Here is a 50,720-nt window from a genome sequence, read left to right as displayed (position 1 = left end):
CCGCAGGCTCCAGCACGGTCAGCTCCATCTCTACATCCTCTACACCGTCGTCACCCTCGTGACGCTCCTCGTGCTCGGGATGTGAGGACTGCTCCCGGCATGAAAAAAGCCCGCATTCTGCGGGCTTTTTTCATCGGTTGAGTGGCAGGGGTGAATCAGTAGATGGCGAAGTTCTCCCGGTCGGAGAAGATCTCCCGCAGCAGCAGATTGTTGAGATGGTGGCCGGTCTTGAACGCCTCCACCTTGCCGAGCATCCGGTAGCCGCAGGTGTAGAGGTCGCCGATCAGGTCGAGGATCTTGTGGTTGACGAGCTCCTTCTTGTAGCGCAGGCCGTGGGGGTTGACGATGCTGTCGCCGCCTATGACGACGGCGTTGTCGAGGGAGCCCCCCTTGGCAAGCCCCGCCTTGCGGATCGCCTCGATCTCCTCATGGAGGACGAAGGTGCGGGAGTTGATGATGGAGACGGCGTTCTCCACGTCCATGACCCGCTTGCGCTGCCTTCCGACCGGGGGGCGGAACTCGATGGTCATGGTGATGTCGAGGGTGTTGAGCGGCTTCACCCGCACCCAGGCATCGCTGTGCCGCGCCTCCACCGGCCGGAGCACCTTCAGGTAGACCCCGGGCTCGGGAAACTCGTAGAGCCCCGCCCGCCAGATCTCGTGGTAGAACTCCCAGGCGGAGCCGTCCATGATCGGCACCTCGGGGCCGTCGATGTAGACGAGGCAGTTGGTGACGCCGGCATAGTAGAAGGCGGCCATCAGGTGCTCGATGGTGGCCACCGCAGCCCCGTCGGCGGCCACCTGGGTGGAGAGGCGGGTGTCGGCCACCATGTCGTAGCGCGCCGGGATGGTGCGGCCGTTATGGACGAAGGCGATGCCGAACTCGCGCCGGGGGAGAAATTCGAGGGTCACTTCCCGGCCGGTATGGAGGCCGATGCCGCTCAGCCTGAAGATCCTGTTGATGGTTGTCTGACGCTTGATCATGATTATCTGCTGCCCTATTGGGAGGTTAGCCGAACCTCATCCGGCCCCGCGGGTCTTCACCGATAAACCGACTTGTCGAACGCCAGGATCGGGAAAAAGACGAAACCGAAGAGGGCGAGCCCCAGCCCGAAGAGAGGCCCCTTGCCAAAGCGGGCCGCCAGAGCCAGGTGAAGGAGGATGCCGATGGCGACGTTCACCAGCGGCACGAAGAGGAGCAGGAACCACCACCACGGCTTGCCGGCGATCTTCACCAGGATGAAGAGGTTGTAGAACGGAACGAGGCTTTTCCACCCCGCTTCCCCCGCCTTTTCGTAGACCTTCCAGAAGGAGGCAACGAGCAGCACCGCAAAGAGGAGCATGCCGACCAGGAAACCGGTGCCGAACAGCGCGGGGACGGCCGCAACGGCGGGGGAGACCGGATGGGGCGTCACGGACACCTTTGCGGCCGGCGCCGGGGGAGCCGGCACCGGTGCCGGCTCGGGTGAGGGAACGGCCGGGGTGGCTACGGTCACCGACGCCGCCGGGGATGGTCTTTCCGCTCCCGACGGCGCCGGCGGCTCAGCCTTCGGCGGCGCCTGTACCGGCTTCACGGCGGGGGAGGAGGGGTCCCGCTCCGTAGCGGGCACCGCAACCGTCATCTTCTTCCGGGCGGGATGGCGCCGCGGTTTCCCGAAGGTCTTTTTCAGGTCCACCTCGTCCCGGGGAAGTTCCACCAGGGTGTCGCGGTTGACAAGGATCATCACTTTTCCGTCATTTTTCCAGACCGACTGACACTGAATGACACTGCCGTCCGTCAGGTGGACGCTGCGCAAGGTTGCCGCATGGAGCGCCACCGCCGAAAGGATCGCCAGAGCGGCGGCAAGTGCCGCCCAGAAACGGTTAGCCATTTCATCCCCCAATGCACACGAGAAATAGCCTGCGCCTTCGGGTCAAGCACGAAGCATGCCGTTACCCTGACACCAACCGCGCTGGCGCCGCATATTTGCAGTTCAGAACGATCCGGGACTGAAAACCTTGGCGCGGAAGTTTTCCCGCCGGGCGCCGTGGCGGATGAGGGAGTTGATGAGTCTTTTTATAGGTTAAATCAGCCACAGCTGCACGAAGACTTGCCGCACGACGCCTTGCACGCCAGGTCGGTCCGGCGGTCTCCCCCCGCCGCCCTGAACCGTTCGATGGCGGGGCGGGGTATGAACCATTCCCCTTCGAGCATTTCCCCCGCCAGAGCTCCCTGTTTCACGAGCATGAGGAGTCGGAGGTGGGTGGTTTCCAGCTCCCGGGCTGCCTCCGCCAACGGTACGAGATCGGTGGACATGGTCTTGATCCTCCCTTTCGCGCCGGCATCTGAACCGCACTGACCGGCATACCCTGCAGTTTCATGAGACGTGCCAACGAAAGGCCAACAGCCGCAATCGCCCGTCCATGCGCGGCTGGCGGGCATTTGGCGTCGCCGCCGACCTTCATCGGCAGCCGTCCGCGCCCCCTCAGCCGTGCCGAATCGCTAGGCAGCCGCGCGGGCAGAGCGGGCAGCATGACTCTTCCGTTGATTTTTCGCGAAGCTTCGATAGAGTCTTCTCAATTGGGACTGTTTCGGAGCGGGAGGGAGAGATGCCCCACGATTCCTTCGACTTCACGGCGTTCGGTAGCGAGGTTACCGGGCGAATGGCCCGCGGAATGGAGGAGGCGCGGGACGCAGCGGAGATTGCGGCCGTCATGGCGGAGATCGTCGCCTCCGTAGAGGCGACCCTGGCGAGGGAAATGGCTGGGGCGGAGCGGGCCCTGATCGCCTGCGGACCGGGATGCGCCGCGTGCTGCGTGGTGAACGTGACGGTCCTCTTTCCCGAGGCGGTCGCCATCGCCGAATACCTGCGGACGGCCATCGGCGCGGGAGAACGGGGGGCGCTGGCGACGGCGATCGAAGACACCGCCGGCAAAGTTCGCTGGATGGACGACGGCGAGCGGATCCGGCGCCATATCCCCTGCCCGTTCCTCGACCCGGGCGGGCGGTGCCGGATCCACCACGTCCGCCCCCTCACCTGCCGCGCAGTCACCTCCACCGACCCGGGTGCGTGCCGCCTGGCCCTCGACGCCGCTGCCGGCGACGAAGAAGAGCCGCTCCTGATGAACCTCTTCCAGAAGTTCCTGGTGGATACCGCCTTCCGGGGGGTGGCGGAGGGGCTGGCCCGCCTCGGTCTCGACGACCGGGGATGCGAGCTGACGCAATCGGTGGCGACGCTTCTCAGCCGGCAATGATCCCCCGGCACCCCTCTGCCGACGCTTCGGTGATCCGCACCGTGATCTCGGTATTGCCCCACGACTCGTCCCCGGCGAAGGTGACGGGGATGTAGTTTCGCGACAGCCCCACCAGAAGCCCGTCCCGGCCCCGGTACTGGACGAGGACCGGCAGTTCCCGCCCCGTGAAGCGACCGAAGAATTCCCGCTTTTTCCGCTCCGAAAGCTCCCGGAGGATCTCCCCCCGGGTACGGATCGTCTTCGGGTCCACCTGGTCCGCCATCCGGGCCGCCGGGGTCCCGTCCCGGCGAGAATAGGGAAAGACATGGAGCGCCGCCACCGGCAACTCCTCCAGGAGCCGGACGGTGTTGCGGAACTCCTCGTCGCTCTCGCCGGGAAAGCCGACGATTACGTCGCAGCCGATGAAGATGTCGGGGAGCGCCGCCGCGAGCGCTGCCACCGTCCGCCGGAAGTACGCCGCGGTGTAGCGGCGTTCCATCCGCTCCAGGACCCGGTCGTCGCCGCTCTGGAGCGGGAGGTGGAGATGGGGGCAGACGGTCTTCGCCCGGGCGAGGAATGCGATGAGCTGGTCGGTCACCTCCTGGGGCTCCACGGAGCCGACCCGCAGGCGCGGCACCCACCGCTTAGCCTCCGCCGCCTCCAGGAGCGCCAGAAGGGTTGCGGGGGGCTCCAGGTCCAGGCCGTACCCCCCCAGGTGGATGCCGGTGAGGACCACCTCCCGGAACCCCCTGACGGCAAAGGTCTTGATCCCCTCCAGCGCCTGGTCGAAGGGGACGCTGCGGCTCCTTCCCCGGGCATAGGGGACGATGCAGTAGGAGCAGAATGCGTCGCAGCCGTTCTGCACCTGGAGAAACGCCCGGGTGTGCTCGGCGAAGCTTTCGAGCTGCAGCGCCTCGGTGCTCCGCTCGCGGGAGATGTCCGAAACGAGCACCTTCTGTGCCGGCACTGCCCCCTTGAGGAGCCCGGCAAGCCCCTTCTTTTCGCTGTTCCCCACCACCAGCGACACTCCCGGCAGCTCCTTCAGCTCGCCGGGGGCGACCTGTGCATAGCAGCCGGTCACCACCACCCGCGCCCCGGGGTTGGCGCGCAGGGCGCGGCGAATGAGACGGCGCGACTCGGCGTCGGTCTTCGCCGTCACCGTGCAGGTATTGATGACGTAGACGTCGGCCTCCTCGCCGAAGGGGACGATCCGGAACCCCTCCTTCCCGAGGCTCTCGGATATGGCCGCCGACTCGAACTGGTTGATCTTGCACCCGAGGGTGGTTATGGCCACACGCTGCATCGCTACCGTTTCCCCTCGATCCAGCCGCCGCCGAGGACCTCGTCGCCGGCGTAGAAGACCACCGCCTGCCCCGGGGTCACCGATTTCTCCGGCTCCCGGAACCGGACCTCCGCCCGTCCCCCCTCCTGCACCGTCACTGTGCAGGGGACGGGGTGGTGGCGATAGCGGATCCTGCACGCCGCCTCCACCGTCTCCCCGGCAGGGGGAACAACCCAGGTGACGTCCGCTGCCACGAGCCCCGCAGCCAGAAGTTCCTCCTTCGGCCCGACGATCACCTGCCGCCGCGCCGCATCGACCCCGACGACATAGAGGGGATGGGGATGGGCGATCCCGAGCCCCCGGCGCTGCCCCACGGTGTAGCGGTAGGTCCCCTCGTGACGGCCGAGGACATTCCCCGCCCCGTCCACGATCTCCCCCGCCACCTCCCCCTTGCCCCGTTCCTCTTCCAGGAACCGGACGTAGTCGTTGTCGGGGACGAAGCAGATCTCCTGGCTCTCCCCCTTCTCCGCCACCCGCAGGGCGTAGCGGGCCGCCAGCTGCCGCACCTGCGGCTTGGTCATCCCCCCCAGGGGGAAGAGGATGCGGCCCAGCTGCTCCTGGGTCAGGGTGAAGAGAAAATAGCTCTGGTCCTTCCCCGGGTCGAGCCCCCGCAGAAGGTGGAGCCGGCCGTCCTCCCCCCGCTCAATCCGGGCGTAGTGTCCCGTGGCGAGGTAGTCGGCGCCCAGCTCCCGCGCCTTGTGCAGCAGGAGGGCGAACTTGATCCGCTCGTTGCACCGGACGCACGGGTTGGGGGTGCGGCCGCGGAAGTACTCGTCCACGAAGTCGTCGATCACGAGCCGCTGGAACTCCTCCTCGAAGTTCACCACGTAGAAGGGGATCCCGATCTGCTCCGCCACCCGGCGGGCGTCGTAGATGTCGTCCAGGGAGCAGCAGGTGCCGAACTTCTCCCCGTCGGGGGCGGTGAACTTCGAGTAGTCCCAGACCTGCATGGAGATGCCGATCACCTCGTGGCCTTCCTCCCTGAGGAGGGCCGCGGTGACCGACGAGTCGACGCCGCCGCTCATGGCGACGACGATGCGCTGTTTATTCTTAAGAACCATCTCCTCCCCTTCTCATCCGCGCCACGATCCCGGGCAGCACCTCCAGCACCCTGTCAATCTCCTCTTCCGTGTTTCCCCTCCCCAGCGAGAAGCGGATCGACCCCCGGGCAACCTCGGGCGCAATCCCCATGGCGGAGAGGACCGGCGAGAGCTTTAGGGTGCCGGAGCTGCAGGCGGAGCCGGAGGAGGCGGCGATCCCCTCCAGGTCCAGCGCCATGAGGAGCGAGTCGGCCTCCACGCCGACAAAGGAGATGTTGGTGGTGGTCGGGAGCCGCCGCTTGCGGGAGCCGTTTACCCGGGAGCCTGGAATCCGCGCCAGGACCCCCTCTTCGAGCCGGTCCCGCAACAGCTTCAGCCGCGCCATCTCCTCCGCCATGGTGGCGGCGGCGATCTCGCACGCCGTGCCGAAGGCGACGATCCCCGCCACGTTTTCGGTGCCGCCGCGGCGGTTTCGCTCCTGGGCCCCGCCATGGATCAGGGGGTGGCACTTCACCCCCCGGCGGATCACCAGGGCGCCGACCCCCTTGGGGGCATGGAGCTTGTGGCCGGAGAGGGCGAGGAGCGAGATTCCCGACTCCCGGAACCCGAGGGGGAGCTTTCCCGCCGCCTGCACCGCGTCGCAGTGGAGGTAGACCTTGCGCCGGACCGCGATCTCGGCGATCTCCCGCAGCGGGAAGAGGACGCCGGTCTCGTTGTTGGCGGTCATGGCGCAGACGAGGATCGTCCGGTCGGTGAGAGCCCCCTCCAGCCGTTGCGGGTCCAGCAGCCCGTCGCCATCCACATCGAGCCAGGTAACGGCGAAGCCGTGCTGCGCGAGGTGGAGAAGCGGGTTCACCACGGCGGGATGCTCGACCCGCGTGGCAACGATGTGGTTCCCCCGGCCGGCGAGGGCCGCCGCCACCCCCTTGATCGCCATGTTGTCGGCTTCGGTCCCCGAGGCGGTGAAGACCACCTCCCCCGGCTCGCACCCCACCAGGTACGCCACCCGCTCCCGGGCCTCCTCCACCGCCCCCTTCACAGCGCGGCCGGCCCAGTGGATGCTGGAGGGATTGCCGAATTTTTCCGTTAGAAACGGCAACAACGCCTCCACCACTTTCGGGTGGACCGGCGTCGTCGCATTGTGGTCCAGATAGATTATCGCGTGTCCTGCCGTATTCATGTTCATTCCGTGCTGCCGCGTCTCCGGGCCTCCCGCGTCAGATCCTCCAGGGTGATGGAGTCGAGGAACCCCCGGATCCGCTCCCCGAGCATCTGCCAGACGTTATGGGTGGTGCATGCCTCCGGACGGGTGCACCCCCCCTTCTTCTCATCCATGCACGAAACGGGGGTCAGCGGCTCCTCGACGGTTGCCACGATCTCTCCCACCCGGATCGCCGCACTCTCGCGCGCCAGGAGATAGCCCCCGCCGGGACCGCGGACGCTCTCCACGATCCGGCCGCGCCGCAGGCGGTTGAAGAGCTGCTCCAGGTAGTTGAGGGGGATATCCTCGCGCTCCGCGATATCCCTGAGCGCCACGGGGCGCCCCCCCGAATGGAGCGAGAGGTCAACCATGGCCCGCACCGCATATTGTGCCCTCGTCGAAAGCCTCATTGCTTCCTTTCGTTACCGCTTCCCCTCAACCTCACGCCTAAGGGCGGCATGATCGGCCGAAAGTTCGGCATACTTGCGCTCCAGTTCCCGAAGCTGCTCGAAGAGACAGGAGATCGCCTTCGCCTCGGGGTCTGGAAGCTTGCCGTGCTCGAAGTCCGCCTTTTCCTTCGGCTTCTCGGTGGCCATGACCACCCGCCCCGGAATCCCCACGACGGACGCGTTGGGAGGGACTTCCTTCACCACCACGGAGTTGGAGCCGATCTTGGCCCCGTCCCCCACCGTGAAGGGGCCGAGGACCTTGGCCCCCGAACCGATGATTGCGTTGCTCCCGATGGTGGGATGGCGCTTCTTCTTCTCCAGGCTGACGCCGCCAAGGGTAACGCCGTGGTAAATCGTCACGTCGTCGCCGATTTCGGCGGTCTCGCCGATCACCACCCCCATGCCGTGGTCGATGAAAAGCCGGCGACCGATGGTCGCTCCGGGGTGAATCTCGATCCCGGTGAAAAACCGTCCCAGGTGCGAGAGAAACCGCCCCAGGAAGAAGAACTCGTGCCGCCAGTACCAGTGGGAAAGCCGGTGGAACCAGATGGCGTGGAGCCCGGGATAGCAGAAGAAGACCTCCAGCGCGCTCCGTGCCGCGGGGTCCCGTTCCTGAACCGATTGGATATCCTCCCGCAGTCGTGCAAACATTGATCATCCTTCCCGGGGGAGTCCCCCCTGCACGGGATTGGCACCTGAAACCAGAGTCGACCGGCCAGCACGCGACCTCACCGGTACTAATTGTGAGGTATCATACCCTACAATTTCTGTCAACTATAGTTTCCGCTACTCCAACTCCCACTCCCCCCGCTCCCAGCGCTCAAGGGCAACGCTTGCGCGAAAGCCGAGCAATCCCGTCTCTTCGGCCAGGCGCCGGAGGACCGGGATGCAGCGTTGCGGATAGTGGCGAAGCGAGTACACCGCCGCCATGCCAGCAACCGCTCCCACGCCTCGCTCGGCCATGAGCACGAGCTCCTCCCGTCCCTGTTCCCCGTACCGGACGATCTCGGCATACAGCCGGTTGAGCACGACAGCGTGATGCTGTGCGCCCATCTCGTCCATCGCCTCCACCGCCGCGGCGTGAAGTGCAGCCGCGGCAGCAAAACGGCGCAGGAGCCGTGCCAGTCGCTCTTCGGCCATCGTTCCCCCAAAAACGAAGGGGCCCGGCCTAAACGGCCAAGCCCCTCGTGTTCCTGCTGGTGCCGGAGCCGGACTCGAACCCCTAGCACAACCCACCGTTATAATAGCAGTATCTACTGTATAACCTAACAGGATACCTCCAAAAATGCCGCCAAACTATCAACGCTACCCTCATTCGAGTCTTCGATATGATACAAAACCCCCCTGCCTTTTGCCATCATATTTGTGATGCATCTCGCCGACGAGCCGCTCGTCACCGATACTACAAGGCCACTCCGATGTGACAACGGCCTCACCTCATCACACTGCACCGGTGCTTTTTTTCTGAAAACGAAGAGGAGAAAGCTCGTGAAAGCGAAAGACATCCAGGCGGCGAAGCTGAAAATGGTACAGGACGCCATAGAGCAGGTGCGGAGGATGGGGGACGATCCGCCCAATAGCAAGAAGCCGGAGAGGAAGCCGAAACGGACGGATGGCCGCGAGGGCGAAGAGTTGCGCTGGAAGGACTGTCCGTATTGCCCCCAGCCTAAATAATATTATTGTTCATTAAGACGTTGCCCTGTATTTCTTCAATGTCATTGATCACGCATTCTCTTGCGCGAGGTGTAAGCTATGGACAAAATCACCGAAACAAACGAATGTGACTCTCACGAAAATTCAGACTTGCCACGATTCCCGGTCCCTTCTGGTAGATTAATTGGCTGCCCAACGATCCATTCCGCTGCTTTTTTTCGTTCAAGGTCTGTGAGAATTTCTCCTGCAATAAGTTTTCGAGCGACTATCCATCTCTGCCATTCTTCGGCCGTTCCCAGTGATTGATTCATTCTTGCGCTCTCCCATAAACGCTCCCAGTGCATTGCCGGGGAAGCTGGTCCAGGATAACCAGCTTGTCGGCCACGGTGATCAGCCGTGACCTATCCCCGGAAAGTGGTATCTACAGAAATACTCGATAATCGACGTTCAGGGCCTTTGCCAGCTTCTTGGCTGCTTCCTTTCCGATGGGCCTCTTGCCGTTCTCCATCTCGGAGATGTGCCGCTGGGGAATGCCGGTCATCTCTGCAAGCTGCCGTTGGGTAAGCTCCTCCTTGCCACGGGCACCACGCAGACTGACGGCAGGCTTCGACTCGCCGGGGAAATGACCGGTAAAGAAATCCCCCAGGGAGACTGAACCCTCTTCGTCCGTCGCCTCGATGCTGTCCACATACCGGCGAATCCGCTCCACGTTCTGGGGGTGGACCCTCAGACGCAACGTCACCATGTCGTCAGTAGGGTGCTTTTTCGTGAGTCCCTGCATAAGTCACCTCGATAAGTCTGATTTCCTTGTCGCGTTCTTCCCATACCGCAACGTAAGTTGGTTTACCCTTTTTCAGGTGGCAATGATGCCGACCATCCCTCAGCTTGCCATAGTTCGGCCAGTTGCCGCGAACGGGGCCGGAAAGCCTGATCTCCTCCATGAGAAGAAAGAGCCGGTCGATAATGCTTCTCGGCAACTTTCGCGCCTGCTTATCAACCTTGCCCGTGATCCTGACAATCCATTCCATAAGTCACCTTATACTATTTTTTAGTATCGTGTCAACATAGGAGGCGCAATAGTAAAAAGGCGGGGAAAAACCGCGCCAATGCTTCCATCGAAAGGATTCCACGCAATGCTACGCTTCGCCTTGTCCTGTCTTCCCCCTCAACGGTATCACCTTCGCTCCCGCCTTCAGCCCGTCCAGATAATCGGCCCATAGCTGCATCATCTTCCGGCGCTCGGCAAGGTGCGCCGTCCGGTTGTAGGCGCGCCCGTTTGGATCTTTGACCGCGTGTGCAAGCTGGTGTTCGATGAAGTCAGGTCGGACCTGCAATACCTCGTCAAGAAGCGTTCTCGCAATGGCCCTAAAACCATGACCTACGATCTCGGACTTCTCGAAACCCATACGTCGGAGCGCCGCGTTGACGGCATTTTCACTCATGGGCCGGAGGGGAGAACGGTGGCCGGGGAATACATAGCGCCCTCGGCCGGTCAAAGCATGAAGCTCTCGGAGGATTTCAACGGCCTGAGTTGACAGGGGCACAAGGTGAGCGTCCTTCATCTTCATCCGCACTCCGGGTACGTTCCATTCTGCCGCGTCAAGATCGATCTCTGACCATTCCGCTTTCCGCAGTTCCCCAGGACGAACAAAGGTCAGTGGGGCAAGTCGCAAGGCGCACTTGACGACAAAAGAACCTTGATACTCGTCTATGGCACGCAGAAGAGGTGCAACCTGTTTCGGGTCAGTGGGTGCCGGCATGTGTTTGTACTTCGTCGGAGGCAACGCGCCCCGCAGGTCTGCAACCGGGTCACGTTCGGCTCGGCCAGTGGCGACGGCATACCGGAACACCTGACCGCATGCAATCTTCAACCGGTGTGCTGTTTCAAGGGTCCGTGCCTCAACCCGGCGCAATACGGTCAACATCTCAGGGGCCTTGATCTCGGCAATCGGTCGCGACCCGATGAAGGGGAAGACGTCAAGCTCAAGACGCCTCATGATTCGTTCGGCGTGGTTCACGGACCATTGAGACTTGAACCGTTTGTGCCACTCCCGCGTTACTGCCTCGAAGGTATTTGCCGTCTCGGCCAAGATTGCGGCCTTCTGAGCCTTCTTTGCCTCGCACGGGTCATTACCATTGGCGAGCTGCTTCTTGGCATCCTCGCGGCGCTGCCTTGCGTCAGAGATAGTGACAGCTGGATACGCTCCAAAGGCCGCCGTCTTCCGCTTGCCGTTGAAACGGTAGTCACACCGCCAGAGCTTACCTCCGGAGGGGGTCACCAGAAGATACAGCCCCCCGCCATCAGCAAGCTTGTATTCCCCTTCCCTCGGCTTCGCGTTCCTTACCTGAAGCTCGGTCAACGGCTGAATCCGCTTTGGCATTGGACCTACCCCCTTTTGACGGTATCCACTTCCAACATTTGACGGTATACCCTCAAAGATACCGTCATAATTTCTGGATTTAAGTATACCGCTATGGACACTACCGGACAACAGAAAAAGAAAAAGCCCCGATTTCTCGGGGCTTCTCGTACTGACTTACACTACCTTGAACCGCCATTTGGTGCCCGGAGCCGGGATCGAACCGGCACAGCACTAAGTGCCGAGGGATTTTAAGTCCCTTGCGTCTACCAGTTCCGCCATCCGGGCGGGATCAATCTGGTCAGCCCAGGTCGTTCACCCGCTCCCTGAGCTCCTTGCCGGTCTTGAAGAAGGGGGTCTTCTTGGCAGGGATCTTCACGATGGCGCCGCTCTTGGGGTTACGGGCCTCACGGGCGCCCCGCTCACGGACGGTAAAGCTGCCGAAACCGCGAATCTCGACCTTCTCCCCCTTCCGGAGGGCGTCGCTGATGCTGTCGAACACGAGATTTACGATCGTCTCCGAATCCTTGCGGGTCAGCCAGGTATTGAGTTCCGCCAACTGCTCGACCAGTTCACTTTTAGTCATTACTGCACTCCTTGATGCGATGTTAAGTGAGGCCCGCTCGCGAGGATGCGGCACGGGCCAGTCTGCCGCATGTCCCGAAGTTCGTGGATCAATCGTTGTCGCCGCTCTTCTTGAGCCCTTCCCTGAGCAGTTCGCCAAGGTTGGAGGTAGCCTCGCCCCGGTCCTGCATGTAGGACTCGATCTCGGCCTTCTCGGCGGCAGCCTGCAGCGACTTGACAGAAAGGGCAATCTTCTTGTCACTCTCGTCGACGCTCAGGACCACTGCCTCCATCTCGTCCCCCACATTGGCGACATCCTTGGGCGAAGCGACCTTCTCACGGGAAAGCTCGGAAACGTGGATCAGCCCTTCGATTCCCTCCTCGATTTCGAGGAAGACGCCGAAGTCGGTCACGGAGGTAACCTTTCCCCTCACACGGGTGCCGGCACGGTACTTGACCGGGATCTCGCTCCAGGGATCGGGGGTGAGCTGCTTGATCCCGAGGGAAAGCCGCTCGTTTTCGACGTCGATGTTCAGGACCACGGCCTGGACGGTTTGCCCCTTGGTGAAGATCTCGCCCGGGTGCTTCACACGCTTGGTCCAAGAGATGTCGGAGACGTGGACGAGACCGTCGATCCCCTCCTCGACGCCGATGAACACCCCGAAGTCGGTGATGCTCTTGATCTGTCCCTCAAGCTTGGTCCCGACCGGATATTTGTCCTCCAGCTGCGTCCAGGGATTGACCTGAATCTGCTTGAGGCCTAGGGAAATCCTGCGATTCGCCATGTCGACGCCGAGAACGACGGTCGCCACTTCGTCTCCTACCGAGAGGATCTCGGAGGGGTGACGGAGCCTGCGGGTCCAGGACATCTCGGAGACGTGGACGAGCCCTTCGACCCCTTCTTCGAGGGCAATGAACGCGCCGTAGTCGGCGAGGCTCACCACCTTGCCGCACACCCGGTCACCGGCCCGGTACTTGTCGCTGACCGAAAGCCAGGGGTCCGGAGCGATCTGCTTCAGGCCGAGGGAAATCTTGCCTTTTTCCTGGTCGTACTTGAGGACCTTGACGCTGATCTTGTCGCCCGGCTTGAGCATCTCGGACGGATGGCCGAGCCGCCCCCACGACATGTCGGTTACATGAAGGAGACCGTCTACGCCGCCGATATCGACAAAGGCGCCGTAGTCGGTGATGTTCTTCACAACACCTTCGCGCACCTGCCCTTCCGCCAGCGTCGCCAGCGTCTCCTTGCGGGAGCTTTCCCGCTCCTCCTCCATGAGGACCCGGCGCGACAGGACGATATTACCGCGCTTCTTGTTGAGCTTGAGGACCTTGAACCGGCCGGTGACGCCGATGTACCGGTCGAGGTTCCCCCCCGGCCGGATGTCGACCTGGGATGCCGGCAGGAACGCCTGAAGGCCGATGTCGACCGTGAGGCCCCCTTTCACCTTGCCGGTGATCGTCCCCTCGACGATTCCCCCCTCGCCGCCGGCTGCCTCGATGGCATCCCAGGCGGCAAGCCGGTCGGCCTTCTTTTTGGAGAGAACTGCATACCCCTTCTGATTCTCTTTCCGGTCGAAGACAACGCGCACCTCGTCGCCAACCTTGACGGTCAGGTTTCCTTCCTCGTCATAGAACTCGTCGATGGGGATGCACCCTTCCGACTTGTAGCCGATATCCACCAGGACCAGTTCCTGGGTAATGTGTACCACGGTTCCCTTGACGAGCTCACCCACTTGGTGGTGGCGGAGACTGTCCTGGAAGAGTTCTTCGAACTCCCCCCCTCCCTGCTCCATCTCGTCGTCCGCATCGGCGAATCGCTTGATCGTCATGGCGGTACGGTTGTTCATCCCCTTGTCGTCACTCATTACTGCTGGCCTCCCTGAAGCTCGTGAATTAGGATATGCAAACATAGCACATATCTATCGGAAAACTCAATCTTTTTTCTCGGCATCGAGCACCGCGATCCGGTCGATCACCTCGTCGATGAGCCACTTCGGCGTTGAAGCGCCGGCGGTCACCCCCACCCGGTTGACCCCGGCGAACCATGCAGGGTCCAGCTCCTGGGCGGTCTCGATCTGATGGGTCCGGGGCTGCAACTCCACGCAGACCTCCGCGAGCCGCTTGGTGTTGGCGCTGTTGTACCCCCCAATGACGACCATGCAGTCGACTTCCCGGGCAAGGGACTTGGCCTCCTCCTGCCGGACGGCGGTGGCGTCGCAGATGGTGTTGAAGACCCGGATCTCGCCCCCTTTCTTCAGGCATTCGAGGACCACATGCTTGAGGTTCTCGATGGATTGGGTGGTCTGGGCGACGATACCGACCTTCTTCATCTTCGGCAGCCGGGCCGCCTCTTCCCATGAACCGACCACGAAGACCTTCCCTTCGGCGTAGGAGACGATCCCCTGGACCTCCGGATGATCGGCGTCACCCACAACCACCACGTCGTATCCGGCCAGGGAGAGACTCTTCACGTGTTCCTGCGCCTTCTTGACAAAGGGACAGGTGGCGTCGACGATTTCCAGCTCCTTGCGGGTCGCCTCTTCGAGCTCATCGGACGTCACGCCGTGGGAACGGATGATGATGGTCCCGTCGTCGAGGTTATCGAGGGTCTTAAGCACCTTGACCCCCATCTCCTCCAGCTTCTGAACCACCTGCGGCGAATGGATGATCGGACCGAGGGTGTAGGTTGCCCCCCCCTTGTCGGCGGCTTCAAACGCCATCTGGGTGGCCCGTTTCACGCCGAAACAGAAGCCGGCGCGTTTGGCAAGCACTATTTCCATCTGCGGTGACACTCCCGGTGCGAAGAATTCGAACTAAACTCCATCACTGCCGCGCCATGGCAAGCAGGCGCTCCTTCTCCCGCACGATCGTTTCCATCCGATCGAGCACCTCGTCAATGGAAAGACCCGTGGAATCGACATCAACAGCATCGGCCGCCCGGCGAAGCGGCGCGTGCTCACGCCCCGAGTCCTGCTCGTCGCGTCGGGCCACGGCGGCAATGGTCTCCGCCAGCGTGAGCTGCTCCCCCCTGGCGGCAAGCTCCAGCCAGCGGCGCCGGCCCCGTTCCTCCACCGAGGCGGTGAGGAAGAACTTCACATCGGCGTCGGGAAAGACCACCGTCCCGATGTCCCGCCCTTCGAGGATCACGCCGCCGGCACGCCCCATCCGGCGCTGGACCTCCAGCAGGAAGTCGCGCACGACCTTGCGGGCCGAGATGGTGGAGGTGAGGAGGCTGATCTCGGGCGTCCGGATGGCGTCGGTCACATCCTCGCCGTTGGCCATCACACGACAGCAACCGTTCGTTCGCGCAAAGGCGATCTCCAGGGAGGCGCAGAGCCGGGCAAGCCCCTCGTCGTCGCTGCCGTCGACACCGGCCCGCAGTGCCGTAAGGGCCACGGCGCGAAACATCGCCCCGGTGTCGATGTGGACGTACCCGAGGCGGTCTGCGAGCGCCTTGGTGATGGTGCTTTTTCCCGCACCGGAAGGGCCGTCGACGGCAATGATGAGGCCGGCCTTCTCTCCCCCACCCTTCATCATTCCGCGCAAATCCTTTCGAGGAGCGGGATGAAGGAAGGGAACGACGTGCCGATGCACTCCACATCGTTGACGGTGACCCCCCCTACGGCCACCAGGCCGGCAACGAGCATCGACATGGCGATACGGTGGTCGCCGAAACTCTCGACGGTACAGCCGTCGAGCCGCTCCCGACCCTCGATCACCATCCCGTCGGCGGTCTCGGTGACGGTCACCCCCGCAGCTCGAAGGTTCGTGGCCGTGGCGGCGATCCGGTCAGTCTCCTTCACCCGGAGCTCCCGGGCCTCGCGGATCACGGTCCGCCCTTCGGCCAGGGCGGCGGCAACGCAGATGACCGGGAACTCGTCGATGGCGCGGGGGACCACGTCACCGGCGATCTCGATCCCCTTCAGCCGCGATGAACGGACCAGGAGATCGGCAACCGGCTCGCCGGAGACCTCCCGCCGGTCGATGAGTTCAATGGCCCCCCCCATGGCGGTCAGGATGTCGAGAATGCCGGTCCTGGTCGGGTTGACCCCTACCCCGCGGATGAGGAGCTCGGCACCGGGAACGATGAGCCCCGCCACCAGGAAGAAGGCGGCGGACGAGATATCGCCCGGCACCACGATCTCCCGCCCCTCCAGCTCACGCCCCCCCCGCACCACGACGCCGGCGGGGGAGGTCTCGATATCGGCCCCGAAGTGACGGAACATCCGCTCGGAGTGGTCCCGGGAAAGATGGGGTTCCGTGATGCGGGTCTCCCCCGTGGTGTAGAGGCCGGCCAGCATCAGGGCCGATTTGACCTGGGCGCTCGACACCGGCGAGTCGTAGGAGATGCCCGACAGGTCGCGTCCGACGATGGTCAGCGGGGCCTTTTCCCCTCCCTCGCGGCCGAAGATCGCCGCCCCCATCCGCGCCAGGGGCTCGACCACCCGCCGCATGGGGCGGCGGCGGAGATAGCAGTCACCGGTCAGGACGGTGTAAAAACGTTGGGGGGCCAAAAGCCCCGTCAGGAGGCGGATGGAGGTGCCGGAGTTGCCGCAGTCGATGACGTCAAAGGGCTCGGCGAGGCCGTGGAGCCCCTTCCCTTCGATCCGCAGCAGTTCGCCGTCGTCGTCGATCGTCACCCCCATGGCGCGGAAGGCATTCAGGGTGGCGATATTGTCCTCGCCGCGGAGAAATCCCCGCACCGTAGTCACCCCCCGGGCAATGGAGCCGAGCATGATGGAACGGTGGGAGATCGACTTGTCGCCCGGCACGGCGAGCTCGCCCCGGATTCCGGTTACGGGCCGCGTGGAATAGCTCTGTACGCTTGTCTCGGTCATGGCGCAAACTCGCTCAGTGGGTAGTTACAGAATTGCGTCCCTGCTCTCCTTCGATTCGCGGAAAAAGCGCTCCAGACCATCGGCATCACCGGCGGCGACCAGGGCCCGGAGCGTAGCGAAGTACGCCGCAAAGTGATCCATCATTTCGAGCACCCCCTCACGGTTCATGAGGGCGATATCGCGCCACATGGCGGGATCGGAGGAGGCGATGCGGGTAAAATCGCGAAACCCGCCGGCCGAATACTGGAGAACTCCCTCCCCCAGCCGGTCGTATCCCTCCACCGCGCTCACCAGGGCATAGGCAACCATGTGCGGCAGGTGGGAAATGGCGGCAACCAGGCGGTCGTGCTTCTCCACATCCATCAGCACCACCTCGGAACCAACCGTCTCCCAGATCCGGACGACCGTTTCAAGGGCCGCGGCGTCGGTGCGGGAAGTGGGGGTGACGATGCAGCGTTTCCCTTCATACAGGGTGGCAAAGGAGGCCTCCACCCCGGAATGCTCGGTGCCGGCGATGGGGTGCCCCCCCACGAAATGGGTTCCCGGCGGCATCAGCGCTTCGCAGGCGGCGACGATCCCTCCCTTGACGCTCCCGCCGTCGGTCACGATGGCCCCCGGAGCGAGATGGGGCACGAGATCCCGGACCACCGAGGGGATGGCGCAGACCGGCACGGAGACAAACACCAGATCGGCCCCGCCGACCCCGTCGGCAAGGCTTTCGGCGCAGCGGTCGATGACCCCGAACTGCTTCGCCCGCAGCAGGTTCTCCCGGTCGAGGTCGACGCCGACGACTTCTCCCACCGCCCCCGCACGCCGTAGGGCGCGGACCAGCGAGCCGCCGATAAGGCCGACTCCCACCACCGTCAACCGGTTGATGAAGATTGCCGCCATGGTCATTTCGCCCGGGGGTAAGACCCGAGGACCTTGACGAACTGACAGTACCCCTTCAGCTCCCGGACCGCATCGGCGACCACCGGATCGGTAATGTGCCCCGCAAGGTCGAGGAAGAAGATGTACTCCCAAGCCTTTTTCTTGAGGGGGCGCGATTCGATCTTGGAAAGGCTCACGCCGCGCTTCGCGAAGGGCTCCAGCATCCGGTAGAGGATCCCCGGCTCGTCCTTGACCGAGAACATGAGGGAAGTCTTGTCGTCTCCCCCCTTCTCCGCCATCTTCTTCCCGATGACGAGGAAGCGGGTGAAATTGTTGACCTGATCCTCGATCCGCTCCCGCACCACCTTGAGGTCGTACAGGGAGGCGGCGAGCTCGCTGGCGATGGCGGCGGACGTGTAATCTTCGGAGACGATCTGGGCCGCCACGGCCGTGGAGGCCACATCGACCACCGGAACGTTGGGAAGGTTTTCCGCCAGCCAGTTGCGGCACTGGGCAATGGGCTGGGGATGGGAATAGACCTTCCGGATGTCCTCCAGACGACCGGTGCGGGACAGGAGATAATGATGGATCTCCAGCAGCACCTCTGCGTTGATCTTCAGCTCACTCTCCATGAACATGTCGAGAGTGTGGGAGACCATCCCCTCGGTGGAGTTCTCCACCGGCACCACCCCGTAAAGCGCCCGCCCCTTCTCGACCTCCTCAAAGACCGCGGGAATCGACTTCTGGGGGATGAGCTCGGCGGAAAGGCCGAAATGCTGCATTGTCGCAAGATGGGTGAAAGTCGCCTTCGGACCGAAGAAGGCAACTTTCATCGGCGCTTCGAGCGCAAGGGATGCTGAAATAATCTCCCGGAAGACGCTTCGGATCGCCTCGTTCGGGAAGGGACCGGAATTTGCGGCCGTGAGCCGCTCGTAGATCTCCCGTTCGCGGCTCGGAACGTGAAAATCTCTGTTCTCCCCCGCCTTGACCGTGCCGACTTCGAGGGCAAGCCTGGCCCGGCGATTAAGGAGTTCGAGAATATTGTCGTCGATGGCGTCGATCTCGCGCCTGAGCTCTTCGAGTGTCTTCATGGTGTCGGTTAGGGACCGTCCGGTGGGGAGTTAGCGGGCAAGCCGTGGAGGGGGTACTTTATAGCAAAGGGGTCTAAAATGCAAACAATTTTTGGTATACGGCGTCATCCGCCGGTACCGGTTTCGGGGAGAGGAGGCGGCATCACTTGAGGCAGACCTTGCGGACCTCCTGGAGATCGGTAAGCCCCTGAAACACCTTGAGAATGCCATCCTGCTTAAGCGTTGTCATCCCGTCGGCCATGGACTGGCGGCGGATCAACTCGGTATCGGAACGTTTCTTGATCAGCCCCTTGAGGGGATCGGAGCATTCCAGCACTTCATGAATCCCCAGACGTCCCCGGTATCCGCTCTGTCCGCAGGCGGGACAACCGACGGGGCGTGCAAGCACCAGTTCATTCCCCACGAGCCCCGTTGCGGCAAAATCATCCTCACCGTACTCCGCAATGATCTCGGCAAGTTCTTCCCTGCCGGGGCGGTAGATCTCCCGGCACTCCTCGCAAAGGCGCCGCGCAAGGCGCTGGGACATGATGCAGAGCAGCGAGTCGGAAAAGCTGAAGGGGTCGAGACCGATCTCCAGGAGACGGGTGACGGTCTCGGGAGCCGAATTGGTGTGGAGGGTGGAGAGGACGAGGTGTCCCGTCAGGGATGCCTCGATGGCGATGGAAGCGGTCTCCTCGTCGCGCATTTCGCCCACCATGATGACGTCGGGGTCGAGGCGAAGGAACGAGCGGAGCGCCGCGGCAAAGGTGAGGCCGATCCGCGGATTCACCTGCACCTGCCGCAGCCCCTTCTGGGTAATCTCCACTGGGTCCTCTGCGGTCCAGATCTTCACCTCCGGCCGGTTGATCTTTGCAATGGCCGCATGGAGGGTGGTGGTCTTGCCGCTCCCCGTGGGACCCACCACCAGGACGAGTCCGTAGGGCTTCCTGATCGACTCCTCGAAGACGCGCTGATTGCGCGCCGTCAGTCCGAGCTTGTCGAAGGAGTAGCCCTCCCCCGTGTTGATGAGCCGGATCACCACATCCTCGAGCCCGCCGGCGGTCGGCATGGTGGCGATGCGCAGCTCCATGTCCAGCGGCCCGAACTTCTTGAAATTGATCTTGCCGTCCTGGGGCTTGCGCTTCTCCGCAATGTCGAGATCGGCCATGATCTTGAGGCGCGACGGTATGGCGTACTTGTATTTGTAGGGGATGCGCTGATACACCTTGCAGCGGCCGTCGACCCGCATCCGAACGATCACGTCGTTTTTGCCGGGGTACGGCTCGATGTGGATATCGGAGGCCCGTGACTGGTGGGCATCGAAGATGACCTTGTTCACCAGCTTCACGATGATGCTGTCGCGCTCCGAAACCTTGCGGACCTCATCATCGATGTCCGGCTCGTCTTCGACGACCCCGCTCAGGATATCGGTGATGCTGCCGGGAGAAATTTCCAGGTCAGCCTCATCGAAACCGTGGGGCTGTGCGGAACCGACGGCGGTCTTATAGAGCCGCTGCTGGGCCTGCGCAATTTCGCTCTCCGCCGCAATGACCGGAATGATACGGCAACGGATGCTCTGCTCGAGCTCTTTCAGCTCATGGAGCTTGAGCGGATAGGCCATGGCAAGGGTGATGGTGTTGCCGATTTTCGAGATGGGGACGATACGCTGTTTTTGCGCGTAGCTGGCGTTGATGGCGCGGGCGAGTTCCGGCTCGATCTCAAGGGTGTTGATATGAACGAACGAGAGGTCGTACTGGGTGGCTACCGCCTTGGCGAGGGGCTCCTCTTCCACGAAGCGGAGCTTGCGGAGCACCCGCTCAAGCGTGGTGCCGTCGCGCTTTGCCGTTGCCCGGGCCTGGGAGAGGCGCTCCTCGTCGATGAGGCGCTCCTTCAGGAGGATATCGCCGAGCCTCTGGCGCTTGCCGCTCTGTTCAAGGATGTAGGAAAGCTCGCTCTCCGAGAGGTAGCCGAGCTTGCAGAGCAACTGGCCCACCGGCTGATCGGGAAAGACCTTCTGGAGTTCCAGTGCTTCACGAAGCTGCTCTTCGGTTATCAGCCGGTTTTCGAGAAGAATTTCTCCGACCTTTTTCTGGGACATGCAGCCGTTGCCTCCTCACGTCTCAGCTCTGGCGCCCCCCTTTGCCGGACGAGCGAAGCACCGGATCAGTGGGCGATAATGGTGTAGCCGTTGGCGTCGAGCAGATCCCTGAAAAGCGGATCGATCTCGGTATTGGTGAGAAACGCCTGTTCCCCTGTGGCACTGCGCAGCCTGAACCCGGACATCTGGACGCCATAGGAGGCATCCCGCCCCGACAGCAGATCGTGCCGCGCAAAAACTCCCGGTATCCGCATCCGGGCAAAGAGTTTTTCGGAAACCTTGCGGAAATCATCCTTGGGGTCAAGGACGACGACCCGGTACCCGCGGGTCTCCAGAAGCCGGGTGAGCGTATAGGTAACAGGGTCACCGTCAAAATAACTCACCACGAACCGGCTCCCTCCCTCCTCGAAATAGCGGTCAGCCCTGACGTTGAGCCTCAGACCACCGTCGGCGACGCCATACAGCTCGACGTTATGATTGCTTTCAAACGGGATGTTGAGGGTCTGCAGGACGCCGTCGACGATCCCCCGGGGGTCACGGGCGGTGATCTGGTAAAGGTTCTGCAGATGTCGACCGACGCGGTCGTCGCGCCCCGACAGAGGCTCAAGGACCCGGAATCCCTCGCGACCCAGGAACTGGACCAGGGAGGGGGGCATGGGGGGCCGGTTCTCTCCGACGTTCATCAGCACAACGTCCTGGTGCAGGAGGCTGTCGGGCGACTTTTCAATCTTGAAGTCGGCATTGATCGTCAGCTTGGGGTCGGTTCCGAATTCGAGGGCAACGTTTTCCTCCACGGAATAAAAGCGGGCTCCCGCCAGCAGCGATGCCATGAAACGCTTGCGGTTGCGGGGGGACTCGGAAACGATTCGAAGCGACGGGTCCTTCTGCTCGATGATTGCCCGGACGAGGGGCGGAATTTTCCCGCCGGCGTCAACGAGCACCCGCCCACCGTCAGCGGCAACAAAGGTGGGGAAGCTTTCGGGATCGAGAGAGAGCGAAAAATTCTTGTCCTCGATGGTGATCGGCTGTGTCGCCTCCCCGCGGGAGGGGACTAGCCCGTCCCACAACCGGCGGGCTGATTCAACCCCGTCGGGTTCGGCCGGGGCGGCGACACTCATCATGCAGAGGGAGTGGCCGGCGGCTGGAGCTCCCCCCTCCCCGGACAAGGCAGTTGTGGCCGCAGGCCGTTCGATCCGCCCGGGAAGTTCGGCACCTTCGCTCCGCGCCCCTCCTCCGCCTGCGCCTGTTCCCCGCACCAGCGGAATCCGGAGGATCTGCCCCACCCGAAGCCGCCGGATATCGGAAATGTCGTTGAGCCTTTTCACTTCGGGGATCAGAGCTTCCGCCTCATCGTTGGAGAGGCCGTAGTCGCGCATGAGGATCTTGAAGATATGGTCTCCGGGGCGGATGGTGTACTCGGAAACGCCGGCCTTTGCCCTGGCTTCCTTCTTGTGAGCTCTCTTCACCCCCTTGTCCTGGCGCGGAGCATCCCTCCTGCCGTCGAGGAGACGCGGGTCGAGCTCGAAACGGGGATCAATGGCGCGGGCGCGTTCCGAAGCCACGGCAAGCGTGAGGGCTGCAAACGCCAGGACGGCGGAGAGCCGGGCAGACAGTGATCTCATTTATACTCCCGTCGAATTATTACTCGAAATGAATGACGCATGATAACAATTTATTACCCGCTGTCAACGCGCCATACGCCCGGATGGACGGTCCTCCCCCCCTTCAGGGGAGAGAGATGACGACTCCACGGACGGGGCCACGATTCTGGCGGTAGACGACGAATTCGCCATTGCCGGCGGTTCGGCCCCTCTCTACCACTAACTTCCCCTTTGCGGAACGGGTCAGCACCGTACGGGACGAAGCTCCGGTGAGTTCCTTGAAGACCCCATCGAGGAAGGAGGGGGGAAGCGAACCCCCGCCCCGGGTAACGAGCTGAACGGCCCGCAGGGTCCCGTTCTCGCTAAAGAGCCGGAATTCCATCGTCTTCCCCACGTACCGTTCCCAGCCGGGATTGCTCCTGGCGTAGGATGCGTCGCGACGCGCCGGCGGAATGAAGGAAGGAAGCCGCTGCAGTGCCGCTTGACGCGGAGTGGAGGGAGGAACATGGGGCGCAGGTGCAGGTACTGCTGCGGGGGGAGCGGGGAGTGTTACCGCCGGTTTTCCCTCTTTAACGGTCGGCGGGCTCCCTCTGAAGAGAATCGCCCAGGTGCAGATGGCCGCAACGATCATTACCCCCACAACCGACCAGAGGAGCGCCCGGCTTCCGGCGCGCACCGGTTCGGCTTCGACGCGTCCGGACGAAACGGACATCGCCGGCGGCTCGTCGGCGGCGTCTGCATTGAAATCGGCAACCGTCGTCACCCGGCGCGGTTCAGTCGGTGGAGGAGACGAAAGGGAGTGCCGGAGAGGAGAAACTGGCGGCTGCGACTCTTCCTCCGCAGGTAAGGGCGGAAAAGAGAGCGGGGTCTCGGCCGCGACGGGCGGCTCTTGCCCGGGACCGGGGATTTCCCAGTCGGAAAACTCGAATTCCCGTTCCGATTCCGGCGGATGGAACTGCTGCTCCCCGGCGATAGGGGGCGTCTCATCAGGAGGGAGAGGTTCAGGGAAGGATGGGCTAGCAGCGCCGGCAACCGGGGGTTCCAGCCAGAGTTCGGCGCCGAGGGCCGTCACCTGGCTACGAAACGCGGCGCGAAGTTCCTCCTCCGGCAGGGAGAGGTCGATCGTATCGTCGAACCACTTCTTTCCCCCCTGGAGCTTGAGGGGGGAAGAATGGGAGAGCACGATCCGGGGCGAATCACCCCTCAGCAGGGTCTTGATGTGGCGGGCGACCGTCTCGCCGGAAATGCCCGAGATCTCGCTTTGAATGAATACGACAGCCGGCCGGTTGTCGAAAACCTCCCTGAGCCCCTGGTCGAAATCGGGGGCAAGCCTGATCTTCGCCAGGCAGTACGTCTGCAGAGCCACTACAAGTTCGGCCGCACGCATGTCATCGGAAATAAAAAGCAATGTATTCATACTCCGTCCCTGGATTCCCGATACTCACATGGGTCAGTTTTAATTGTCAACATCTTTCCTCTCTCTCACACACACGATCTCCTCCCGTGAGGCTGCAAATACGGGGCCGGCCCCGTCGTCCTGAGCCGCCGCCATATCCCGCCATTGATCTCATGAACCGCCGGGTGGCGGCCGCAGGAATTGACTATTGGCAGACGTTGACCGTTCGGGAGAAGAGCTCGCGCCGCTCGGCCGACAGCGCCCGGACCTCCACGAGGCAACGGAGATCGGTCTTCCTGCCGACGAGGACTCCCCCTTTGCTGGCGACAATCGCCTGCCCCGATGCTGCGGCAGCGGCTTCGCGCGCCACCTGGAGCACCCCCTGCTCCAGGTCGCCAGACGGGGCGAGATAGCGCGGCTCACCGACCTCTACGATCCACCCCGCGCGCAGTACGAGGTCGAACGCCTCCAGCGGCGCGTTTTCTTCCTGGCTCGTCGGCCGGGTCAGGGTCACGTGGGCCGTGGCGCCATCGGAGCCGGCAAAATGGGCCGTCCAGCCGTCGCGGACGAGCTCGCTGCGGGTCTCGGCCGACTCAAGGGCGAGCCGTTCGGCGGCGTTGCGCGGCAGATGCCGCTCCGTCTCCTCTCCCGTCCCCTGGCGCTCCGCCCCCCGGGGACCGGCGCAGGAAACAATCAATGGCAACAGTAGCGCAAAAACGAAACGTCGCAATCCCATGCCCCCTCCTCGACCTGCAGCTCTCAGCCCGCCCTTTCCTATCCATATCGGCACCGGGTGAGTCCGGCTTGAGACCCCTCCCCGCGTCTTGCGGTCACAGTCCCGGCCGTTCCGCGAGCAAGGCCGTGAAATCACGGAGCGCCTCCCAATACCGCTCCCCGGCAACCGCGCGCAGATCCCAGTGGCCTCCCCCCGCGATCGGGACGAACCGCTTCGGCCCGGGGGCGGAGTCGTACAGGCGCCTGCCATGGGAAAGAGGGATGATGCGGTCGAGGGTTCCGTGAATAACGAGAAGCGGAGCCGTAAGGCGTCCCATCTTGCCGATGTTGGGATACCTGTCGAACGGCAGCAGCGGGATCCGGGTCACGGCACGGAAGGCGGAGGTGAAGCCGCTTTCGACGATGAGCCCTCCGACGGGACGCCGCACTGCCAGGTCGATCGAGGGACCGCACCCAACCGAATAGCCATGGATAACGATCCGGTCGGAAGGTATTCCGAGAGTGCCCCGCAGATAGGCATATGCGGCCTCGATGTCAGAGTAGGTCCCCGCCTCGGTCGGCCGTCCGCCGCTCGTCCCGTAGCCGCGGTAGTCATAGGAGAAAACGGCGTAACCGTGCTCCCGCAGCTCTTGGAGAAACGGCAGCGCGTTTCCGAGGTCCTCCCCGTTGCCATGGCTGTAAAGAATCGTAAAGCGGGCAGAGGGGTTCGGAAGATAGACGGCCGAGAGGGGAACACCGTCACCGGCTACGAGTCTGACGGCACCGGGGAGGGTCCGGTACGACGGGGCGGGGGGCTGAAAGATGAACCGCTCGGCAAAGAGGGCCGCACATACTGCGCTTACGCCGTAAGCGAGGGCGATGGCTTTGAGAAGGCTCAGCAGGATTCCCTCCACCCCCGTCACCCCGTTCACTCTCCGCGCTCCGCCACGGACGCCGCTCACTCTTCATCCGCCTCGCACACCGGGCAGTGATACTGCCCCTCCTCGGGATCAAGCTGAAGCGAGGCGCCGCAAAGTTCGCAGACTTTCTTTTCCGGATCCTGGTACCTGGGGCGAATCGGTTCGCGCATCGGTCTCCTCCGGCACCCCGCATCCTGCGGGGCGAATGGGTTATCGGCGAGAGTGACCTTTATTACACCACTCCATCCCCACTCCGTCAACCCGCGCAACGAAATCGGAGGACAAACCGCCGACCGCCCCCTGCAGCCCCCCTACGCCGGCTTGACCATTATCGGGTAGCACGCCGCGCTCAGAGCCGGATGAGGTCCTCGTGCTCCTCGTCGTGGGGGTTGATGTGGATCATCACATCCCCCACGTTGGGAAACCGCTCGAAGATGAGGCGCTTCACGGTGGTGGCCACGTCGTGGGAGCGCTTGACGGTCATCTCAGGGTCCATGTCGAGCTTGAGGTCGATGATGAGGAACTGCCCCGACCGACGCCCCCTGATCTCGTGGACATGCTCCACCCCGGCCACCCCCTCGGCCAGAGCCGTCACCTCACGGAGCAGCTCCGGTGCAGGCTGGGAGTCCATCAGGTCGTGGACGGCACCCATGAACGTCTCGTAGCCGATGTGGAAGATGAAAAACGCCGTGAGAGCGGCCGCCAGGGGATCCATGAAGCCGGCGCCGAAAAAAGCGGCGGTCACCCCGACGAGGGTGGCGACGGAGGTCAGGGCATCCTTGCGGTGGTCCCTGGCGACGGCAAGGAGCGCCGGGCTTTCGAGTCGGCGCCCCGTCGAGACCGAGAACCGGTAGAGCCACTCCTTTATTCCGATCGTCACCACGGCGGCGGCCACGGCCACAAGGTCGGGGGTCTGGAAGGTGCGGTCGGCGATGGCGTGGACCGCATTGACAAGTATTCCGGTGCCGGTGGCGAAGATCACCAGCGACACGATGACCGCGGCGATGCTCTCCGCCTTGCCGTGACCGTAGGGATGCTTCTCGTCGAACGGCTTGCGGCCGATCCGCAGCGCGACCATGGTCGAGAGGATGGCGATGAAATCGCAGGCGCTCTCCACCCCGTCGGCAAAAACGGCATCCGACCTGCCGTAATGGCCGGCCGCCAGCTTCAGCACCATCAGGACCGCATTCATCCAGAACCCGATGGTCATGATCCGCTCGGCCCGGGCGAACCGCTCTTCCCGTGGCAGCATCGCCATCACTCAGCCTCCCTGACATCCTTGAGGGAGAGCTGCACCGCTCTGCGACCGTTCCATTCGTTCCAGCGGGGGGTGAAGGCGAGATCCACCACGCTCCCCTGCGGGGCTCCCCTTCCCGCCATGTTGAAGCCGATGGCGTCGAACGACCGGCCATCGGCCGTGAGCCGCAGCTTGAGATGATGCTCCTTCAGGACCCTCCGCTCCACCACCGTCGCCCGGCGCAGGATGAACAGGGGTTCGGGGTTCCCGATCCCGAACGGCTCCAGGGTCGAGATCGCCTCCACCAGTTCAGGCATCACCTCTGCGGGAGAGAGCTCCGCATCGGCGAGCAGGACGGGGGTAAGGTCCTCGGGCGAGAGGAGGCCGGCGGCAACCTCCTCGAAGCGGGCGACAAACGCCTCAAGCGTCGCCTCGTCGATCGAAAGTCCCGCCGCCTGACGGTGACCGCCGAACTTCTCCAGGTGCTCGCCGCACGCCGCCAGGGCATCGTAGAGATGAAATCCCGTGATGCTCCGCCCCGACCCCCGGCCGTTGCCGTCCCGCAGGGCAATGAGGATGGTGGGGCGGTGAAAGATATCCACGAGGCGCGAGGCGACGATGCCGATAACCCCGGGGTGCCACGCCTCGGACGCAAGCACGATGCTGCGCCGCCCCCCCATGTCCGGATTCCCCCGCACCAGTCCCAGGGCGTCGGAGAGAATTTCCCGCTCCACGGCCTGACGCTCGGCATTGCTCGCCTCAAGGAGAGCGGCAATCTCCGCAGCCCGCCCGCGATCGTCTTCCAGGAGGAGTTCAACCCCCAGGGACGCATCCTCAAGCCTTCCGGCCGCATTGAGTCGTGGTGCCAGGCGAAATCCCACGGCGCCGCACCCCACCTCCCCCGTCACGCCGGAGACCTCCTTGAGCGCCCGGATCCCCGCACGCCGGGCAGCGGTCAGCTCCCTGAGGCCGTGCTTTACGAAGATCCGGTTCTCTTCCGTGAGCGGCACCACGTCGGCGATGGTCCCGAGGGCGACCAGATCGAGATACTCCCGGAGGTTCGGTTCGGGACGGCCGGCGAAGAACCCGCTCGCCCGCAGGCGTCCCCGCAGGGCGATCATCAGGTTGAAGGCGACCCCCACCCCCGCCAGGGCCTTGAATGGGTAGGGGCATCCGGGCTGGTTCGGGTTGATCACGGCCCTGGCCCGGGGAAGCTCCGGTCCGGGGGTATGGTGATCGGTAACGATCAGCTCGATGCCGAGGGAGGCGCACAGCTGCGCCTCCGCGCACGCGGTGATGCCGCAGTCGACGGTGACGATCACCCGCGACCCCGCTTCGGCGGCGGCACGGATGCCGTCGGCGGAAAGGCCGTAGCCCTCCGTCAGACGGCGGGGAATATGGGAAAAACAGCGCAGGCCGACGCTGCGGAAGAAACTCACCAGCAGGGCGGTGGCGCTCACCCCGTCCACATCGTAATCGCCGTAGACGCAGACCGTCTCGCCCTCCCCGAGAGCCGCAGCGAGGCGGGTAACCGCCTCGTCCATCCCGTTCAGCAGGAACGGATCGCGGATATCGGCCAGGGTCGACGCAAGAAACCTCCGGGCGGCCGCCCCCCCGGACAAACCCCGCCCGGCAAGAAGGCGTGCCACCAGCGGGGAAACTTCCCCCTCGCCGACGATCGACTCCACCGCGGCGGGGTCGATCGTCCGCACGGTCCAGCGTCTCTCGCTAACAGGTTCCATCGGTGGGGCCTCGATTCACGAAATCTCCCAACTCGTCGGCAGCGCCGGTTGGATCTCTTCCGAAACAAAAATCCCCGCCGGAGCGGGGAATTCTTGCCGTCATTTCCTGAAGAGCGGTGCCGACGCGCCCCCCTTCATTTGCTGAAGCCCCTTGGCCTGTTCGATGAGCCCCCGGATCTGCTGGGCATTGGGACTTGTCGGTTCCAGTTCGAGATAGCGGTTCCACGCCTTGATCGCCTTGTCGGGCTGCTTCAGGTCGTCCATGTAGACCACGCCGAGGTTGTAAAGGCTCTGGACATGCTTCGGATCGATCTGCTGCGCCTTCTCGAAGTTGGCCACGGCGCGGTCGAACTGCCCGACCCGCTTGTACATGATCCCCTGGTCGGTGAGGATGTTCGGATTGTTGGGGTCCAGTTCCAGGGCCTTGCCGTAGGCGTTGATCGCCTTCTGGGGCTGGTCGGTGTCGAAATAATCGTTGCCGAGCTGGACCCACGCCTGGAGGTTCCCCGGCTCCCGGGCAACGATCTTTTCGGCCTCGGCGATGCGCTGCTGATAGTCGATGGGGGCCCCCCCTCCGGCGGGAATCCCGGCGTTCACCGATGGCTGCCCCTTCTGGCCGCTGATACTGAAGATGAGGAACCCGCCGAGAAGACCGACCAGCAGTGCAACAACTGCGTACAGAATGTTTTCCCTTTTCATCCGTCCCCCCTGCTACACCTTGGTCGCCTTCATGCGGGCTCCCCATACCTCGACGATGGGGCTTGCGACGAAGACCGACGAATAAGTCCCGACCGCCACCCCCACCAAAAGTGCCAGGGCGAAGTCGTGGATCACCTCGCCGCCGAAGAAAAAGAGTGCCGCCGAAGCGAGGAACGTGGTGAGAGAGGTGATGATGGTCCGGGAGAGGACCTCGTTGATGCTGCCGTTGAAGATGGTCTTCAGCGAATCCTTCGTGTTCTTGTGCAGGTTCTCCCTGATCCGGTCGAAGACGACCACCGTATCGGTGAGGGAATAGCCGGCGATGGTGAGGACGGCGGTGATGAAGAGGAGGTTCACCTCCTTGTTCAGGACGAAGAAGACGGCGAACATGGCCAGGACATCATGCATGGTCGCCACCAGGGCGCCGACGCCGAACTTGAAGTCGAAGCGCCAGGCGATGTAGAGCACGATGCCGAGCATGGAGATCGCGACCGCTACGAGGGTATCCTTGCGGAGCTTGTCGCCGATGGCGGGGCCGATCTCCGTTGAGCTCTCCACCACGAACTGGTTGCCGGGGAGTTCCTTGCGGAACGCCTCCTGGATCTGGTCCGCCGCATTCCCCTGCGCGACGGAGGTCTTGCCGATCTTCACCAGGAGCTTGTTCCCTTCGGTGATCTCCTGGAGGTTGGCCTCCTTCATCCCGTGCCGCGCCAGGGCCTCCCGGGCACGGTCGATGGGGACCGGCCGGGCGAACTTGAGCTGCACCGCCGTGCCGCCCGAGAAGTCGATCCCCATGTTGGCCGTTCCCATGGCGATCCGGACGATGCCGATGATGCCGACAATGGCGATGATGGCCGAAATGGCGAAGGAGATGTTCTTCTTGCCGATGAAGTCGATATGGGTCTTTTTGATGAATTCCATGGGCTCCCCCTATATGCTCAGACGCTTCACCCGCACGCGGCCGAGCACGAGGTCGAAGATCGCCTTGGTCCCGAGGAGCGACGTGAAGAGGTTGATGATGACCCCCAGGCTGAGGGAAACCGCAAAGCCTTTCACAGGTCCGGTTCCGAACTGGAAGAGGACCGCGGCGGTGATGAGGGTGGTCACGTGGGAGTCCATGATGGTGAGGAACGCCTTGTCGTAACCGGCATCGAGCGCGGCCTTGGGGGGCTTGCCGAGCCTGAGCTCCTCCCTGATCCGTTCGAAGATCAGCACGTTGGAGTCAACCGACATCCCGATGAGCAGGACGATGGCCGCGATCCCCGGCAGGGTGAGGGTGGCTCCCAGTGCCGCCAGGGCACCCATGAGATAGACCACGTTGAGCACCATCCCGAAGTTGGCTACGAGCCCGGAGAGCTTGTAGTAGAACGCCATGAAGACCACCACCAGAGCGACCCCCGCGAGGCCGGCCATGAGTCCCTTGTGGATGGAATCCTGGCCGAGGGAGGGACCTACCGTCACGTTCTGGACGATCTTGACCGGTGCGGGAAGAGAGCCGGCACGCAGCACGATGGCGAGGTCCGACGCCTCCTTCTCGGTGAACGAACCGGAGATCTGGGCGCTACCCCCCGAAATCCGCTCCCGGATCACCGGGGCCGAGTAGATGGTGTTGTCGAGGACGATGGCAAAGCGCTTCCCGACGTTGGCGGCGGTCACCTGGTCGAAGAGCCGCGCGCCGGTGGAATTGAACTCGATGGCGACGTAGGGGCGGTTGAACTGGGAATCGATCCGGACCTGGGCGTCGGTCAGGAGGTCGCCGGTGATCATCGCCTTCTTCTTCACCACGAGCGGGGTCTCGGTCACAGCGCCGGTGGTGGCGTCGGTCCGCTTCTCCACCAGGATCTCGTCATCCTCGGGGATGGTCCCCGGAGTGGCGGTGGCGGGATTCACCGCCTCGTCGACGAGCTTGAACTCGAGGCGGGCGGTACGGCCGATCAGTTCGATGGCCCGCTTCGGGTCCTTGATGCCGGGAAGCTGCACGACGATATTGGTGAGCCCTTCCCGGGCAATCACCGGCTCGGAGACGCCGAACTGGTCAATCCGGTTGCGGATCGTCTCCAGCGCCTGGGCCACGGCGCGGTCCTTGCGCTCCTGGGCCTCCTTCTCGCCCATCCTGAGCTGCATGCTGACAAAGCCACCGTCGTCATACGGGGGAACAAGCTCCAGCGTCGGATACTTATCCTTGATCATCTTCTGGACCGCATCGGCGGTTCCCCGGTCGTAGAAGGTGAGCTGGACCCGGTCGGCGGCAGTCCGGGCGATCTTCTTGTACCGCAGCGTCTTGGAGGCGAGGGAATCCTCAAGGTCGGTGACGATGAGGTCGAGCGCCCCTTCCACCGCCTTCGGCGTGTCGACCTCCATCACCAGGTGGGTCCCCCCCTGCAGGTCGAGTCCGAGATGGATCCGGTCCTTGGGAAGGATCCCCTGCCACCACGACGGCAACGGAGAAACCAGGGTGGGAGTCAGGTAGAGAAACGAAACCAGGATAAAGAGCACGATGAGGCTGAAGCGCCAAGTAAGCCCCTTGGACATGCGCGCAGCTCCTTTCGAAATTGTCGGTATAATGCAAAGTCGACCGCCGTTCTGTTCCGCCACCGGCTTGCTCCGGCGGCGGGATGGCGGGTCGTGCTATTTATCGGCCTTGGTCAGGCTGGCGATGTACCCCTTGCCGACCTTGATATTGACTCCAGGCGCGATTTCCAGGGTCACCACATCACCGTCGATGGCGATTACCTTGCCGTGGATCCCGGCGGCAGTCATCACCTGGTCCCCTTTCTTGAGGGCGTCGAGCAGCGCACGGTGCTCCTTGGCCTTCTTCTGCTGGGGACGGATCAGGAGGAAATAGAAGATCGCGAACATGAAGATGAGCGGCACGATGTTCATGAATGCCGCCTGGGCGCCCCCCTGGGGAGCACCTCCCGGTTGTCCTGCCATGGCGAATGCCAGTCCTAGCATCTGTGTAACCTCCGATTTGTATTTAATGTAGGGGCAAACCTCGTGTTTGCCCAAATATAGGGCGATCACAGGGATCGCCCCTACAACATTTCCCTCTTGGCGTAAAATTCACGCCGGAACGCGGCGAACCTCCCCTCAACGATGGCGGCCCGCGCCTGCGCCATCAGGGAAAGATAGTAGTGCAGATTGTGGTACGTATTGAGCCGGGCGGAGAGGATCTCCCCCGACCGGTACAGGTGGCGCAGGTACGCCCTGCTGTAGTTGCGGCAGACGTAGCAGTCGCATTCGGGGTCGAGGGGGCCGTTATCCTCGGCATAGGGGGCACCCTTGATGTTCACCCTCCCGAAAGAGGTGAAGAGCATCCCGTTGCGGGCGTTGCGCGTCGGCATGACGCAGTCGAACATATCGAAGCCGTGATGGACCGCCTCGATCAGATCCTCCGGCGCCCCGATCCCCATTACGTAGCGGGGACGGTCCGCGGGAAGGAGCGGCGCGGCATATTCCATCACCTCGTACATCAGCTCCTTCTCTTCGCCGACCGAGAGTCCCCCCACCGCGTAGCCGTCGAACCCGATCTCCCGCAGCTCCCCGGCGCTTTGCTCCCGCAGATCGCGGTACATCCCCCCTTGGACAATGCCGAAGAGCGCCTGGTCCTCCCGGCGCCGGGCCTCCTTGCAGCGCCGCGCCCAGCGGGTGGTCATCTCCATGGAGCGGCGGGCATAGTCGTGGGTTGCCGGGTAGGGGGTGCACTCGTCGAAGCACATGGCGATGTCGCTGCCGAGGGCCTCCTGGATGGCGATAGCGTCCTCGGGGGAGATGAAGTGGTAGGAGCCGTCCAGATGCGAGCGGAACCGGACCCCTTCCTCGGTGATCTTTCGCAGCTCGTTGAGACTGAAGACCTGGAACCCGCCGCTGTCGGTGAGGATCGGGCGGTCCCAGTGCATGAAGCGGTGGAGCCCGCCGAGCCGCCGCACCACCTCGTGCCCCGGCCGGATGTAGAGGTGGTAGGTATTGGCCAGGATGATCTGCGCCCCGATGGCGGTCAGCTCTTCCGGGGTCATCGCCTTCACCGTCGCCTGGGTCCCCACCGGCATGAAGATCGGCGTTTCGATGGTGCCGCGGGGGGTTGTCAAAGAGCCGAGACGGGCGTTTCCGTCCTGCTTGATCAGTGTGAAATCGAGTGCTGGCAAGAAAACCTTTCTCTCCGGAAATCAGGCAAACCGCGCCGCAGTCCGTTCTCCGGCAATCATGAAACGAACATCGCGTCCCCGTAGCTGAAGAACCGGAACCGCCGGGCCACCGCCTCGCCGTAGGCCCTGAGGAGAAGCTCCCTGCCGGCAAAGGCACAGACGAGCATCAGCAGGGTCGACTTCGGCAGGTGGAAGTTGGTGATGAGGGCATCGACAATCTTGAACCGGTAGCCGGGGTAGATAAAGATGTCGGCTTCCCCCTCCCCCGCCGCGACGGTGCCGTCGGCCGCGGCCGCCTGTTCGAGGGTCCGGCAGACCGTGGTCCCGAGGGCGATCACCCGCCCCCCCTCCCGCTTCCGTGCCGCCATCGCCCGGGCGGTGGCCTCGGGGATGGCGTAGCACTCGCGGTGCATACGGTGCTCTTCGACTCGCTGCACGCGAATCGGCATGAAAGTGCCGATTCCCACGTGGAGCGTGAGGGAGGCGACCTCAACGTCGCGCCCCCGCAGTTCGGCCAGGAGGTCGTCGGTCATGTGCAGTCCCGCCGTCGGAGCAGCCACCGCCCCACGGTTGCGGGCGAAAACCGTCTGGTACCGCTCCCGGTCGCAGGCGCCGGACTCCCGCCGGATGTAGGGGGGAAGGGGAATGGCCCCCGCCCGGTCGAGCCAGGCATCGAACCCCCCGGCCGGGGAGAATGACACCTCCCACGTTTCGGCGTCCACGCGGGAAATGACCGTCGCGGTTACCCCTTCGGCGAGAAGGATGATCGTCCCGGGGCGGGACGGCTTCGACGAGCGCAGGAGACAGAGCCATCGTTCGTCCCCGGCGCGAAGCCTCCGGACGAGAAAGATCTCCACCTTGCCGCCGCTCTCCTTGCGGCCGTGGAGCCGCGCCGGGATCACCCGGGTATCGTTCACGACCAGAAGGTCACCGGGGCGAAAGAGAGAGGCAATCCCCGAAAACGGGAGTTCCCCGATCTCACCCACCGCCCGGTCGACGGTCATGAGCCGCGTGGCATCCCGGCAGGGGAGCGGTTCCTGGGCGATCAGCTCGGGCGGGAGAACGTAATCGAAGTCGTCAACGAGCATCTTGAACGCCGCCACCGATCTTTTCGAGAACGGTGCCAGGGTAGTAGTAACTCAGGATTTCCCGGTAGCTGAAACCGTCCGCCGCGCGCTGTTTGGCACCCCACTGGCAGAGACCGACCCCGTGGCCGTACCCCCTCCCCGTGAAGGTGGCGCTGTCGTCGGCAACCTTCACCTGGAAGTTCGTGCTCTTGATGACCGTGTAGCCGACAATCTTACGGAAGGTAACCGCCGGCACCGTGACCATCCCCCGGGCCGAGACGAGAACCAGATCGGCAAGCCGCCCGCTTTCGTTGCGCCTCCCCTCGCGGATATCCCGAAGCCCCGGCACCGACACCCCCCCTCCCCTGAGGAGCGATTCGAGCTTCTTCAGGGTAAGTGTCTGCTCCCACCGCGCGGAGGGATTGACGGCGCAGTAGTCGCACTCCACGCTCCGCAGATAGGGAAGCCGAACCCCCCAGACGTTTTCCGCGACTTCGGTCCTGCCGCCGCAATTCGAGTGATAAAAGGCCTGAATCGGCTCTCCGGCATAGGTCAGTATTTCGCCGGCGGTCTCCTTGACCCCCCGGGCGGCGCGACTATCCTCGATATCGCAGCCGTCATAGACCTGGTCGAGAACCGACGATTCCAGGTGGTAGAGCGCCCCCCCCCGGACCTTCTTCTGGTAGACCGCATAGGTGCGGGCCACCACGGCCTGGGCCTTGATCGCCTCCATCGGCCAGAGGGACGAGATCTCGCAGTTGATGAGGCCGACCAGGTACTCTTCGATCGGCAGCTCGTCCACCACGAGGAGCCCCTTCTCCTGGGGGAGCACCTCAACGGTCCCCCGATACCGCTTGCCGTTCACCTGTACGGCGCCCGGTGCGGCAAGAACAAGCTTGCGGACCGTTCTCCCGCCGATCACAACCCCATCCCGGCCACGCCTGGCCTGAACGGGAAGCTCCAGACGAAGCGGCTCTCCCCCTTCATCGGCAGCCAATACACCGTCCCCGTCGATGCGTATGCTCTCCGCCCCCTTCAGCAGGGCAACCCTGACGTTTTCCTGCAGGGCCCGGGCTCCGTACGCCTGCCCCGGGAGAGATGCAAGAAAAGCCGCTATGGCTAGTATAATCTTCACGGCACCAGGCCACTTTCCGCTAAACATTACCCGAGACATCCCGATAAATACAAATGGGGGAAGAGACGCTCCCCCCGCACGCCCTGTCACGGGCATCCTGCACCGAGCCATCGGTTTTGGCAAACGAATTGCTTTACTGCATTGACACTGGCTATTTCATCCCGTATCGGATCGTAATCATAGGTGCAGACCGGCGCATTGTCAAGCATTTCGGGGCCGGAGCCGGAGGCGCTTCGCCACTGGCCCGGCACCTCCGGAGCAGCAGTCGGTGCTCCCGCAAACCCGAACCGTCCGATCCGGCAAAAGAGAATAATCATTAGATGACTGTAACCGCCATATCACGGAAATCCTTTGCGAATTTAGGTCATTTGATGCCGCGGTGGCATCGGCTCGATTCGGGTATCGCGCCATGAGTTCCCTCAAGGTAAAAATTCTCGGGCTGATCACCCTGATCGTCGTCGTGATCGTCGCGACGGTGAGCTATCTGGAATACCGCAACCAGCGACAGATCGTCACCCAGATCTCGGCCCGCAACGCCTCCCTGCTGGCCGCCACGGTCCAGAACAGTATCGAAGGGGTCATGCTCGGGGGGCGCTCCGACGAGGTGCAGCGCATCCTCGGCCGGCTCAAGTCCCGGGGGACCATCGAGGGAATCCGCATCTTCGACGAGAAAGGGAAGATCCTCAATTCCGCCGACAAGCTGGAAATCGGCAAGACGATCAGACCCGACGAGCTCGCCATGTTTAGGAGCGGCACCCGCGTCAGTCTCGTCACGCGCTCGGACGACGGGGAAGAGCAGGTGTTCGAGAGCATTTCCCCCATTTACAATCGCCCCGCCTGCCACGGCTGTCACGACGCGCGGCAGCTCCTTCTCGGCGCCCTTCAGATGGAGCTGCCGGTCAGATATCTCGAGGTGTACCTGGCGAAGGGGAAGCAGTATTCCATGGTGTCGACGATGGTCATGGTGCTTCTCATCCTGATCGCCATCGCCCTCTTCCTGAATACCTACGTGAACCGTCCCCTCAAGGGGGTCATCTCGTCGATGCAGCGGGTCGAACAGGGAGACTTCAATGTCTCGGTCGATTTCACGAGCAGCGCCGAGATGGCGGCCCTTTCCGACAAGTTCAACATGATGGTGAGCAAGCTCAGATACTATATGGAGACCACCATCGGCCACGAACGGGAGCTCGCCCGCGCCCAGTCGAAGCTGGCCCACCACCACGAGATGCACCTGATGAACCAGAAGCTGGAGGATCAGCTCCGGGAGATCGAAAACCTCAACGTCAACATGGAGGAGCGGATCGAGGAGATCGAGGAGGCGAACTACAAAATCGCCGACCTCGCCAGCGAACTGGAGGAGAAGAACGCCAACCTGGAGCGCGCCGTCGCGCGGCTCTCCACCCTCTACAAGGTGGGGCTCGCCGTCAACTCCACCATCGACATCGACCGGCTCTTCACCCTGGTCGTCCAGACCACCGTATCGACGCTGCAGGCGCAGATCGGCTACATCATCCTCTACTCCCCCGGCGACCGGATGCTGCGGGTGACGACGCTCCTGGGGCACGATCACCGGCCGGGGGTGGCGACGATTCCGATGAAGCCTTCCAGCGTCTCCACCTGGGTCATCGAGAACCGCAAGCCCCTGCTGATTACCGACATAAACGAGCATCCCGAGTTCGACCGTTACAGCGCCCTCGGCTACGAGCGCAGGACCCTCATCTGCGCACCGCTCATGGTGAAGGACGAGATCATCGGCACCATCACCGTCGTCAACAAGAGCGACAACGCCACCTTCAATGCCGAGGAGCTGGAACTGCTCACCACCATCGCCGCCCAGGCGAGCATCGCCATCAAGAACGCCCAGCTCTACGACGAGCAGCAGGCGACCTACCTCCACACGATCCAGGCCCTGGTCTCCGCCATCGAGGCGAGCGACAGCTACACCCGCGGCCATTCGGAGCGGGTCACCCGCTACTCCACGGAGCTGGCGAAAAAGCTCGGGCTCTCCCACGACCGCCTCAAGGTGATCGAGCGGGCCGCCATCCTCCACGACATCGGCAAGATCGGCATCGACCTGGGCCTCCTCCACAAGGAGGGGAAACTGACCCCCGACGACATCCAGCAGCTCCACCAGCACCCGGTCATCGGCATGAAGATCCTGGAGCCGATCGACTTCCTCCAGGACGTGCGTCTCTGCATCGGCCAGCACCACGAGCGGGTCGACGGCGAGGGGTACCCCAACCGCCTCACCTCGGACGAGATGCTCCTGGAATCGCGGGTCCTCGCCATCGCCGACGCCTTCGACGCCATGACCTCCGACCGCCCCTACCGCAAGGCGCTCCCGGTGGAAGCGGCGGTGAAGGAGCTGCTGGACCATTCCGGCAGCCAGTTCGACTCCGACCTCGTCCGTCACTTCGTCGAGCTCCTCGCCAGCGGCTCCCTCGGCTTCACCTTCGCCCGCACCGACCGGGACGACATCCCCGTCGACCGCGAGGAGCGTTACGCCGAGCGGAAAGTGGTCGCCATGAGCGACTACAGCAGCCGCCCCCTCTGACCACCCTCCCGCAATTTTCCGGTTTGCCGCCCCCCGGGGATCATGGTATAAGGTTTCCGACCTTTGCTCGCCCGCTCTCCCATCTGACTACAGGATAATCCGCGTGCCGAACCTCCTCTCCATCAAGGGGCTGACGACCCGTTTCCGGGTGCCGGACGGAATCGTTCGCGCCGTGAACGACATCGACCTGGTGCTCGACGCCGGAGAGACGCTGGCGCTCGTGGGGGAGTCGGGGTGCGGCAAGAGCGTCACCGCCTTATCGATCCTCCGCCTCGTCCCCCCACCCGGCGAGATTACGGGGGGGACGATCCTCTTCGAGGGTGAAGATCTCCTCAAGGCCAGCGCCGAGGAGATGCGGCACATCCGGGGGAACCGGATCTCCATGGTCTTCCAGGAGCCGATGACCTCCCTCAACCCGGTCTTCCGGATCGGAAACCAGATCGCCGAAGGGCTCATGCTGCACCGGGGGCTTTCCCGGGCCGAGGCCCGGGAGGAGGCGGCCCGGCTCCTGGCCCAGGTCGGCATCCCCTCCCCCGTCGAGCGCCTCGGCGACTATCCCCACCAGCTCTCGGGAGGAATGCGACAGCGGGTCATGATCGCCATGGCCCTTGCCTGCCGGCCCCGGATCCTCATCGCGGATGAGCCGACCACCGCCCTCGACGTCACCATCCAGGCCCAGATCCTGGAGCTCCTCGACCGCCTCAGGGAAGAGAGCGGCATGGCGCTTCTCCTCATCACCCACGACTTGGGAGTGGTGGCCGAACGGGCGGACCGCACCATGGTGATGTACGCCGGACGGATCGTGGAAGAGGGACCGACGGAACGGCTCCTGGCCGCACCCCTTCACCCGTACACCGAGGGGCTTCTCTCCTCCCTCCCCCAGCGGAGCGAACCGGGTGCCCCCTTGCGGACGGTTCCGGGACAGGTGCCGGGGCTGCGGGAAGATCTGCCGGGATGCGGGTTCTGTGACCGCTGCCCCGACAGGCGGTGGGAGTGCTCCCGTGAAACGCCCCACCTGAAGGAAATCGAACCGGACCGTCGGGTCCGCTGCTGGAAATACCGATGAGCGCACCCCTTCTCGAAGCTGACAACCTGATCAAGACCTTCTCCGTCAAGCCGGGGCCGTTCGCCCCGAGGCGCGAGCTGCGGGCGGTGGATGGCGTAAGCCTGCGGATCACACCGGGGGAGACCCTCGGCCTTGCCGGCGAATCGGGCTGCGGTAAATCCACCGTCGGACGGCTCCTCACCGGGCTCATCCCGGCCGACGGCGGGAGCATCCGGTACCGCGGCAGGGAGCTGGCGGAGATGGGGCGCGGAGAGATCACCTCCTTCCGCAAGGATGTGCAGATGGTCTTCCAGGACCCCTTTTCCTCCCTCAACCCGCGGATGCGGGTCGGCGAGATCATCGGCGAACCGCTGGCGATCCATCGCATCGGCCCAAAGGAAGAGCGCCGGGAGCGGGTCATCGAGCTGATGGCGAAGGTGGGACTCGCCCCGGACCAGGTCAACCGCTACCCCCACGAGTTCTCCGGGGGCCAGCGGCAGCGGATCGGCATAGCCCGCGCCCTGGCGGCCTCGCCGCAACTGATCGTCGCCGACGAGCCGGTCTCGGCCCTGGATCTCTCCATCCAGGCCCAGATCATCAACCTCCTCCAGGGGCTCAGGCAGGAGCTCGGACTCTCCTACCTCTTCATCGCCCACGACCTCTCGGTGGTCCGCCACATGAGCGACCGGGTCGCGGTGATGTACCTCGGCCGGATCGTCGAACTCGGCACCCGCGACGCCGTCTTCTCCCGCTTTCAGCACCCCTATACCGAAGCGCTCCTCTCGGCCGTCCCCCACGTCGGCGAAGAGAGGAAAAGAGCACGGATCATCCTCAGGGGGGATCCCCCCTCCCCCCTCGACCCGCCGCCGGGATGCCCCTTCCACCCCCGCTGCCCCTATGCGGAGCCGCTCTGCACGTCGGCCCCCCCCCCTCTCGAAGAGAAGGAGCCCGGCCATCTGGCCGCCTGCCACTTCAGTAAAAAGCTGTTTTACAGGCCATAACCTTTTTCTTGACAGCCCCGATTGGGAACTATATAAATATATCTGGATATTCCCTACAGACTTCGTGAGAGCGTCACCGGCCAGCCAGGTCGCTTCCCACGCCCCGAGGGCGAGGAGACCCCATGGATTTCGACAAGAGCAGAAATTTCACCGAAGAAGCGGAGATTTTCAAGGTCCTCGGCCATCCGATCCGGCTCAAGATCGTGGCAGGCCTCTGCACACGGGAGTGCAACGTGAAGCACATCTGGGAATGCCTGGGGCTCCCCCAGGCCACCGTTTCCCAGCACCTGGCGCTCCTGAAGAACAAGGGGATCATCGAAGGGAAGCGCGAAGGGGTGGAGGTCCACTACTCGGTGGTCCACCCCCTGGCCAAGAAGCTGATCGAGGTCCTCGGCTGATCCTCTCCCGCCACAGCCCACCACAACCGAATCCCCTCCCGCGAGGGGATTTTTTTTGGAGCAGACCATGACAGAGCAGCCCATCCGCATCACCCTCGCCCGGGGCGAGGACCGACGGATCAAGGGGGGTCACCCCTGGGTCTTCAGCAACGAGGTCCGGGAGATCCGGGGCGAGAAGAGCGCCGGCGCGACCGCCGAGATCTACGACGCCGGCGGGGGATTCCTCGGCTCCGGTTACTACAATCCCAGCTCCCTCATCGCCGCGCGGCTCCTCTCCCGCGAGCGGACCGACATCGACACGGCGGCCTTCTTCCGGGAGCGGATCGGCCGGGCGGCGGAGCTGCGGCGCCGGCTCTACCCCGATCTTGTCACCTTCCGGGTGGTTCACGGCGAGGGGGACTTCCTCCCCGGCCTGGTGGTCGACCGGTACGGCGACTGGCTTTCGATCCAGATCCTGACGGCGGGGATGGAGCGGCGGCGGGAGGCGATCGTGGCGGCGCTGGTGGAGCTCTTCGCCCCCCGGGGGATCATCGCCCGCAACGACGTGGCGGTCCGGGGCCTGGAGGGGCTTGACGAGCGGATCGAGGTACTCTGCGGCGAGATTCCGGAGACGGTGGAAGCGGTGGAGCACGGGCTCCGCTTCCGGGTCGATCTCGCCGGCGGGCAGAAGACGGGGCATTTCCTCGACCAGAAGGAGAACCACCTGGTGCTGAAGGGGATGGCGGCGGGGAAGCGGGTCCTCGACTGTTTCTGCTACTCGGGGAGTTGGGGAGTCCATGCCGCCCACTTCGGCGCGGCGGAAGTGACCTGCGTCGACATCTCGGAGCGGGCTGCGGCCCTCGCCCGGGAAAACGCGGCCCTGAACGGGGTGGAGAAGGTGGTCAAGGTGGAGGTCTGCGACGCCTTCGAGCGGCTCCGCAGCCTCAGGCACGAGGGGCGGCGCTTCGACGTGGTGGTCCTCGACCCCCCCGCCTTCGTGAAGAGCCGCAAGGCGCTGAAGGAAGCGGAAAAAGGGTACCTGACCATCAACCGGCGGGGGATGGAGCTCCTGGAAGAGGGGGGATACCTGATCACCTGCTCCTGCTCCTACCACATGGGGCGGGAGCCGTTTCGCGAGCTTCTGGCCCAGGCTGCCCGCCAGGCGGGGCGACCGATGCGGCTGGTGGAGTCCCGCTCCCAGGCCCCGGACCATCCGGTCCTCCTCTCCGTCCCGGAGACCGAGTACCTGAAATGCTTCGTCCTGCAGGCGGTGTGAGAACCGCGTGAGACGTGAAAACCTGGAAATCTCGTGAGACGTTAGACGTGAGATGTGAGACGCGAAAACCTATCTCTTCTCACATCTCACGTCTCACTTTTCACCCCCATCCCGTAGATGACGGCGTAGGTGGCCGGAATCCCCTCCGGCGCGCCGAACCGCTCCCCGTAGATCCGCATCATCTCCGCCATGACCCGCCGCTCCGCCAGTCCCCGCGGCCGGCGCGGCGAGGCGTTCCCCGCGCCGATCCGCCGGACCGCCCGGAGGAAGGCCGGCACGTCGGGGTGATACTCAATCTCGTCTTCCACCGTGAGCGAGGTGACGCCGAAGCCGGCCCGCTCCAGGGCACCGCGGACCTCGCCGGCCGAAAAGAAGCGCTGGGTGCGGTCGTTGTCCCGCTCCACGGCCGCCAGGGCGGCGCGGTAAGAGGCCTTCAGCTCGCGGAAGGTCCCCGCGCCGAAGAGGGCGAAGGCGAAGAGGCCGCCCGGCGTGAGAACGCGCCACGCTTCGGCGAAGGCCGCATCGAGGCTCTCAAGCCACTGGAAGGTGGAGGAGGAGGCCACGAGGTCGAAGGACGCCGCCGGGAAGGGGAGCCGCTCCGCATCGGCCACGGCGATCACCGTCCGCTCCCGGCCGGCGAGGGAAAGCCGGGCCGCGGCCGCCATGGCCGGCGCCAGATCGACACACGCCAGAGACGCACCGGGATGGCGGCTGCCGAGGGTCCGGCCGAGGAGCCCCGTGCCGGTTCCCACGTCAAGGATCCGCTCCGGGCTCACCCCTTCCGCATCGAGTATCTCCATCAGCCGCGCCACCACCCGCTTCTGGACCGCGGCATGGGCGTCGTACTCCCCCGCCTGCCGGTGGAAGGCGCTCTGGACCCTGCGGCGGTCAATCACGGAGGGGCACCTCCCCGAGAAACTCCCCCACGAGCCGGTTGAACCTGGAGGGATCCGACAGAAACGGCGCATGCCCCGCCCCTTCGAAGAGCGCCAGCCGAGCCCCCGCAATCCGCTCCGCCAGGAAGCGCCCGGCGCCGGGAGGGCAGATGGCGTCCCGCTCGCCGTGGATCACGAGGGTCGGCGTCCGGATCTCCCCGAGCATCGCCCGGTGGTCGCCGCCGGCAAGGGTATCGAGGGTGGCGGCCACGGCCCGGGGGTCGGGGAGAAGCCGGGGAATGACGATCTCGTGAGCGATCCGCTGGTTCGCCTCCCGGGTAAGCTCTCCTTCGGCGAACATCCCCCGGAAGAACTCCCCCATCGTCCGGTCGTAGCCGCGGCGAAGCCGCAGCGCCAGCCCCCGCGCCTCAGTGGCGGGAAGGCCGAAGGGCCACTCTTCGGAGGCGGTGAATTTCGGCGTCCCCCCCACAAGCACCAGGGCGGCGAGGCGCTCGGCCAGGGCCGGATACGCCTCCAGTGCCACCTGGACCCCCAACGACCAGCCGACCAGTGCCCCCCGGCGAATCCCCAGCCGGTCGAAAAGCGCCACCAGATCGGCGGCGAAGTCGGCGAAGGCATACCCTGTCTCAGGGGCGGTCGACTTCCCGTGGCCCCGAAGGTCGGGCATGACGAGCCGGAACCGCTCGGCAAGCTCCCCCTGGAAGGCCCAGACCCTCCCTGACATGGCCCAGCCGTGGACGAAGACCACGGGGAACCCTTCCCCCAGCTCCTCGTAATGGATCGAAACATCCGGTGCGGAATCGATGAACGCCATGGCGTCAGAGCACCCCCAGTTCCCGGCCGATCCGCGCCATCACCGCCACCGCCCGCACGAGGTCCCCGTCTTCGTGGGTCGCCATGATGGTGCAGCGGAGGCGGCAGGTGCCGGCGGGGACCGTAGGGGGCCTGATCCCCTGGGCGAAGATCCCCTCATCAAGGAGGCGCCCGGTGAACGTCATCGCCTTCTCCGCCTCCCCCACGAAGAGGGGGACGATCTGGGTCTCGCTCCCCATGGTGTCGAACCCCGCCTCCGTCGCCGCCTCGCGGAAGAACCCGGCGTTGCGGCCAAGGCGCCGGCGCAAGGTCTCCCCCTCGGGGGAATCGACAATGTCGATGGCCGCCAGCGATGCCGCCAGGGCCGCCGGGGGAAGCGACGTGGAAAAGATGAAGCTCCGGGCCCGGTTCACGAGGTATTCCACCAGCTCGCGGGAGGTGGCCACGTAGGCGCCGAAGCTCCCCAGGGCCTTGCCGAGGGTCCCCATCTGGAGGTCGATCTTCCCCGCCACCCCAAGCATCTCCCCGCTCCCCCGCCCCCCCGCCCCGAGGACCCCGGTGCCGTGGGCATCGTCCACCATGAGGAGGGCGCCGAACTCCCGCTTCAACGCCACCAGCTCCCGAAGGGGGGCCACGTCCCCGTCCATGCTGAAGACCCCGTCGGTAACGATGAGCCGGCGCCCCGTGGTCGGGTTCGCCTCCAGGAGGCGGCGAAGCGCCCTAACGTCATTGTGGGGGTAGCGGACGAACTTCGCGCGGGAGAGGAGGGCGCCGTCCACGATGCTCGCGTGGTTCAGCCGGTCGGAGAAGATCACGTCCCCCTTCCCCGCCAGGGCCGGGATGATCCCGCTGTTGGCCGCATACCCCGAGTTGAAGAGGAGCGCCGCCTCGGTCCCCTTGAAGCGGGCGAGCCGCTCCTCCAGAGCCTCGTGGAGCTCCATGGTCCCGGAGACGAGCCGCGAGGCGCCGCTCCCCGTCCCGAAACGCTCCACCGCCCGGACCGCCGCCTCCTTGAGGCGCGGATGGTCGGCAAGCCCCAGGTAGTTGTTGGAACAGAGAAGGAGCACCTCCCGCCCCTCCATCCACACCCGGCTCCCCTGGCTCCCGGCCACGGGGCGAAGCCGGCGATGGAGCCCCTGCCGGCGCAACTCTTCCAGTTCTTCAGCGATGCTTCTGGACACGCAATCCCCCTCGGAATGATTGACGCAGAAGCCCCCTTTGTAGCACACGGCCCGCCGCATCGTCAACTCAGGCACGCAGCATGGTTAACGATCGACTTCTTGACAAATCGGGCCCCATGGGGTAACGTGCCGCATATCACATCGTTAGCCAGTATCAGATAGACGACAATACTAAACCATCCGCAAGGGTGGGACGGAAAGCCTACAGGGTCTCACCGAGACAGCCGGGTCGCCGAAATATCAAACGATATTCTCAGCCCCGGCTTTTTTGCGTTGACCGATCGAAGCCGGGGAGAACAATCGAAAGGAGATGGCATGGGCAAGTTAAAAATTTTGGCAGCATTATTTGTCTGCCTGCTCTTGATGGCTTCCTTGGCAGGCTGCGGCGGAGGCGGCGGGGCGACAACGGCAACGGCACCGGATGCTCCGGCAGCAAATGCAGGGGGCGGAACACCCGCGATAAACAGTGGCGGGACTCCTCCGGCAGAGTCGACAGTGCCGACAGTGCCGACAGGGTCGGTCACGCTGGCGTGGGATGCTCCCACGGATGCTAACGGACGGCTCGCGGCAGTTTCCGGGTACAAGGTCTATTACGGCACAGCACCCGGCAACTACACCAACGCCGTCAAGGTAGAAGCAGCCACAACCTATACGGTCAGCGGCCTTGCTCCCGGGACCTACTACTTCAACGTCACAGACTATGATGCATCCGGAAACGAGAGCGGTTTTGCGAATGAGGTGAGTAAGACTATCCCGTGATGGGACAAATAGGCAAAAACCTAACCGGACAACGCTGGCCTGAAACAAAAGAGCGGCCAGAACATAATTCGGTCGCTCTTTTGCTTGAACGTTGCAGTTGGGCCGAACGCACGGTTCAGCGCGGAGGTCTTCAGCCGCCGCCGACGGAGCACGATGGTCCGGCCGACGCGCCGGAGCCTACCGTGCAGGCCGATATCCGCTTCCTGACCTCCCTCGACCCGCACTTCGGGCAGACGGTATCCGCCTCCCCCGCCCCCATCTTCTGCAGACGGGAGAAGTTCTCGCCACACGCTTCACACAAGTACTCATAAATCGGCATAGTCGGCACCTCCAGCAGAAATATCGGGTTAACGCACCGTTATCTCAGATATCAACATGAAAAAAGGGCTTGTAACCCCCCTTTTTCCTGTTCATGGATGTTTCGATGGCTAAGCAGCTTATCTCCATTCGTCTGTCCACTGGCGTTTAGCTTCATCTATCTTCACGAAAAGAGAGACGACCCTATTTCCTTCTTTCCGTGCGGCGTCCGTTCTGCAATAATCCGCGATTTTTTTCCCACGGGCGATGATCTCGCGAAACAATAACTCGTTTTGCTTACTCATCACTACTCGTCCATTTTCCCACTTCGATACTTGTGATTTATCACAATGCAGGTTGTCAGCAAAATCAGTGCCTGACCAGCCCAGCGATTTTCTCAAGAACACAATTTCCGCGGGTGTGAGTCGTTCTTCTTTCTTTACGAGTGCATGGGCTATGCAATCATGCAGAGCCTCCATCTTGGGTATTTTCGGCACCAGCGATCCGCACTCAGGACAACTCCTCACGGTGATCCCCGCAAGAATTACGTTATTCAGGCCGCCCATCCCTTTTCGGGAATGCGTTCGTCAGCGCTTCGCCAAAACCGCGCCACAGCGTCTATCCTCTCGAAAAACGACAGACGGCACCAGCCGTATGTAAAACAACTCGCCGACCAGTTCCACCAGTGTCTGAGTCACAATGACAGCAGGCACCACACTCCAGGCATCCGGCAAGGCCAGTGCAAGGGGAAGCACGACCAGTGAGTTGCGCGTCCCCGCGCTAAAAATCAACGCCCTCCCGGCCTGTGTGTCCAAGCGAAACGCGCACGCTGTCAGGCGGGCGAGGAGGGGCATGATCAACATGAAGGCCACGTAGATTGGTATGGCTCGGATCACTACCGAGAGGTACTGTTCGATTCTGCCGATTTGAGAGGCTACGACGAAAAGCAGAGTAAGCGCCATGAACGGCACGGGCAGCCATGCCGTTGCTTCAAGCCAGACTGCGCCGCTACGTCGGCGCTTGGCCCAGAACTCGGTTGCCAAAGCAAGCCCCAGAGGCAAGACGATGAGCACGAGAAATGCTTCCAGGAACGGGCCTGTGCTCATCACCCAGGCGGCTCGATCTCCCAAGAAAAGCCACAGATAAATGGGAAGTAAGAGCATCTGGACGAGAAGTAGCAACGGCGTAGAGGCAAGCACAAGCTGTGCGTTTCCACGCCCAAGGTGGGTAAAGACGATGACGTAGTCAATGCAGGGCGTAAGCAGAACGAGGTATACCCCGAGCAGCAAAGGCGGATGCTCCGGCAACAAGCGAGACAACAACCAAACAAGCAGTGGAACAACGATGAAATTCACGGTCAGCAAGGCTGCGGTAAATCGATGGTTCGCGAACGCTTCGCGTAGATAGAGAAACGGAATCTGCGAAAACATGCTGTAAAGTAAGATTGCAAGCACCGGTGAGATCAGGAATTCCAGGCTCGCGCCGAAAGCAGGACGCCACGACCCAAACGCCGTCCCGATAGCCAATGCCACGGCATATACCAAGATCTGCTTTTCTTCTAGTTGTTCTCTCGACACAGTGCTTCCTTAAGTTAAGACGCATAACGTCACAAGCCTGACCGGCTTGCCCCGTCTTGGCGCTAGTTGGCACTCTTACGTTCTGGATACTATTGGTGTGAATATATATAAAAAACAGCCAGTACAGCTATGGAAGCTGCCGAAACAGAGAACAAAGCATAGAATTTCTGGCTCCGTGTTACAGTCGCACGACTTACAATCAAGCCGCAACAAAACCACACAATCGGAGTAATGATATAATATGCTAACCCGAGGACAGCTAACCAATCAGGGTTCATTTCTGGACTGGATGGCATAAACCATAATGAAAGGGTAAAAGCCAAACCGATAAAGAGGCAGGTCGCAATGAAAATAAAACGTTTCATCACTTGACCTCCCAGAACAGAATCTGCCTAGACTCACTCAAATCTGAATAGACATGAGAAATGTGGCTAATACCGATACTGAAGCGAGCAAATGTTGTTAAGGCACCGCGTAGCCCAGATGCGGTAAGTCTGGAACCATTCCACAAATCAATATGGTCACCGCTTCTGTTTCCTTCAGACTCTCCATCGCGTTGCCAGTAGTCTTTAAAAAAGATGATGCCGGTACGTCCAGCAATCTTCTTTTCCCAGTCCTTTCCTGTGACTGTCTCAGGCTTTGGAGGTAGCCCGCAAAACGGACGTAACTTGAGCCAAGCGGCAAGTTCCTCTGCCGCAGCCGCAGTAATTTTACCATTTATTAGAATCCGGCTACTTCCTCTAAAAGATTTCATTTCTACGCCTGACTTGTGCATACGCTAACCTTAATGGCACACTGGTTTTCAAAACCTTTCGGCGGTTTGCCAGTTTTCTCGTCAATGTATGGCTTGGCATCTGGATAGTTTGCCCAAATGGTAAACATGTAGCGCGCCCGGTACCCTGGACACAAGATAAGAGTCACGCAGCCATTTTGAGTTGATACTCCTCGAATGCCTGTCGTGGGCTTCTGAAACCGAGTTTTTCGACCAGCCACTGCTGGTTGTAACGATCCATAAAGTCAGCTATTGCCGCCCGGACTTCTTCGATAGTGCGGTAATGGCGACCATAGATGACCTGCTCTTTGATGGTTCGATTGAACCGTTCCGTGACGCCGTTGGTCTGCGGCTCGGCAACAAACGCAAAGCTTGGGGCGATCCCCCAAAACTTGATCTGGTTCTGGAAATGTTCCGAGAGGTACTGGGTGCCGTGATCCATTCGCAGTGCCAGCCCTCTGGCCGCAGCGGCACCGACCGAGCCGAAGCGGGCCTTGATTCCCATGGAGAGCGGCTGGAGTGCGGCAAATCGGTCGCCATTCTTGGTCACATGCCAGCCGACGCATTCGGCATTCCAGTGCTCAACGGCGGTAAACAGCCAGCACCAGCCTTCTTCCAGGGTGAAGATCCTGGTGCCGTCCGTGCCCCACATGACGTTAGGGGCTGCTGTGATAATCTTGCCAGTGTGCTCCTTGGGTTGTCCCTGGACAACCCGGTGGGGGGAAAGCAGATTGTTCTCCCGCATGAGACGCAGGATCCGCTTACGGCCGACTTTGATCCCTTTGACGAACCGTAGGCGCCCCCAGACTTTGCGGTGCCCCTCGCCGATGAAGGTGGAGGTTTCCAGGTCAGTCCGGATAAGAGCAAGCACCTCGTCGTCGGTGAGCAATGTTTTCGGGCCACGCTTGTTCAGCACCGACGGGACTGCTTTTCTGGCGACTCGACCATAGAACGACGAGCGGGGCATTTCCCAGGCACAACAGACGCGCTGGACGCCGTAAGCTTTACCAGTGGCAGGGGAGATCGCAGCGCTCATCTCTTCGATCTCCTCGGGGCCAAAGGGTGGGCACGCCTCGCTTTCTCCCGGAGCAACTCGTTCTCCATAGTGATCTCCCCGATGCGCTTGAAGGCTGCATCGAGTTCTGCAACGAGCGGATCACCTTCGCGAGCCTTGAGGGCCGATTCAATCCCCTGGAGGGCCTTTTGATGCCATTCCTCCAAGCGATAGATCTCGATGCCCAACTCACGGGATAACGCATCGACCGATTCACCGCGCATTAACCGCAGGACAACTTCCTTCTTGCGGTTTGCACTCCAACGTTTGATTTCCGGTGCCGCTCCAGTCGAGCTACGCTCTCCTTCCGCTGCACCGGAGACATTTACATCCTTTGCCATTGACGACCTCCTTGAACGCGTACATTTACCTCATTTTCGTGTCCAAGAAAACCGGGGCCGCCATATCATTTTGGGTGAAAATACGTGGCAACCTGCCACCAGCATCAGTATATCCTGAAAATGTTTTGCCATTCTCGGCTTCTATAAAATAAGGGATTTCGGCAAGTGTCTGCCCGGAATTAGAGTCAACTGCCTGAACTTTTTCATCAAAGACTTTGCATCCACACTTATGCATCCCAGCCTTACCAAAATCTGAGTTCTCCCATCCCAGTCGCTCATAAATCTCGCAACCACATTGAGCATCACGAATGGCTGCACCCTTTACAAAGCCGCCTGTTTCGTAATTTGGGAAATCAAGGTTGTCGAAATCGTCTCCAAAAGCGACCTTAAATTTATTGATGAGATCAAAGCGAGTCTCGCATCGAATTGATCTCAATTTTGTCACCATATCTGTCAGCTCATCCAAAATACTTGCGCCGATCATGTACCACCTCCCTGTCTTTCTGTATAACAAATCATTGAGCGGTTAACGCGCGCACGCGCGTGAACGGGTGATCTACCCAAATGGAACATTTCTCCTGAAGAAAAATCCGGAATTGACCCATTTTCTTATTTTCCCTCCCCGCCTACTGCCCGGTTTATAGCACGTTTATCACTTGCAGGGAATTCTTATTGACCGTTTCCAATCAAACCTCAGGTTTGCGGGAGCTGGGGCATCGCCGGCAATAGGCCTGGATGCGGCTTGCGGCGGGTTAACCGGCCCGATGCGAGTCCCGCTTCCGGGCGGTGGCGTGCGGGTTCGCAAATTAAAGAATTGCATCCATTTTCCGCGGTGATATAAACGAAGAGGCAACCGGCCATCTCTGACGGAGCCATGCATGCCATGAAAAAACGGATCATCCTCGCCATCGCCGGTCTCATCGTGGTCATCGCCGTGCTCGGCACCATCAAGGCGCTGCAGATTGGCGCCATGGTCGACCAGGGGAAGAAGTTCGTTCCGCCACCCGAGACCGTTTCCACCGCCGTGGTCAGGGCCGAATCGTGGGAGACGGCCCTCACCTCGGTCGGGACGCTTACCGCCGTGCAGGGGGTGACCGTGGCGGCCGAGCTGCCGGGGAAGGTGGTGCAGATCGCCTTCGAGGCAGGGGCTGCGACGGCAAAGGGGAATCTCCTGATCCGCCAGGACACGAGCTCGGAGGAGGCCCAGCTCCCCGGGGCGCTGGCGCAGGCGAAGCTCGCCCGCATCAACCTGCAGCGTAACGATCAGCTCCTGAAAGACGGGGTCATCTCCCAGGCCGATCACGACCAGGCCGTGGCCACCTTCCGCCAGGGGGAGTCCCAGGTGGAGACCATCCGGGCGTCAATCGCCAAGAAGACGATCCGCGCCCCCTTCGCGGGCCGGCTCGGGATCCGGCAGGTGAACC

At 62.9% G+C, this 50,720-nt stretch carries 55 protein-coding genes, 1 tRNA gene and 1 riboswitch (1 of these 57 only partly in view); of the genes, 9 read left to right on the top strand and 47 right to left on the bottom strand.

The features are described 5' to 3' along the window. Positions 1-155: 155 nt before the first annotated feature. The 3 genes from lpxC to M6689_RS00620 form a co-directional block, all read right to left on the bottom strand. The gene (lpxC, locus tag M6689_RS00630) at positions 156-983 is read right to left on the bottom strand and encodes a UDP-3-O-acyl-N-acetylglucosamine deacetylase (protein ID WP_298266627.1); all 828 of its coding nucleotides are present in this window, start codon (positions 981-983) and stop codon (positions 156-158) included. Between the two features lie 56 nt (positions 984-1,039). Next, positions 1,040-1,870: a DUF5684 domain-containing protein gene (locus M6689_RS00625; protein ID WP_298266625.1), complete on the bottom strand. Its 831-nt coding sequence runs from the start codon at positions 1,868-1,870 to the stop codon at positions 1,040-1,042. A gap of 197 nt (positions 1,871-2,067) precedes the next feature. After that, positions 2,068-2,295, bottom strand: a complete 228-nt coding sequence (locus tag M6689_RS00620; protein WP_298266623.1) for a hypothetical protein — start codon at positions 2,293-2,295, stop codon at positions 2,068-2,070. Between the two features lie 293 nt (positions 2,296-2,588). Between M6689_RS00620 and M6689_RS00615 the strand changes: the two genes are divergently transcribed. Next, positions 2,589-3,233: a YkgJ family cysteine cluster protein gene (locus M6689_RS00615; protein ID WP_298266621.1), complete on the top strand. Its 645-nt coding sequence runs from the start codon at positions 2,589-2,591 to the stop codon at positions 3,231-3,233. On the opposite strand, the gene mtaB is transcribed toward M6689_RS00615, so the two are convergent. From mtaB to M6689_RS00585, 6 genes are all read right to left on the bottom strand, one after another. Next, the gene (gene mtaB, locus M6689_RS00610; protein ID WP_298266620.1) at positions 3,220-4,515 is read right to left on the bottom strand and encodes a tRNA (N(6)-L-threonylcarbamoyladenosine(37)-C(2))-methylthiotransferase MtaB; all 1,296 of its coding nucleotides are present in this window, start codon (positions 4,513-4,515) and stop codon (positions 3,220-3,222) included. The genes M6689_RS00615 and mtaB overlap by 14 nt on opposite strands. Before the next feature lie 2 nt (positions 4,516-4,517). Continuing rightward, on the bottom strand, positions 4,518-5,615 hold the full coding sequence (gene mnmA / locus M6689_RS00605; protein ID WP_298266618.1) for a tRNA 2-thiouridine(34) synthase MnmA: 1,098 nt from the start codon (positions 5,613-5,615) through the stop codon (positions 4,518-4,520). Continuing rightward, entirely contained in the window at positions 5,605-6,780 is a 1,176-nt protein-coding gene (locus M6689_RS00600; protein ID WP_298266616.1) for an aminotransferase class V-fold PLP-dependent enzyme, read from the bottom strand. Before M6689_RS00600 ends, mnmA begins: the two co-directional genes overlap by 11 nt. Further along, entirely contained in the window at positions 6,777-7,205 is a 429-nt protein-coding gene (locus tag M6689_RS00595) for an Rrf2 family transcriptional regulator (RefSeq protein WP_298266614.1), read from the bottom strand. Before M6689_RS00595 ends, M6689_RS00600 begins: the two co-directional genes overlap by 4 nt. Positions 7,206-7,217: 12 nt before the next feature. Then, a complete protein-coding gene (cysE, locus tag M6689_RS00590; protein ID WP_298266612.1) occupies positions 7,218-7,895 on the bottom strand; it encodes a serine O-acetyltransferase in 678 nt (225 codons plus the stop codon). A gap of 135 nt (positions 7,896-8,030) precedes the next feature. Then, positions 8,031-8,384, bottom strand: a complete 354-nt coding sequence (locus tag M6689_RS00585) for a hypothetical protein (protein ID WP_298266610.1) — start codon at positions 8,382-8,384, stop codon at positions 8,031-8,033. A gap of 348 nt (positions 8,385-8,732) precedes the next feature. On the opposite strand from M6689_RS00585, the gene M6689_RS00580 reads away from it, so the two are divergent. Then, positions 8,733-8,918, top strand: a complete 186-nt coding sequence (locus M6689_RS00580) for a hypothetical protein (protein ID WP_298266608.1) — start codon at positions 8,733-8,735, stop codon at positions 8,916-8,918. 113 nt (positions 8,919-9,031) lie between these two features. Here the strand turns inward: M6689_RS00580 and M6689_RS00575 are convergent, their stop codons facing one another. The 27 genes from M6689_RS00575 to M6689_RS00445 form a co-directional block, all read right to left on the bottom strand. Continuing rightward, the gene (locus tag M6689_RS00575; RefSeq protein ID WP_298266606.1) at positions 9,032-9,208 is read right to left on the bottom strand and encodes a hypothetical protein; all 177 of its coding nucleotides are present in this window, start codon (positions 9,206-9,208) and stop codon (positions 9,032-9,034) included. A 110-nt stretch (positions 9,209-9,318) separates the two neighbouring features. Then, positions 9,319-9,678 (bottom strand): helix-turn-helix transcriptional regulator, encoded by a 360-nt coding sequence (locus M6689_RS00570; protein WP_298266604.1) that lies wholly within the window; start codon positions 9,676-9,678, stop codon positions 9,319-9,321. Beyond that, positions 9,647-9,925, bottom strand: a complete 279-nt coding sequence (locus tag M6689_RS00565; RefSeq protein ID WP_298266602.1) for a cytotoxic translational repressor of toxin-antitoxin stability system — start codon at positions 9,923-9,925, stop codon at positions 9,647-9,649. Before M6689_RS00565 ends, M6689_RS00570 begins: the two co-directional genes overlap by 32 nt. A 108-nt stretch (positions 9,926-10,033) precedes the next feature. After that, entirely contained in the window at positions 10,034-11,278 is a 1,245-nt protein-coding gene (locus M6689_RS00560; RefSeq protein ID WP_298266600.1) for an integrase arm-type DNA-binding domain-containing protein, read from the bottom strand. 179 nt (positions 11,279-11,457) lie between these two features. After that, positions 11,458-11,545, bottom strand: a tRNA-Leu gene (locus tag M6689_RS00555). Positions 11,546-11,558: 13 nt separating this feature from the next. Beyond that, on the bottom strand, positions 11,559-11,843 hold the full coding sequence (locus M6689_RS00550; RefSeq protein WP_298266598.1) for an integration host factor subunit beta: 285 nt from the start codon (positions 11,841-11,843) through the stop codon (positions 11,559-11,561). A gap of 88 nt (positions 11,844-11,931) precedes the next feature. Further along, positions 11,932-13,686: a 30S ribosomal protein S1 gene (locus M6689_RS00545; protein WP_298266596.1), complete on the bottom strand. Its 1,755-nt coding sequence runs from the start codon at positions 13,684-13,686 to the stop codon at positions 11,932-11,934. Between the two features lie 66 nt (positions 13,687-13,752). Continuing rightward, positions 13,753-14,601, bottom strand: a complete 849-nt coding sequence (locus tag M6689_RS00540; protein WP_298266594.1) for a 4-hydroxy-3-methylbut-2-enyl diphosphate reductase — start codon at positions 14,599-14,601, stop codon at positions 13,753-13,755. A 43-nt stretch (positions 14,602-14,644) separates the two neighbouring features. Then, a complete protein-coding gene (cmk, locus tag M6689_RS00535; RefSeq protein ID WP_298266634.1) occupies positions 14,645-15,355 on the bottom strand; it encodes a (d)CMP kinase in 711 nt (236 codons plus the stop codon). Beyond that, on the bottom strand, positions 15,355-16,659 hold the full coding sequence (aroA, locus tag M6689_RS00530; RefSeq protein WP_298266592.1) for a 3-phosphoshikimate 1-carboxyvinyltransferase: 1,305 nt from the start codon (positions 16,657-16,659) through the stop codon (positions 15,355-15,357). Before aroA ends, cmk begins: the two co-directional genes overlap by 1 nt. 24 nt (positions 16,660-16,683) lie before the next feature. Continuing rightward, positions 16,684-17,556 (bottom strand): prephenate dehydrogenase/arogenate dehydrogenase family protein, encoded by an 873-nt coding sequence (locus tag M6689_RS00525; protein WP_298266589.1) that lies wholly within the window; start codon positions 17,554-17,556, stop codon positions 16,684-16,686. Beyond that, positions 17,553-18,620: a prephenate dehydratase gene (gene pheA / locus M6689_RS00520; protein WP_298266587.1), complete on the bottom strand. Its 1,068-nt coding sequence runs from the start codon at positions 18,618-18,620 to the stop codon at positions 17,553-17,555. The genes M6689_RS00525 and pheA overlap by 4 nt, the downstream gene beginning before the upstream one ends. 142 nt (positions 18,621-18,762) lie before the next feature. Further along, entirely contained in the window at positions 18,763-20,697 is a 1,935-nt protein-coding gene (locus M6689_RS00515; protein WP_298266585.1) for an ATPase, T2SS/T4P/T4SS family, read from the bottom strand. 65 nt (positions 20,698-20,762) lie between these two features. Next, positions 20,763-22,319 carry a LysM domain-containing protein gene (locus tag M6689_RS00510; protein ID WP_298266583.1) on the bottom strand — a complete coding sequence of 519 codons (1,557 nt, stop codon included), beginning with the start codon at positions 22,317-22,319 and terminating at the stop codon, positions 20,763-20,765. A 103-nt stretch (positions 22,320-22,422) separates the two neighbouring features. After that, positions 22,423-23,715 carry a hypothetical protein gene (locus M6689_RS00505; protein ID WP_298266581.1) on the bottom strand — a complete coding sequence of 431 codons (1,293 nt, stop codon included), beginning with the start codon at positions 23,713-23,715 and terminating at the stop codon, positions 22,423-22,425. A 184-nt stretch (positions 23,716-23,899) separates the two neighbouring features. Next, positions 23,900-24,430 carry a hypothetical protein gene (locus tag M6689_RS00500; RefSeq protein WP_298266579.1) on the bottom strand — a complete coding sequence of 177 codons (531 nt, stop codon included), beginning with the start codon at positions 24,428-24,430 and terminating at the stop codon, positions 23,900-23,902. Between the two features lie 94 nt (positions 24,431-24,524). Continuing rightward, entirely contained in the window at positions 24,525-25,340 is an 816-nt protein-coding gene (locus M6689_RS00495) for an alpha/beta hydrolase (protein WP_298266577.1), read from the bottom strand. 26 nt (positions 25,341-25,366) lie between these two features. Further along, positions 25,367-25,498 carry a hypothetical protein gene (locus M6689_RS00490; protein ID WP_298266575.1) on the bottom strand — a complete coding sequence of 44 codons (132 nt, stop codon included), beginning with the start codon at positions 25,496-25,498 and terminating at the stop codon, positions 25,367-25,369. A gap of 179 nt (positions 25,499-25,677) precedes the next feature. Continuing rightward, the gene (locus tag M6689_RS00485; protein WP_298266631.1) at positions 25,678-26,577 is read right to left on the bottom strand and encodes a cation diffusion facilitator family transporter; all 900 of its coding nucleotides are present in this window, start codon (positions 26,575-26,577) and stop codon (positions 25,678-25,680) included. 8 nt (positions 26,578-26,585) lie between these two features. Then, entirely contained in the window at positions 26,586-28,307 is a 1,722-nt protein-coding gene (gene recJ, locus M6689_RS00480) for a single-stranded-DNA-specific exonuclease RecJ (RefSeq protein WP_298266573.1), read from the bottom strand. A gap of 99 nt (positions 28,308-28,406) precedes the next feature. Beyond that, positions 28,407-29,006 (bottom strand): tetratricopeptide repeat protein, encoded by a 600-nt coding sequence (locus tag M6689_RS00475; RefSeq protein ID WP_298266571.1) that lies wholly within the window; start codon positions 29,004-29,006, stop codon positions 28,407-28,409. A gap of 12 nt (positions 29,007-29,018) precedes the next feature. Continuing rightward, positions 29,019-29,927, bottom strand: coding sequence for a protein translocase subunit SecF (secF, locus tag M6689_RS00470; protein WP_298266569.1), 909 nt, complete (start codon positions 29,925-29,927; stop codon positions 29,019-29,021). Between the two features lie 9 nt (positions 29,928-29,936). Next, positions 29,937-31,538, bottom strand: coding sequence for a protein translocase subunit SecD (gene secD / locus M6689_RS00465; RefSeq protein WP_298266567.1), 1,602 nt, complete (start codon positions 31,536-31,538; stop codon positions 29,937-29,939). Between the two features lie 96 nt (positions 31,539-31,634). After that, positions 31,635-31,961, bottom strand: coding sequence for a preprotein translocase subunit YajC (gene yajC, locus M6689_RS00460; protein WP_298266565.1), 327 nt, complete (start codon positions 31,959-31,961; stop codon positions 31,635-31,637). Between the two features lie 80 nt (positions 31,962-32,041). Continuing rightward, a complete protein-coding gene (tgt, locus tag M6689_RS00455) occupies positions 32,042-33,151 on the bottom strand; it encodes a tRNA guanosine(34) transglycosylase Tgt (RefSeq protein WP_298266563.1) in 1,110 nt (369 codons plus the stop codon). Positions 33,152-33,207: 56 nt separating this feature from the next. Beyond that, on the bottom strand, positions 33,208-34,239 hold the full coding sequence (gene queA, locus M6689_RS00450; RefSeq protein WP_298266629.1) for a tRNA preQ1(34) S-adenosylmethionine ribosyltransferase-isomerase QueA: 1,032 nt from the start codon (positions 34,237-34,239) through the stop codon (positions 33,208-33,210). Continuing rightward, a complete protein-coding gene (locus M6689_RS00445; protein WP_298266561.1) occupies positions 34,229-35,353 on the bottom strand; it encodes a SpoIID/LytB domain-containing protein in 1,125 nt (374 codons plus the stop codon). Before M6689_RS00445 ends, queA begins: the two co-directional genes overlap by 11 nt. 409 nt (positions 35,354-35,762) lie before the next feature. Between M6689_RS00445 and M6689_RS00440 the strand changes: the two genes are divergently transcribed. The 5 genes from M6689_RS00440 to M6689_RS00420 all read left to right on the top strand — a co-directional run bounded on the left by M6689_RS00440 (position 35,763) and on the right by M6689_RS00420 (position 41,606). After that, positions 35,763-37,907, top strand: coding sequence for an HD domain-containing phosphohydrolase (locus tag M6689_RS00440; protein ID WP_298266559.1), 2,145 nt, complete (start codon positions 35,763-35,765; stop codon positions 37,905-37,907). Between the two features lie 103 nt (positions 37,908-38,010). Continuing rightward, positions 38,011-38,973: an ABC transporter ATP-binding protein gene (locus tag M6689_RS00435; protein ID WP_298266556.1), complete on the top strand. Its 963-nt coding sequence runs from the start codon at positions 38,011-38,013 to the stop codon at positions 38,971-38,973. Next, positions 38,970-39,953 (top strand): ABC transporter ATP-binding protein, encoded by a 984-nt coding sequence (locus tag M6689_RS00430; RefSeq protein ID WP_298266554.1) that lies wholly within the window; start codon positions 38,970-38,972, stop codon positions 39,951-39,953. The genes M6689_RS00435 and M6689_RS00430 overlap by 4 nt, the downstream gene beginning before the upstream one ends. A 122-nt stretch (positions 39,954-40,075) precedes the next feature. Beyond that, on the top strand, positions 40,076-40,351 hold the full coding sequence (locus M6689_RS00425) for a metalloregulator ArsR/SmtB family transcription factor (RefSeq protein WP_298266552.1): 276 nt from the start codon (positions 40,076-40,078) through the stop codon (positions 40,349-40,351). A gap of 67 nt (positions 40,352-40,418) precedes the next feature. After that, positions 40,419-41,606 carry a class I SAM-dependent rRNA methyltransferase gene (locus M6689_RS00420; RefSeq protein ID WP_298266551.1) on the top strand — a complete coding sequence of 396 codons (1,188 nt, stop codon included), beginning with the start codon at positions 40,419-40,421 and terminating at the stop codon, positions 41,604-41,606. 86 nt (positions 41,607-41,692) lie between these two features. Here the strand turns inward: M6689_RS00420 and M6689_RS00415 are convergent, their stop codons facing one another. Genes M6689_RS00415 through bioF form a run of 3 tightly spaced genes read right to left on the bottom strand, consistent with a single transcriptional unit; the run spans position 41,693 to position 44,496 of the window. Next, positions 41,693-42,502, bottom strand: a complete 810-nt coding sequence (locus M6689_RS00415) for a methyltransferase domain-containing protein (RefSeq protein ID WP_298266549.1) — start codon at positions 42,500-42,502, stop codon at positions 41,693-41,695. Further along, a complete protein-coding gene (locus M6689_RS00410) occupies positions 42,495-43,316 on the bottom strand; it encodes an alpha/beta fold hydrolase (RefSeq protein ID WP_298266547.1) in 822 nt (273 codons plus the stop codon). The genes M6689_RS00415 and M6689_RS00410 overlap by 8 nt, the downstream gene beginning before the upstream one ends. 4 nt (positions 43,317-43,320) lie before the next feature. Then, a complete protein-coding gene (gene bioF / locus M6689_RS00405) occupies positions 43,321-44,496 on the bottom strand; it encodes an 8-amino-7-oxononanoate synthase (RefSeq protein ID WP_298266545.1) in 1,176 nt (391 codons plus the stop codon). A 160-nt stretch (positions 44,497-44,656) separates the two neighbouring features. Continuing rightward, positions 44,657-44,733, top strand: a riboswitch (cyclic di-GMP riboswitch). Positions 44,734-44,811: 78 nt separating this feature from the next. Here bioF and M6689_RS00400 point away from each other — a divergent pair. Next, on the top strand, positions 44,812-45,255 hold the full coding sequence (locus tag M6689_RS00400; protein ID WP_298266543.1) for a fibronectin type III domain-containing protein: 444 nt from the start codon (positions 44,812-44,814) through the stop codon (positions 45,253-45,255). A 130-nt stretch (positions 45,256-45,385) separates the two neighbouring features. Here M6689_RS00400 and M6689_RS00395 read toward each other — a convergent pair whose 3' ends face one another. From M6689_RS00395 to M6689_RS00360, 8 genes are all read right to left on the bottom strand, one after another. Further along, positions 45,386-45,574 (bottom strand): zinc ribbon domain-containing protein, encoded by a 189-nt coding sequence (locus M6689_RS00395; RefSeq protein ID WP_298266541.1) that lies wholly within the window; start codon positions 45,572-45,574, stop codon positions 45,386-45,388. Positions 45,575-45,692: 118 nt separating this feature from the next. Further along, positions 45,693-46,118 (bottom strand): type II TA system antitoxin MqsA family protein, encoded by a 426-nt coding sequence (locus M6689_RS00390; RefSeq protein WP_298266539.1) that lies wholly within the window; start codon positions 46,116-46,118, stop codon positions 45,693-45,695. A 21-nt stretch (positions 46,119-46,139) separates the two neighbouring features. Next, complete coding sequence (locus M6689_RS00385; protein WP_298266537.1) at positions 46,140-47,129, bottom strand: hypothetical protein; 990 nt, start codon at positions 47,127-47,129, stop codon at positions 46,140-46,142. Between the two features lie 89 nt (positions 47,130-47,218). Continuing rightward, entirely contained in the window at positions 47,219-47,494 is a 276-nt protein-coding gene (locus tag M6689_RS00380) for a hypothetical protein (protein ID WP_298266535.1), read from the bottom strand. Then, complete coding sequence (locus M6689_RS00375) at positions 47,494-47,904, bottom strand: T6SS effector amidase Tae4 family protein (RefSeq protein WP_298266533.1); 411 nt, start codon at positions 47,902-47,904, stop codon at positions 47,494-47,496. The genes M6689_RS00380 and M6689_RS00375 overlap by 1 nt, the downstream gene beginning before the upstream one ends. A gap of 142 nt (positions 47,905-48,046) precedes the next feature. Continuing rightward, positions 48,047-48,937, bottom strand: coding sequence for a DDE-type integrase/transposase/recombinase (locus M6689_RS00370; RefSeq protein ID WP_298266531.1), 891 nt, complete (start codon positions 48,935-48,937; stop codon positions 48,047-48,049). After that, on the bottom strand, positions 48,934-49,296 hold the full coding sequence (locus tag M6689_RS00365) for an IS3 family transposase (RefSeq protein ID WP_298266529.1): 363 nt from the start codon (positions 49,294-49,296) through the stop codon (positions 48,934-48,936). The genes M6689_RS00370 and M6689_RS00365 overlap by 4 nt, the downstream gene beginning before the upstream one ends. 25 nt (positions 49,297-49,321) lie before the next feature. Further along, positions 49,322-49,780: a hypothetical protein gene (locus tag M6689_RS00360; RefSeq protein WP_298266527.1), complete on the bottom strand. Its 459-nt coding sequence runs from the start codon at positions 49,778-49,780 to the stop codon at positions 49,322-49,324. 399 nt (positions 49,781-50,179) lie between these two features. On the opposite strand from M6689_RS00360, the gene M6689_RS00355 reads away from it, so the two are divergent. After that, on the top strand, positions 50,180-50,720 hold the 5' end (the start) of the coding sequence (locus M6689_RS00355) for an efflux RND transporter periplasmic adaptor subunit (protein ID WP_298266524.1). The gene runs 578 nt beyond the window's last position; the window shows 541 of its 1,119 coding nt (coding positions 1-541); it begins with the start codon at positions 50,180-50,182; the stop codon falls past the right edge of the window.

The sequence above is a fragment of the Geobacter sp. genome (assembly GCF_027327745.1).
In the GTDB taxonomy this organism is placed as follows: Bacteria; Desulfobacterota; Desulfuromonadia; order Geobacterales; family Geobacteraceae; genus Geobacter.
Note: the sequence above shows the minus strand (reverse complement) of the source record. Positions and strands in the feature narration are given on the sequence as shown.

What these genes read in the sequence shown, in the direction of transcription:
- lpxC (WP_298266627.1), bottom strand. Translation starts at nt 983, where the DNA reads ATGATCAAGCGTCAGACAACCATCAACAGGATCTTCAGGCTGAGCGGC.
- M6689_RS00625 (WP_298266625.1), bottom strand. Translation starts at nt 1,870, where the DNA reads ATGGCTAACCGTTTCTGGGCGGCACTTGCCGCCGCTCTGGCGATCCTT.
- M6689_RS00620 (WP_298266623.1), bottom strand. Translation starts at nt 2,295, where the DNA reads ATGTCCACCGATCTCGTACCGTTGGCGGAGGCAGCCCGGGAGCTGGAA.
- M6689_RS00615 (WP_298266621.1), top strand. Translation starts at nt 2,589, where the DNA reads ATGCCCCACGATTCCTTCGACTTCACGGCGTTCGGTAGCGAGGTTACC.
- mtaB (WP_298266620.1), bottom strand. Translation starts at nt 4,515, where the DNA reads ATGCAGCGTGTGGCCATAACCACCCTCGGGTGCAAGATCAACCAGTTC.
- mnmA (WP_298266618.1), bottom strand. Translation starts at nt 5,615, where the DNA reads ATGGTTCTTAAGAATAAACAGCGCATCGTCGTCGCCATGAGCGGCGGC.
- M6689_RS00600 (WP_298266616.1), bottom strand. Translation starts at nt 6,780, where the DNA reads ATGAACATGAATACGGCAGGACACGCGATAATCTATCTGGACCACAAT.
- M6689_RS00595 (WP_298266614.1), bottom strand. Translation starts at nt 7,205, where the DNA reads ATGAGGCTTTCGACGAGGGCACAATATGCGGTGCGGGCCATGGTTGAC.
- cysE (WP_298266612.1), bottom strand. Translation starts at nt 7,895, where the DNA reads ATGTTTGCACGACTGCGGGAGGATATCCAATCGGTTCAGGAACGGGAC.
- M6689_RS00585 (WP_298266610.1), bottom strand. Translation starts at nt 8,384, where the DNA reads ATGGCCGAAGAGCGACTGGCACGGCTCCTGCGCCGTTTTGCTGCCGCG.
- M6689_RS00575 (WP_298266606.1), bottom strand. Translation starts at nt 9,208, where the DNA reads ATGAATCAATCACTGGGAACGGCCGAAGAATGGCAGAGATGGATAGTC.
- M6689_RS00570 (WP_298266604.1), bottom strand. Translation starts at nt 9,678, where the DNA reads ATGCAGGGACTCACGAAAAAGCACCCTACTGACGACATGGTGACGTTG.
- M6689_RS00565 (WP_298266602.1), bottom strand. Translation starts at nt 9,925, where the DNA reads ATGGAATGGATTGTCAGGATCACGGGCAAGGTTGATAAGCAGGCGCGA.
- M6689_RS00560 (WP_298266600.1), bottom strand. Translation starts at nt 11,278, where the DNA reads ATGCCAAAGCGGATTCAGCCGTTGACCGAGCTTCAGGTAAGGAACGCG.
- M6689_RS00550 (WP_298266598.1), bottom strand. Translation starts at nt 11,843, where the DNA reads ATGACTAAAAGTGAACTGGTCGAGCAGTTGGCGGAACTCAATACCTGG.
- M6689_RS00545 (WP_298266596.1), bottom strand. Translation starts at nt 13,686, where the DNA reads ATGAGTGACGACAAGGGGATGAACAACCGTACCGCCATGACGATCAAG.
- M6689_RS00540 (WP_298266594.1), bottom strand. Translation starts at nt 14,601, where the DNA reads ATGGAAATAGTGCTTGCCAAACGCGCCGGCTTCTGTTTCGGCGTGAAA.
- cmk (WP_298266634.1), bottom strand. Translation starts at nt 15,355, where the DNA reads ATGAAGGGTGGGGGAGAGAAGGCCGGCCTCATCATTGCCGTCGACGGC.
- aroA (WP_298266592.1), bottom strand. Translation starts at nt 16,659, where the DNA reads ATGACCGAGACAAGCGTACAGAGCTATTCCACGCGGCCCGTAACCGGA.
- M6689_RS00525 (WP_298266589.1), bottom strand. Translation starts at nt 17,556, where the DNA reads ATGACCATGGCGGCAATCTTCATCAACCGGTTGACGGTGGTGGGAGTC.
- pheA (WP_298266587.1), bottom strand. Translation starts at nt 18,620, where the DNA reads ATGAAGACACTCGAAGAGCTCAGGCGCGAGATCGACGCCATCGACGAC.
- M6689_RS00515 (WP_298266585.1), bottom strand. Translation starts at nt 20,697, where the DNA reads ATGTCCCAGAAAAAGGTCGGAGAAATTCTTCTCGAAAACCGGCTGATA.
- M6689_RS00510 (WP_298266583.1), bottom strand. Translation starts at nt 22,319, where the DNA reads ATGAGATCACTGTCTGCCCGGCTCTCCGCCGTCCTGGCGTTTGCAGCC.
- M6689_RS00505 (WP_298266581.1), bottom strand. Translation starts at nt 23,715, where the DNA reads ATGAATACATTGCTTTTTATTTCCGATGACATGCGTGCGGCCGAACTT.
- M6689_RS00500 (WP_298266579.1), bottom strand. Translation starts at nt 24,430, where the DNA reads ATGGGATTGCGACGTTTCGTTTTTGCGCTACTGTTGCCATTGATTGTT.
- M6689_RS00490 (WP_298266575.1), bottom strand. Translation starts at nt 25,498, where the DNA reads ATGCGCGAACCGATTCGCCCCAGGTACCAGGATCCGGAAAAGAAAGTC.
- recJ (WP_298266573.1), bottom strand. Translation starts at nt 28,307, where the DNA reads ATGGAACCTGTTAGCGAGAGACGCTGGACCGTGCGGACGATCGACCCC.
- M6689_RS00475 (WP_298266571.1), bottom strand. Translation starts at nt 29,006, where the DNA reads ATGAAAAGGGAAAACATTCTGTACGCAGTTGTTGCACTGCTGGTCGGT.
- secF (WP_298266569.1), bottom strand. Translation starts at nt 29,927, where the DNA reads ATGGAATTCATCAAAAAGACCCATATCGACTTCATCGGCAAGAAGAAC.
- secD (WP_298266567.1), bottom strand. Translation starts at nt 31,538, where the DNA reads ATGTCCAAGGGGCTTACTTGGCGCTTCAGCCTCATCGTGCTCTTTATC.
- yajC (WP_298266565.1), bottom strand. Translation starts at nt 31,961, where the DNA reads ATGCTAGGACTGGCATTCGCCATGGCAGGACAACCGGGAGGTGCTCCC.
- queA (WP_298266629.1), bottom strand. Translation starts at nt 34,239, where the DNA reads ATGCTCGTTGACGACTTCGATTACGTTCTCCCGCCCGAGCTGATCGCC.
- M6689_RS00440 (WP_298266559.1), top strand. Translation starts at nt 35,763, where the DNA reads ATGAGTTCCCTCAAGGTAAAAATTCTCGGGCTGATCACCCTGATCGTC.
- M6689_RS00430 (WP_298266554.1), top strand. Translation starts at nt 38,970, where the DNA reads ATGAGCGCACCCCTTCTCGAAGCTGACAACCTGATCAAGACCTTCTCC.
- M6689_RS00425 (WP_298266552.1), top strand. Translation starts at nt 40,076, where the DNA reads ATGGATTTCGACAAGAGCAGAAATTTCACCGAAGAAGCGGAGATTTTC.
- M6689_RS00420 (WP_298266551.1), top strand. Translation starts at nt 40,419, where the DNA reads ATGACAGAGCAGCCCATCCGCATCACCCTCGCCCGGGGCGAGGACCGA.
- M6689_RS00410 (WP_298266547.1), bottom strand. Translation starts at nt 43,316, where the DNA reads ATGGCGTTCATCGATTCCGCACCGGATGTTTCGATCCATTACGAGGAG.
- M6689_RS00400 (WP_298266543.1), top strand. Translation starts at nt 44,812, where the DNA reads ATGGGCAAGTTAAAAATTTTGGCAGCATTATTTGTCTGCCTGCTCTTG.
- M6689_RS00395 (WP_298266541.1), bottom strand. Translation starts at nt 45,574, where the DNA reads ATGCCGATTTATGAGTACTTGTGTGAAGCGTGTGGCGAGAACTTCTCC.
- M6689_RS00390 (WP_298266539.1), bottom strand. Translation starts at nt 46,118, where the DNA reads ATGGGCGGCCTGAATAACGTAATTCTTGCGGGGATCACCGTGAGGAGT.
- M6689_RS00380 (WP_298266535.1), bottom strand. Translation starts at nt 47,494, where the DNA reads ATGAAACGTTTTATTTTCATTGCGACCTGCCTCTTTATCGGTTTGGCT.
- M6689_RS00375 (WP_298266533.1), bottom strand. Translation starts at nt 47,904, where the DNA reads ATGCACAAGTCAGGCGTAGAAATGAAATCTTTTAGAGGAAGTAGCCGG.
- M6689_RS00370 (WP_298266531.1), bottom strand. Translation starts at nt 48,937, where the DNA reads ATGAGCGCTGCGATCTCCCCTGCCACTGGTAAAGCTTACGGCGTCCAG.
- M6689_RS00365 (WP_298266529.1), bottom strand. Translation starts at nt 49,296, where the DNA reads ATGGCAAAGGATGTAAATGTCTCCGGTGCAGCGGAAGGAGAGCGTAGC.
- M6689_RS00360 (WP_298266527.1), bottom strand. Translation starts at nt 49,780, where the DNA reads ATGATCGGCGCAAGTATTTTGGATGAGCTGACAGATATGGTGACAAAA.